Consider the following 57,671-nt stretch of genomic DNA (forward strand, 5'->3'; position numbering starts at 1 on the left):
CCGGATCGATACCTACCGGGCTTCGGGCGCTGGCGGGCAGCACGTGAACACCACCGATTCCGCTGTTCGGATCACCCACATTCCGACGGGAATCGTGGTCCAGTGCCAGAATGAGCGGTCCCAGCACAAGAACCGGGCCCAGGCCTGGGACATGCTGCGTGCGCGTCTCTATGAGCTCGAGCTGCAAAAGCGCGAGGATGCGGCCAATGCGGAAGCCGCGTCCAAGACTGAGATCGGCTGGGGGCACCAGATTCGCTCCTACGTGCTCCAGCCCTATCAGCTCGTGAAGGATCTTCGCACGCAGGTGGAAAGCACCGCGCCTCAGGACGTGCTCGATGGCGATCTCGATCCGTTCATGGAGGCATCGCTCGCCCAGCGGGTCGGTGCAGAAACCGACGACGAGGCTTAAGCCGGGGGCTGCATGAAAGGGAGCCGTGGTGAGCGAGCCATCATCCGATGCGATCATCGGCCTTTATGAACGCCACGCAGATGCATGGGAGCGCGTCCGCCAGCGCGCTACGCGTCCCCCAGGGGAAGAGGTCTGGGTTGGGAAGTTCGCGAGCCTCGCGGTGCCGGGCGCCCGCTTGCTCGATCTGGGCTGCGGGTCCGGCGAGCCCATTGCCGCCGACCTTCACGACGCCGGCTTCGCCGTTACCGGCGTCGACGCTTCACCATCGCTGATCTCGGCGTGTCGTCGCCGGTTGCCCGATCACGAGTGGATCGTCGCGGACATGCGCACGCTCGATCTGGGATGCCGCTTCGGCGGTATTATCGCCTGGCACAGCATTTTCCATCTCACGCCTGGCGCGCAGCGAGAGATGTTCTCCATCCTCGTCCGGCATCTGGCACCGGGTGCACCCTTGATGTTCACCAGCGGACCCCGGCATGGGGTGAGCATGGGCACTTGGCAGGGCGAGCCGCTCTACCACGCAAGCCTTGATGCACAGAGTTACACCGACCTGCTTGTGCAGAGCGGGATGAAGGTGGTCGATCATGTGGTGGAAGACCCCGAGTGCGGCGGCGCTACGGTCTGGCTGGCCGTGAGCCAGACCTGATCCGGGCGCGTCACGCGGCTACAGCGTTTTGATGAAGCGCTCGAGTCTGTTTCCAGCTTCCAGGAAGCGCGTGGGGTTTACCGGGCTGCCCCCGTGCCGCACTTCGAAGTGCAGGTGCGGGCCCGTGCTGCGCCCGGTCGAGCCCGAAGCCCCGATCCGCTGTCCGCCCGCCACGGTCTGGCCCTCGGACACCTCGATGCGGTTGAGGTGCGCATAGCGGGTGACCAAGCCGTTGCCATGGTCGATATCGACCATCTTGCCGTAGCCGCCCATCGTCCCGGCGCTGACCACCGTACCCGAGCCCGCCGCGAGAATGGCGGTGCCGCTGGGCGCACGGAAATCGACCCCGGCATGGAACGCCGTGCGGCCAACGAAAGGGTCGCGACGATTGCCGAAATTGGAACTTACGCTGACCGCTGATGCCACGGGCCGTTGAACAGGGGCTTTTTCGAGCGCCGCGATCGCCGAGCGATAGAGCCCGAGCGCTTCTGCGGCCATGTTGGCCTCATCGATGATCGAGGTGTCTGACAGCCCGTCCGCGGGGATGAATGGACCGCCCAAGCCCACTTCGGCGGCCTGGTCTGCAAGACCGACTTCGCCCAGCCCGTCGAGGATCGTGCGGGCGGTCAGCGTGGTGACGTCGGCCAGTGAGATCAGCGCGGTCCGCGTCTCCTCCTGCATGGCATAGAGCCGTTCGACGAGGTCGGAAACGCCGGCGGACGCCGTCGCGGCAGGGATTTCGGCAGCTATGGCCGCGGTCTCGTTTCCATGAATGCCCAGCCCGATATCCTGCGCCAGTTCGGCAAGCATGCGAACATATTGGTGCTGCTCGGAAAGTGCCTCCTGCTGCTCGACGAGATCGTGCATCTGCAGGTTGAGGTCGCCCATCTGGGCATACTGCCGCGAGTGCAGGCGATCGACGTCCAGCCTCAGATCGACGATTCGCTGCTCGTAGGCGGCGATCTGACCGGAATTGTCGTCGGTCAGGACGGACTGGATCTCGGGGGCGAAATAGAGCGCCAACCCAGTTGCGACATTGGTGGTGCACAGGGCGGTGAAGACCGACAGCACCGCAATGCGCCCGATCCGGCCCGCCCTGTGTTCGCTGTCGGCCAGACCTGACGTCCTGGCCCGTCTCGCCCGGAATATCCGCAACGTGCGCCCCCGATTGGCTGAATTCCGCTAGGGCTACACTATGGGCGATCGTGGTTAACAAAGCGCCAATGCGCTGTTTCAGCCCAATTCCTTAAGAACGCGATCGACGTGGCCCTTGGCCCGCGTGTTGAACCACACGCGCTCGATCTTTCCGCCGGGGCCGACAAGAAAGCTCGAGCGGATGAGGCCGACATAGGTCCGCCCGTAATTCTTCTTCTCGCCCCAAACTCCATAAGCCTCCATCGCCACGTGATCGGGATCGGCGACAAGGATGGGCGACAGATCGTGCTTTTGCCGGAACTTGGCGAGGGTTTCCGGTGTATCGGGCGAAATGCCGACCAGCACCACGCCATGCGCGGCGAACGCGTCGGCCTGCGCGGTGAAGCCCAGGTTCTGGTCCGTGCACGCGGGTGTGTCCGCCTGCGGATAGAAGTAGAGCAGGACGGAATGATCCGCATGGTCCGAGAGGCGGAAGACTTCGGAGGTGTCGGTAGGAAGTTCGATACCCGGCGCCACATCGCCCGGTTGCAGTTTGGACATGGAAAAGTCCCCATTGGTTCACAATTACGCCCCGCAAAGCAGCGATGGGGCCTTTTGGCGCCTTATTCCAGCCGATATGGTCAGGCACGAGACGATGGCGGCTTAGCCGATTCTCGATTACGCGACATCAGTTGAACCGGATCATCGGCGGACAGTGAACCAGCCCGTAAGCCCCGATAGAGAACGATTCCGGGCGCGCCGGGCCCATCGGGGCCTACGCGCACTCTATGTCGTCCTCGCGGTTCTCTTTGTTATCGTCGCCCTTGTCTATGGGCGCCTTCTGTTCGGCCCGATCTCGCTGGGCTTTTTGTCCGAGCGCGCCCAGACACTGGTCGCCAGCGTCCTCGACGAGAGCTATGAGGTGGAGTGGGAGGAGTTCGGTCTCTCGCTTTCCGGGCCGTTCTCGCCGGTGTTCCGGCTCGGCGAGGTCAATCTGCGCGAGCGCGGCTCCACCGCCGAAATCACCATGGATGCCCTCGAGATCGGCGTGTCCCCGCTCGGCGCACTCACTGGTCAGCCCCAGGCGCGGATCGCGCTGGTCGGAGCGCATTTCCAGACCGTCCAGGACCTCATGGGGCCCCGGCTCGGAAGCTTCTCGGTCAGTGTCGATGAGCAGACAGGTGAAACGCTGGTCGAAATCCAGGAAGCGGCGTCCGACCAACCTATGGTCCGCATCCGCCGCGAAGGCCTCTCGCTCGGTGGAGCGGCGGAGGCCGCAGGGGCCAGCGGCCTGCGATCGGACAACGAGCGGCTGATCGCCAATGTCGAGGCCATGAATCTCGCGCTGGCGGATATGCGCCGGCACGGCGACAGCGGGCAGGTTTCGCGCATATCGGTCCGCGATGCGTCGGTGGGCGTGCTCGATCCGGTGTTCGGGCTCTACAAGGAGTTCGACAATGTCGATGCGCGTATCCGCTTCGGCTCCGAGGATGGCGAGGTTTCCGGGACGTTCTCGGCCCGTATCGCCGGCCGCACTATGGAAGGCACGTTTGCGCGTCGATTGACCGGTGACGGTCCCCAGATTACCGGCAGCATCGAGAACCTGGACTTTGCCACGCTTGTTCCGTTCCTCGATGATGCCGATGGCCTTGCCGCCTTGCGCGGCGCCGGCACCATGACGGCGGAGATCGGCTTTTCCCCAGAAGACGGCAGCGTGCGCGAGGGCCGTTTCCAGGCGGACCTCACCGGCACGCGCCTGCGCATGAATACCGACTACTTTCCCGTCCAGACCGACCCGTTCGACGTGGTGTGGTCGCCGCAGGACGCGCGGTTCCATTTCGACGATGTGGCGGTCATCATCGGGAAAAGCCGGGGCATTGTCACCGGGGACGTGGTTCTGGGATTTGACCGCCAGTTCGGCCCCACGCTCGGCATGTCCGTGCGCGCCCGCGACGTCTATCTGCAGCCCGAGGACATGCACGCGCCCGACGAGCCATTTGATCTCTTCAGCTTCGAAGGCTGGGCCGCACCGCTGTACGGCGCGCTGGGCGTGGACCGGCTGGTCGCTGCTCGGGAAGGCGTAAGCCTCGTGGTTCAGGGCCGGCTCGATACGCTGCGCAGCGGCGTCGGGGTCGATCTGACGCTGGGTGGCAGGGGGGCTTCAGCGGACGACGTCAAGCGGCTCTGGCCCTACATATTTGCCCCCGAGGCCCGGGACTGGTTCGTCCAGTACGTTGCTGACGGCAAGGTCGAAACCGCTGACATGCGGTTCGATTTCCCCGTCGGCACCCTCGACATGGATGGCGAGCCGCGCCCGATACCCGATGGCGCCATGCGCATCGATCTGGTGGGGTCGGAGGTCCAGCTCCAGCCATTCGAGGGACTGCCCGAATTCGCGATCGAGGGGTTTTCTCGCGTCAGCCTCGTGGACAACCGGTTCACAATGGGGTTCGACCGAGCTGTGGTGGCCGGCGAGGCCGGAGATATCGTCGTCACCCACGCGGCCTATCTCAATCAGGATACGTCCGCCCCCGAGCAGGTCTTCGAGATTTCGGGCGACATCAGCGGCTCGGTGCCTGCCCTGATGGAGCTCGCCAACAGCGACGGCCTCGACCTGCTCAGCGACGTCGAGTTCGGCTTTGATTTCGATGATCTCGTCGCCGATGTGGACGGGGACACGGCAGTGACCGCCATCGCGACCATCGCGACCGATACCACCGGCCAGGTGATCGACGCGGACTACGCGCTCAACGGCACGGTCAGCGCGCTGCGTACCCTGCGGCCGATCGACGGGGTATCGCTCGACGACATGGGGCTGGCCTTCACCGCCTCCCAGGAAGGCTTCCGCGTCACCGGCGCGGGTGAGGTCTTCGACGTGCCGCTCGAACTTCTGGCGGTCAAATCCGGCACTGGCGATCCCGAGATCACGCTGGGCGCTACCCTTGAGGTGGCGCAGGCCGAATCCTTCGGCGTTGACCTCTCGGAGTTCATGACCGGCAATGTGCGTGTCGCGGCGCGACCAATGGCTGATGGCACCTTCCAGATCAGCGCCGATCTCACCGATGCGTCCCTGACACTGCGCGATATCGGCGTGAGCAAGGAGCGAGGCGCCGAAGGGCTCGTCAACGCGGTGATCGCGCCGGGTGAGGACACCATCGCGGTTACCCAGCTCGATCTTGGCTTCGGCAGTGTCCGGCTGCAGGGCGGACTCGCCTTCGGCTATGACGGCACTCTCGAGCTCGCCGAGTTCTCGTCCTTCCAGCTCGCCCCGGGCGACAGTGCATCCGTTGCCATGCGGCCGATCACGGGCGGCTTTGCGCTTTCGGTCACCGGAGAGCAGCTCGACATCAAGCCTGTCCTCAAGCGGTTCTTCAACCTCGAAGGAGACCAGTCCGTTGGCGCCAGCGCCGAACTGGAAGATCAGGTCTTCGACATCTCGGTCGAACTCGACCGCGCGCTGGGCTATTTCGGCACCGTGGCGCTCAATGTCGATCTCGATCTCTCGGTGCGGGGAGATGAGCTCCGGCGCGTCAACCTTGCGGCCCAGATGCCGGGCGGACGGTCGATCTCGGCGACGACCAATTCCAACCCCGAGGGGCAGACCATCACCTACGCGTCCAACGATATCGGTGGCGTGTTGCGGTTTGTGGGCGTCTATCCGCGCCTCGTGGGCGGGGACGGCACCCTCGTCATGCGGTACAACGCCCGCCAGCAGCGTGATCGCGGCGAATTCGTGCTCCGCAATTTCTCCATCGTCGACGAGGCTAATGTCGCGCAGGTGGTCGGCCAGCACCAGGACAGTCGCGCCCTGATCAGCCGGGGCAGTTCCATGAGCTTTGACTATGGCCGCGCCGAATTCACCCGCACCGCCGATCAGATCGAGGTCATAGAGGGCGCGCTGCATGGCGACGCGGTGGGCGGCACAATAAGGGGCAATATCTTCACCCAGTCAGGCCAGTACGACCTTGCGGGCACTTATGTGCCGCTCTTTGGGCTCAACAACGTCTTCCAGCAGATTCCGCTGCTTGGGCCGATTTTCGGCGGCCGCGACGGGGAGGGGCTGCTCGGGGTCACCTTCGCGGTCCGTGGGCCGCTCGACAACCCCGATCTTCTGGTCAACCCGGTGTCGATCCTTGCGCCGGGCATGTTCCGGTCCCTTTTCGAGTACCGGGCCTCCCGATCGGGCGATAGCTGATCAGGCCGATCAGACCGGCTTGAGCAGAATGTGGCGCTTTTTGCCCACCGAAAGCTTGATCACGCCCTCGGCAAGAATATCCCCGAGCCCCAGCGTATATTTGTCGTCCTCGACCGGGGTGTCGTTGACGCGCAATGCGCCGGCCTGGATGTGCCGCCGGGCCTCGCCATTGGAGCCGGCAAGGCCTGCTGTAACCGCCGCCGCCAAAATCCCCATGCCGCCGTCGAGGGCCGCACGGGCGACCTGGATCGAGGGCAGGGAGAGGTCGATCTGCCCGGCCTCGAACACCGTAGATGCGGTCCGTGCCGCCTCCTCGGCCTCGGCCCTGCCATGGACCATGGCCGTCACTTCGGTCGCCAGGATTTTCTTGGCCTCGTTGATGTCCGAGCCCACTCCGCCGGCGATCCGGCTGATTTCCTCGAGTGGCAGCGTAGTGAAGAGCTTGAGGAAGCGCTCCACGTCGGCGTCCTCGGTGTTGCGCCAGTACTGCCAGAAGTCGTAGACTGAAAGCATGTCGGCATTGAGCCAGACCGCGCCATTGGCCGTCTTGCCCATCTTGGCGCCAGAGGCCGTGGTCAGCAGCGGGGAGGTCAGGGCGTAGAACTGGGTGCCGAGCATGCGGTGCCCCAGGTCCAGCCCGTTGACGATATTGCCCCACTGGTCCGATCCGCCCATCTGCAGGGTGCATCCGTAGCGCTGGTTGAGTTCCACGAAATCATAGGCCTGCAGGATCATGTAGTTGAACTCGAGGAACGAGAGCGACTGCTCCCGGTCGAGCCTGAGCTTGACCGAATCGAAGCTGAGCATGCGGTTGACCGAAAAGTGCCGGCCAACCTCGCGCAGGAACTCCACATAGCCCAGCCCCATCAGCCAGTCCGCGTTGTTGGCCATCACCGCGTCCTGGGGGCCTTCGCCGAACGAGAGGAAGTTCGCGAACTTCTCCTTGATCCCGGCGATGTTGGCCGCAAGGTCCTCGGCGGTCAGCAGGCGCCGTGCCTCGTCCTTGAACGAGGGGTCCCCGATCATCCCGGTCCCCCCGCCCATGAGCGCGATGGGACGGTGACCGGTCTTTTGCATCCAGTGCAGCATCATGATCTGCATCAGGTGCCCCACATGCAGACTGGCTGCCGTGGGATCGTACCCGATATACCCGGTCACGATCTCGCTTGCGAACTTCTGGTCGAGGCCGGCCGCATCCGAGGTCTGGTGGATGAAGCCGCGTTCGTCGAGGGTTTGCAGGAATTCGGATTTGAAGCCGGTCATGATGGGCCTGGTGTCTTGTCGTGTCAGGGGAAGCGGAGGACGGTCAGCGGCCGCCGCCTGCAGCGATGTCGGCGCGGCGGCGATCGAGATAGTCGCCGCACGATCCGATCAGGTCGTCGATCTTGTTCTCGTAGAAGTGGTTGGCGCCTTCCACGATCTGCTGCTCGATGGTGATGCCCTTCTGGGTCTTGAGCTTGTCCACCAGCTTCTGGACGGATTCGGGCGGGGCCACGCGGTCCTTGTCGCCATGAATAATCAGGCCCGAGGACGGGCAGGGGGCGAGGAACGAGAAGTCGTAAAGGTTCTCGGGCGGGGAGACCGAAATGAAGCCTTCCACTTCCGGCCGACGCATAAGGAGCTGCATTCCGATCCAGGCGCCGAAGGAGAAGCCGGCGATCCAGCAGCCCTTGCTCTCGCGGTTGATGGCCTGAAGCCAGTCCAGCGCCGAAGCTGCGTCCGATAGCTCGCCCACGCCGTGGTCGAAAGCGCCCTGGGAGCGTCCCACACCGCGCGAGTTGAACCGCAGGACGGCAAAGCCGCGCTGCACGAACATGTAAAAGAGATTGTACACGATCTGGTTGTTCATCGTTCCACCGAACTGCGGATGGGGATGAAGAACGATCGCAACGGGCGCGTTCGGCTCCTTGCCCGGCTGGTACCGACCTTCGATACGGCCTTCGGGCCCGTTGAAAATCACTTCCGGCATTGGGGTACTACCTTGTCGAGTTATCCGCACTGCGCATGGGGGTCGTGCAAAAGCTGAGCCCGGCTTGACGAACTGCCTCGGGCTTCCTAAAACTGACTTGATTGTCAGTTTAGAATTATTCAAAACTGGATCGGGCGCGCAGAACCCGCGTTTCGCGAGGGCTCCTTTTATTTTAGGAGCGAGCCCAATTTCAAGGATTGTTTGCGGCGTGCACGTGATCAGGCGGCATACGACGCAAGTCGATGGATGCGATGGCAGTATATCTAGACCATAACGCGTCTGCCCCGTTGCTTCCCGAGGCTCGGCAGGCAGTTGTCGACGCGCTCGCGCTGTGCGGGAACCCCTCGTCCGTTCACGGCTATGGCCGGGCCTTGCGCGGGCTCATTGATGACGCGCGTGATCGCGTGGCTGCGCTTGCGGGAGCCGAGGCCAAACAGGTCGTCTTCACCGGGTCCGGCACTGAAGCGCTGACCCAGGCCATCGTGGGCGGGGTGCAGGCCTTCCGCGCCGCCCGTATCGTGACTTCTCCAGCCGAGCATTCGGCGGTGCTCAAAGCCGCCGAGGCCAGCGGCGTACCGGTTTCCCTGATCGGTGTGGACGCCGAGGGACGGCTCGACGTTGCCGCGATCGAAGCCGAGATGGATGTCGCCGACCGGAACGGTGATGAAACGCTGCTCTTTGCCCTCCATTGGGTCAATGGCGAAACCGGCGTCGTCCAGCTACGCGGCCGCCTCGAGGCGCTGATCGGGCCCACCCGTCACGTCCTCGTTCTCGATGCGGTGCAGGGTTTTGGCAAGCTGGCTCTGGATTTTGCTTCCAGCGCTGCCGATATGGTGGCAGTGAGCGCACACAAGATCGGCGGCCCGGCCGGCATCGGTGCGCTGCTCGTCAAGGGTCATGCCGACACGGTTCGGCTGGTGCCCGGTGGCGGACAGGAGCAGGGGCGCCGCGGCGGTACGGAATCCGCGCCGCTCATCGCCGGGTTCGGCGCTGCTGCCGACGCGTATGGGGAGCGGATGGATATCGGACACGTCCGGGGGCTCGCGCTACGGCTGGAAGCGGCCTTGAAGGCCATGGCTCCCGATGCGGTGATCTTTGCAGGGCAGGCGGAGCGTATCGGGACGACAACAAATTTCGCGGTGCCGGGGGTCAAGAACACCGTGGCGCTGATGGCGCTGGACCTCGCGGGCATTGCGGTCTCCTCGGGATCCGCCTGCTCGTCGGGCAAGGTCGCGCGCAGCCACGTTCTCGAGGCCATGGGCGTCGCACCCGGTCTCGCCGAATGCGGGCTGCGGGCCAGCATGGGATGGACCACGAGCGAGCGCGATATCGACGCCCTCGTGGAACAGTATTCAAAACTGCTCGAGAGGCAAAAGAGCCGATCGGGCGCAGCAGCTTAGGGCGCGCGGCGGTCGGATGCGAACGCATACGGCCCATGGTGCCAGCACACAGGAATGGCGGCCTGCTTCTCATAAGAGGGCAGGGCGCTTGGCCGGAACAGGAGACGTAAATGTCTGACTACGACATCCCGACCCTCAAGGAAAACATCGACCGGAAAACCGTCGACAAGGTCCTTGCGCTGGACGTCGACAAATACAAGTACGGGTTCGAGACCATCATCGAATCCGACAAGGCGCCCAAGGGCCTCGACGAGAGCACCATCCGGTTCATCTCGGCCAAGAAGGACGAGCCCGAGTGGATGCTCGAATGGCGGCTCGAGGCGTTCAAGCGCTGGCAGACCATGCAGGAGCCGACCTGGGCACGGGTGAACTATCCCAAGATCGACTTCCAGGACCTTTATTATTACGCGGCGCCCAAGGGCTCGAGCGGTCCCAAGAGTCTGGACGAGGTCGATCCCGAACTGCTGCGCACCTATGAAAAGCTCGGCATCCCGCTCTCCGAGCAGAAGATCCTGGCCGGCGTGCAGGATCCGGAAGGCGCCGAGGCCTTGCCCTACAGCGGCAATGTGGCGGTGGATGCGGTGTTCGACTCCGTATCGGTCATCACCACGTTCCGCGAGGAGTTGGCCAAGCACGGCATCATCTTCTGCTCGATTTCCGAGGCTGTGCGCGAGCACCCGGAACTGATCAAGAAGTATCTCGGTTCGGTCGTGCCGGTTTCCGACAATTTCTACGCCACGCTCAACTCCGCGGTCTTCACCGACGGCTCGTTTGTCTACATCCCCAAGGACGTGCGCTGCCCCATGGAGCTCTCGACCTATTTCCGCATCAACGAGCGGAACACGGGCCAGTTCGAGCGTACCCTGATCATCGCCGAGGAAGGCTCCTATGTGAGCTATCTCGAGGGCTGCACCGCGCCCATGCGTGACGAGAACCAGCTTCACGCGGCGGTCGTGGAACTGGTCGCGCTCGACGATGCCGAGATCAAGTACTCCACGGTCCAGAACTGGTATCCGGGCGACAAGGAAGGCACGGGCGGGGTCTACAATTTCGTGACCAAGCGCGGTGATTGCCGGGGCAAGAATTCCAAGATCTCCTGGACCCAGGTCGAGACCGGTTCGGCGATCACCTGGAAATACCCCAGCTGCATCCTGCGCGGCGATGGTTCGCGCGGCGAGTTCTACTCGATCGCCATTTCCAACGGTCACCAGCAGGTCGACAGCGGCACCAAGATGATCCATCTGGGCAAGAACACCTCGAGCCGGATCATCTCAAAGGGCATAGCGGCGGGCTTTTCCGACAACACCTATCGCGGCCAGGTTTCGTGCCACCGCAAGGCCACCGGCGCCCGCAACTTCACCCAGTGCGACAGCCTGCTGATCGGGGATACCTGTGGCGCCCATACCGTGCCCTATATCGAAAGCCGCAATTCCACGGCCGTCTTCGAGCATGAGGCGACCACATCCAAGATTTCCGACGACCAGATGTTTTATTGCCTGCAGCGGGGGTTGAGCCAGGAGCAGGCTGTGGCGCTGATCGTCAACGGCTTTGTCCGTGACGTCCTCCAGCACCTGCCCATGGAGTTCATGGTCGAGACCCAGAAGCTGATCGGGATCTCGCTCGAGGGAAGCGTGGGCTGATGAACGTCGAGCTCGACTGGCCCGTTCTCGGCATCTTTGCCGTGATCGTCTTCGCGGTCTGCGTGGGCCTCTCTTACTGGCGGCGCAAGGATCCCGAACTCAAGAGCGCGGTCATCACAACGCTGGTCGCGACGGCGGCCTACGCACTTTTGCTGAATTTCTGAGCGCGGCGGAAAACGCGCGCAAAACTGGAGATATGTCCGATGAGCACACCGATGCTTGAAATCAAGAACCTTCACGTCCGGGTCGAGGACCAGGAAATCCTGCGCGGCGTCGACCTGACGCTCAATCGCGGAGAGGTTCACGCCATCATGGGCCGTAACGGATCGGGCAAATCGACCCTGTCCTACGTTCTGGCCGGCAAGGAAGACTACGAGATCACCGAAGGCGAAATCCTTTTTGACGGGCAGAACCTGCTCGACATGGAGCCCGACGAGCGGGCTGCCGCGGGCGTCTTCCTCGCGTTCCAGTACCCCATCGAGATTCCGGGCGTCGCGACCATGACGTTCCTCAAGGCCGCCATGAACGCCCAGCGCAAGGCCCGCGGCGAAGCCGAACTCTCCACGCCCGACTTCATGAAGGCGGTCAAGGAAGCGGCCGGCCTTCTGGAAATCAAGCAGGACATGCTCAAGCGTCCGCTCAATGTCGGTTTCTCCGGCGGGGAAAAGAAGCGCGCCGAGATTCTGCAGATGGCGTTGCTGGCTCCCAAGCTCTGCATCCTCGACGAGACGGATTCGGGGCTCGATATCGACGCGCTCAAGATCGTTTCGGATGGCGTCAACAAGCTTCGCGGCCCGGATCGCACTATGCTGGTCATCACCCACTACCAGCGCCTGCTGAACTACATCGTACCCGATGTCGTGCACGTCTTTTCCGCCGGCCGGGTGGTCGAGACGGGCGACAAGTCTCTGGCCCTCGAGCTCGAGGCCAAGGGCTATGCCGATTTTGACGGCGAAAACGCAGCCTGAGGATGACCATGAACGATCAGACACCGATCAGGTTGAGCGGCGCGGAGGAAACCCTCCTGGCGCAACTCGAAAGCGTGGGGGCCCACGAGGCCGCCGGCGTTCTGCGCGCTTCGGGCCTGCCCACGCGGCGGGTCGAGGCTTACCACTACACCGATCTGCGGATGCTGCTTTCGGACGTGCCGCCCCTGGCCGGTCCGGCCCCGGCGTCGGGCGCTCCGGAATTTGACATTCCGGGCGCCTACCGCATCGTCGTCGCCAATGGCGAGATCCAGAACGCGGGCACTGCACCGGCCGGCGTGGCCGTGTCCACCCGGAAAGGCTCGCCGCTCGATGACCGGGACGACGTGCTCGTACGCCTCAACACCGCGCTGGTGGGCACCGCGCTCGATCTCGAGCTTACCGGCTCGGTCGATGCGGTGATCCATATCGACCGCCGGCTCGAGGGCGACGCCGCCCATGGCGCGAGCGCAGCGCGGATCTCGGTCGCTCCCGGAGCGACGGCCACGATTCTCGAGACCATCTCGGGGAGCGAGGCCGCCCACATGAGCAATGGCGGCACCACCGTCACGCTCGGGGAAGGCGCCAAGGTCACCCACATCGTCGTCGACCGGTTGCCCGAAAGTGCCACCCAGTTCGGCACCGTGGACTACCGGCTCGAGGCCGACTCCCGGCTCGTGTCGCTGGTCATCAACGCTGGCGCCGCGCTGGCCCGCACCCAGGTGTTCGCCGAGTTCGCCGGCGAGAGGTCGCACAGCGACTTCTTCGGCCTCAATCTCGTGGACACCGACGAGCATCGCGATATCACCCTCGATATCCGCCATGCGGTGCCCAACACCACGTCGACCGAGCTCTACAAGCAGATCGCGCGCGGACGGGGCAAGGGCGTCTTCCAGGGCAAGATCACAGTGGTCAAGGACGCCCAGAAGACCGACGCCCAGATGATGACCCAGGGCCTGATGCTCTCGGAAGAAGCCGAGATCCTCGCCAAGCCCGAACTGGTCATCTACGCCGACGACGTCGTCTGCGCCCACGGCGCCACCTGCGGCGATCTCGACGACACCTCGCTGTTTTACCTCATGAGCCGCGGCATCCCGCGCGCAGAGGCCGAAACCATGCTGATCCGCTCGTTTCTCGCCGAACTCGTGGACGGGATCGAGGCGGAGTACGTGGCCGAGGCCCTGACCGGCCTCATCGACAGCTGGCTTGCGAAAGTGCCCAAATGAGCTTTGATCTCGCGACGGTGAGGGGGCAGTTCCCGATCCTCGCCGAACAGATCCACGGGCGCAGGCTCGTCTATCTCGACAGCGCCGCCTCGGCCCAGAAGCCCGAGGCCGTGCTCGATCGGATGGACCATGCGTTCCGCCATGAATACGCCAATGTCCACCGGGGCCTGCACACGCTGGCCAACCGGGCGACCGAGGCCTATGAGGGCGCGCGCGAAAAGGTTCGCGGGTTCCTTGGCGCCGAACGGGCCGAGGAGATTGTCTTCACCCGCTCGGCCACCGAGGCGATCAACCTCGTGGCCCAGGCCTTCGCCGGCCCGCGGATCGGGAAGGGAGACGAGATCGTCCTCTCGATGATGGAGCACCACTCCAACATCGTGCCCTGGCATTTCCATCGTGAGCGCAAGGGCGCTGTGATCAAGTGGGTGGACGTAACCGACGAGGGCGCGTTCGATCTCGATGCCTTCGCCGCGGCCCTTTCGGACCGCACGCGCATGGTCGCGATCACCCACATGTCCAACGTGCTGGGCACCGTCACCCCGATCCGTGAGATCGTGGAGATGGCCCATGCGCGCGGTATTCCCGTGCTCGTGGATGGCAGCCAGGGCGCGGTCCATACCAAGGTGGACGTCCGGGAGATCGGCGCGGATTTCTACGTGATGACCGGCCACAAGCTCTACGGCCCCACCGGCATCGGCGTTCTTTACGGGCGCCATGAGCTGCTGGCCGGGATGGAGCCCTTCAACGGCGGTGGCGAGATGATCGATCAGGTGACCCTCGATGGCGTCACCTACAACGATCCGCCGCACAAGTTCGAAGCCGGCACACCCCCGATCGTGCAGGCCATCGGGCTGGGGGCGGCCATCGACTATGTGGACGGCCTTGGCCGGGACGCGATCGTCGCCCATGAGCAGGAGATCGCGGCCTATGCCACCGAGCGGCTCTCGGCGATCAACGCCCTGCGCATCATCGGCAACGCACCGGGCAAGGGCGCGATCTTCTCGTTCGTGGTCGAAGGCGCTCACGCCCATGACGTGTCGACGCTGCTCGACCGCTACGGCATTGCCGTGCGCGCCGGCACTCATTGCGCGATGCCTCTTCTCACACGATTTGGCGCAACCTCTACCTGCCGGGCCTCGTTCGCCCTATATAACGGGAAGGACGACGTTGATGCTCTCGTCGAGGGCATAGAAAAGGTCCAGAGCTTTTTTTGAGATGGAACAGATGAACGATACGCCAAGCAAGGACGATACCCCGGTCAATGCCGATGGCGAAAAGCTCGTCGCGGCAGGCAGCCAGCTTCCCGCCGAGGAAGTGGAACGGATCACCGCCGATCTCGTCGCCGCGTTCAAGACGGTCTACGACCCCGAAATTCCCGTGGACATCTACGAGCTGGGGCTGATCTACAAGGTCGATCTGGACGACGACCGCAAGGTTACAATCGACATGACCCTCACCGCGCCGGGCTGCCCGGTCGCAGGCGAGATGCCCGTCTGGGTGGAGAACGCGGCCCGCTCGGTCGAAGGCATTCAGGATGTGGACGTGAACATGGTGTTCGATCCTCCCTGGGGGCCGGACCGCATGAGCGAGGAAGCTCAGGTGGCGCTCAACTGGTGGTGATGGCCTGCGGGGTTTGACATTGGCTCCCTGGTTTACCACCTTGGGTGCAATGGCATCGCGCGCAATACAGTTCGAATGAATGGATGGTGACTGAAATGGCCCTTGCGATCATGTCGGTTTCCGAGACTGCGGCAAGCCGCATCCGGGAGATGATCGAGGACAGCGAAAAGCCGGTGATCGGTGTGCGCGTCGGCGTGCGCAATGCCGGCTGTGCAGGCATGGCCTACACCCTCGACTACGTCGCCGAAGCCGTGGCCGGTGACGACCACGTGCAGGACAAGGGCGTGGACATCTGGGTGGAGCCCAAGGCCACGCTGTTCCTGCTCGGGACGGTAATGGACTACGAGGAAACCAAGCTCAAATCCGGCTTCACCTTCAACAATCCCAATGAGGAGAGTGCCTGCGGCTGCGGCGAAAGCGTCCAGCTCAAGCCCGCAGACCTCGCTGAACTGGCGCGCGCGCGCTCTGGCGACAGCCACCCGGGGCTCTGAGTTTCGAACTCTGCTAAACGGAAAATGGGGCGGCGGGAGCCGGCCTTTTTCACTCCGGTGCCTTGAGAAGGGCGTGCGCTCATGAAGCGGAAGAATAGGTCCGCTTATTGTGCGGTCACTACGACGCGATGGGTGCGTCAGTGGCCGATGTCTCGCAGACCACCCTGTTCCGGCCACCGGATTTGGCGGCATAAAGGCACTTGTCGGCGCGCTCGATCAGCGCGGAGGCTGATTCCGGCGCGCCGCGCCACTGGGCGACTCCCAGCGAGAGTGTGATCCGCCCGAGCTTTTCGTTGGTGGAGCGCTTGAGCAGTTCCTTGGACTGGACAGCCTGCCGGATGTGCTCTGCCACGGTCAATGCACCGGACAGTTCGGTCTCGGGCAGAATGGCCACGAATTCCTCACCGCCGAATCGGGCGGCCATGTCACGTCCGCGGATATTGGCCTTGACCACCTGTGCCACCAGCCTGAGCACCTGATCGCCGGTCAGGTGCCCATAGGTGTCGTTGAAGGCCTTGAAGCGGTCTATGTCCATGACCAGCAGGCATAGGGGCGCGCGGGTCTCGCCTGCCTTTTCCATCTCCAGCGCAAGCTGTTCATCGAAACCCTTGCGGTTGGCGATCTTGGTCAGCGGATCGATCATCGCTTCGCGGCGCACCTTGGCCAGATCGCTCTGCAGGACGGCAAGATCACCCTTGGTGTTGGCAAGCTGGCTTTCGAGCTTGCGATTCATGTCCTGCATGCGCCGCGTCTCTTTGAGGAGCCGCGTGGAGAGGGCCTGGAGCGCCTGATCGTCGATACTGCCTTCAAGATCGCCCGAAGCCTGCAGCAGCGATCCCGAGTAGGAGTTCGCGGTCGCCATCGCAAGGTCGATGCTGGCATTCACGTTGGAAATGGTGCTGTTCATGACCTCGGAGAGGTCGCGAAGTTTTTCGTCGAGATTGGTGACTTCGAGAAAGCGTTCGCACAGCTCTGAAGCCTCATCGTCGCCGATCTGACCATTCGCGGTCAGCAACTCGTTGATCTGGGCGTTGAGCTCAGGCGTCGCGCCGGTCGCGTAGATGTAAAAGAGTTCGTAATAGACTGGATGGGCAGGAAGATTGGCGCGCTTGAGCATGCTGAGCGCAGCATTTGCAAATTCCGAAGCGCGATCAAAATCAAGTTTGGTCACGTTTGCCAACCGTCACTATACATATGGCTTTGGACGTCATCCGAACGTTAGGAACAGATGCAGTCAAATGATTCTGCTTTAACTATAGAGGAAGTGCTAGACTTGGCCCAAGCGAATGTCCAGCCCCCATGGTGGGGGCTGTTCATAAGTGGCGCTGGGAGCTAGCTTCACGAATTCAGGAGGCCTGCCGACCTGTGGAGCGAAGCAGGAAAGCGGGCACATGGGCGCCGGGGCCGAAGGACGACGGACCGTCGTCAGCCTGTTCCTGACGCTGGCGCTGCTTGCGCGTATTCTGGTTGGCGGGCGGGGTTTCCGCCTGCGGTGGTGCCTCGGCGACGGGAGCAGGGGCCGCAGCTGCAGCCTGCTGCTGCCGCGGGCTGGCTTCCGAGCGCCGCCCGCGTCCCCGGCTGCGGGTGCTCTTCTTGCGCTCTTCCGGAGCCGTCTCGCCCTCGCTGCGTTCTGCAGCAGGGGCATCCTGGAACGCCGGAGCCGCACCGGCCCAGTCGATGGGGCGCTGAATGAGCTTGACGATGGCGTCGACATACTTGCCCTCGGAGGGGACGACGAGCGTGATCGCGGAACCTGACCGGCCGGCGCGGCCCGTCCGACCGATCCGGTGGACGTAGTCCTCGGCATGGGTTGGCACGTCGAAATTGTAGACGTGGCTGACGGCGGGAATGTCCAGACCGCGTGCGGCGACGTCCGAGGCCACGAGGATCGCCAGCGATCCGGTCCGGAAACGATCGAGCGTATCCATACGGCTCTTCTGGTCCATGTCCCCGTGCAGCGCGCCCGCATTGAACCCGTGCCGCTCGAGCGAGCGGGCGACCGTCGCCACGTCGCGCTTGCGGTTGCAGAACACGATTGCGTTCTGCAATTCCTTGGCCGCGCGGATCTGGTCACGCAGGGCAGCCCGCTTTTCCTTGGGCGTGGCGCCAACCTTGAGCAGCTTCTGGTCGATGTTGTCGGCGGTCGAGTTCTGCCGCGCCACTTCGACCTGCACAGGATCGCGCAGGAAGCGTTCGGTCAGCTTGCGGATTTCCGGCGGCATGGTCGCCGAGAAGAACAGCGTCTGGCGGCGGGCGGGAAGAAGGCTGCAAATCCGCTCGATATCGGGGATGAAGCCCATGTCCAGCATGCGGTCGGCTTCGTCGATCACGAGGATGTCGACGCCGGTGAGCAGCAGCCTGCCGCGCTCGAAATGATCGAGCATGCGACCGGGCGTGGCGATAAGAACGTCCGCGCCGCGGTCGAGCTTCTTGTTCTGCTCTTCGAACGATACGCCGCCGATGAGCAAAGCGACCGTCAGCCGGTGGTTCTTGCCGTATTTCTCGAAATTCTCGTGCACCTGGGCCGCGAGTTCGCGTGTGGGCTCGAGGATCAGCGTGCGCGGCATACGAGCGCGCGCGCGGCCTTTCTCGAGCAGGGTGAGCATGGGCAGGACGAACGATGCCGTCTTTCCTGTCCCAGTCTGGGCGATGCCGATAAGGTCCTGCTTTTGCAGCACGTGCGGAATGGCCTGCGCCTGAATTTCGGTCGGCTGTGTATAGCCGGCCGCCGTTACTGCGTCCGTGACCTTGTCGCCGAGTCCGAGCTCAGAGAATTGAACTGTCAAATTGGATATCCACCATTAGTCTTTTGTCAGTACGGCAGCGAAACAGTCGGGAGCACTCTTGCCCGACACCGCCTGGAATGTTCTGCTCCGGAGGTATCGATCCTGGGGAGCTCTGCATGAGCAATAATCCCCGGAGCACCGATAACGTCACCGGAGTCAATGGCCTCTGACGCTGCGGACCATAGCGCAGCATGGCCGCGAGTCAACGAGATTTGCCCGGAATGGCTGCATGAGTAAACAAATCGGGTCGATTTGTTCGCTATATGCAACCTTTGTTGTATTTGATTGCCGTCACCGACCGCTAAACGTCCACGTCTGTGACGAATTCGGCATGTTCCTGAATGAAGGCGAACCGCGCTTCGGGCTTGTTGCCCATCAGCCTGTCGACTGTGCTGGTCGTGTCGCCCCGCTCGGTCACCACCCGCACCTGGAGCAGCGTACGGCTCTTGGTGCTCATGGTGGTTTCCTTGAGATGGGCGTGCGGCATTTCCCCCAGGCCTTTGAAGCGCGTCACCTCGACCTTGCCCCGGCCCGTGAACTCGGATTCCATCAGCGCGATCCGATGGCGCTCGTCCATGGCATAGACCGTCTTGTCGCCTTGCGTGATCCGGTAGAGCGGGGGCAGGGCGAGATAGAGGTGCCCGCCCTCGATCAGTTGCGGCAGCTCCTGGAAAAAGAACGTCATGAGCAGCGACGCGATGTGCGCGCCGTCCACGTCCGCGTCGGTCATGATGATGATCTTGTCGTAGCGCAGGTCCTCCTCGCGATACCGGTCGCGCGTCCCGCAGCCTAGTGCCTGCAGCAGATCGGCGATTTGCTGGTTGGCTGCCAGCTTGTCGCGGCTCGCTCCAGCCACGTTGAGGACCTTGCCCCGCAGCGGCAGCACGGCCTGGCTGGCCCGATCGCGGGCCTGCTTGGCGCTTCCGCCCGCGCTGTCGCCCTCCACGATGAAGATCTCGGCGCCCTGGGCGGCGGACTGGGTGCAGTCGGCCAGCTTGCCGGGCAGCCTGAGCTTGCGCGTGGCCGACTTGCGGTCGATTTCCTTTTCCTTGCGCCGACGAAGCCGCTCCTCTGCGCGGTCGACGGTCCAGTCCAGAAGGCGCGTCGCCTGTGCCGGCGCTGCCGTCAGCCAATGGTCGAAAGCATCCCTTATGGCGGTATCGACGATCCGACTGGCTTCCGAGGACGCCAGCTTGTCCTTGGTCTGGCCCACGAATTCGGGCTCGCGCACGAACACCGAGAGCATGGCGCCGCACTGGCCCAGCACATCCTCGGACGTGATGATCGAGGCGCGCTTGTTGCCGGTCATCTCCGCGTAGTTCTTGAGCCCGCGCAGGAGCGCTGTGCGCAGCCCGGATTCATGGGTGCCCCCGTCCGGGGTCGGAACCGTGTTGCAGTAGGACGAGGTGAAGCTGTCGCCCAGATACCAGGAGATCGCCCATTCCACCCCGCCATGGCCGCCCGGCTTGCCGGTCTTGCCCGAGAAGATGTCCTCGACGATGCGCGTCTTGCCCTCGATGCGACGGGTGAGGAAGTCACGCAGCCCGCCGGGGAAGTGGAATGTGGCTTTGGCCGGGACGCTGTCCCCGGCAAGGGCCTCGTCGCACGACCAGCGCAGCTCCACGCCGCCGAACAGATAGGCCTTGGCGCGCGTCATGCGGAAGAGCCGGTCGGGGCTGAACCTGAGCTGGTTGCCGAAGATCTGCGGGTCGGGATGGAACCGGATCGAGGTGCCCCGGCGATTGTTGACCCGCCCCTGGTTCTCGAGCACCGTTGTGGCCTTGCCGCGCGAATAGTTCTGACGATAGAGCGTCTGCTCTCGGGCCACTTCGACGATCAGATCGTCCGAGAGCGCGTTCACCACCGATATGCCCACCCCGTGCAGGCCGCCCGACGTTTCGTAGGCCTTGGAGTCGAATTTTCCGCCCGCATGGAGCGTGGTCATGATCACTTCGAGCGCAGAAAGCTGGGGCGCCTTGGGGTGGCTGTCTACCGGTATGCCGCGCCCGTTGTCGATAACGGTCACATAGCCGTCCGCCGACAGGTGCACCTCGATCCGCGAGGCGTGGCCGGCTATCGCCTCGTCCATCGAGTTGTCGATGACCTCCGCGAACAAATGGTGCAGGGCATTGATGTCGGTGCCCCCGATATACATGCCCGGGCGCCTGCGGACCGGCTCGAGCCCTTCGAGCACCTCGATGTCCGCCGCCGAATAGGAGTCGACCGAACCCGTACGTTCCCGGCTCACAGGAGCGTCGGGTTCGCGCTTGCGGGGAGCAGGGTCCGCCGGGGGAGGGGATGCACCGAAGAGATCGTTACTTGCTGCCATGAATTTTCGCCGGAGCTCCTCTCCGAATCACGTGCCGGGAATGGATATCATAGGGGAGGGCCAGATGAGCAAACACCACAGAAAGCAGGGCTCTTCAAGCCTTGCTGCGTAGACGTGGCGCAAGATGCGGTCTCGGGCAATCCCGTGTTGGGACACCTCGCCCCTCAAGATTGTGGCCAATGTTCAGCATTGGTTTGCATCTCATCAGCACTTTCTTAAGCACGTTCCACTACAACAGCATGCATACGGTCGAGTTGTCTGGAGTTGCCGTATGGGAGCCAAACCCCGCCGGAGTATTGCGTATTACCGGGCCGGGGTTCTGCTCGAAGCCTATTGGCGGGTGCGAGCCGGATTTTCAGGTATTGCGTACCGGCTCGCCCGCCTCTCGCTTCCCCGCGCCGCCGTCACCATGGGCGCCGTGCTTGCATTCTACCTCATTTGATCGCGCTGTTGCGCGCGGCTGACCGGACGGATAGACAAGGCAAAACCCGGTTCGAGGAGCCTTTTCGTGTCCGACGCGCAGCCCAAGCCCATCCGTCCCCTTTATTTCGTCGCCTCTTACCCGCGCTCGGGTTCCAACTGGGTGCGTTCGGTCATCTATCTGCTGGCGGTTCTCGCCCAGCCCGGTGCGCCCAAGAAGATCGATCTGCGCAATATCGACAACGTCATCCCTTGGGACATCCATCACACGCTCTACAACAAGGCGACCGGGCGTGATCCCGAAAAGATGGGCGAGGTCGAAATCGCCGCCGCGCGCGCCGAGGTCCATCATCTTCTCGCCACCGACTTCCCGGGTCTGCCTGTCGTGCGCACCCACGCCCTGCGCGGCACGTTCCACGGTCACCCCACGATCAACTCCAAAGTGACGCGCGGGGCGGTCTATATCGTGCGCAACCCGCTCGATGTCGCCGCCGAGCTGACCGTGGAGACCGGCGCCAAGCCGCTTCAGATCATCCAGGCCATGATGACCCGTAACCGGCGGATCAAGCCCGCAGAGCGCACCGTGATAGAGCCCCAGGGCTCATGGACCCAGAACGTCGCGAGCTGGACGCTGTCCAAGCAGAAGGAAATCCTCGTTCTCAAATACGAGGACATCGTCAAGAATCCCCGTCACCAGTTCCGCAAGCTGGCCGACCACATGCGCCTGCCGGCCACCGACGATGCGATCAAGACCGCCAGCGAGATGGTGCAGGCCCAGCGCAAGGGGGAGGGCCGGCCCGGCCGGGACCTCGACTACCGCAAGACCCTGCAGCCCATCCACGCCCGGGCGGTGATCGAGGGTCATGCCATCGAGATGGATCGCCATGGCTATCTCACCGATCGCGCGCTGGAATATGCGGGGCTTGATCGTGCCACGGCGCTCCGGATCGCAGAGCGCTACACGCCCCTGCGAGTCGGCGACGTCCCGGCGCAGAGCAACTAGGCACTGTCGCCAAAAGGAATTGAGCGACCCAGCCGACAAGTGCTGGCATGTTTATTGGCTTGGAAGGCTTCCCAATCTGAAGGTTCGGTTGCCGAAGCCAACCGGCGCCTGGCTGGCGATCCGGGTCCGCCACGGCATGGCGCGGGTCTAGATCTGGCCCAGGCTGAGCGGCAAGACGATTCTTGGGGCTTTCGTCTGCCGTCTGTAGTATCTGGAGGACGGCGTGGATGCCAATTACGGGATCCATGTAAGCACCAGTAGTTCCCCGCCTTGATAGACTGGGAAAGCGAAATGTGATGTGTGACCGTGGCATTGGAGGACGAAGTAATCGATATGCGAAAGAGAGTGTTTTCAGTTAGATCGGCAGTTGCCGTCTTTGCCATTCTGGGCCTGACATGCACGGCCGCGCCGGCCGACGAGTATGACGATGCCCTGCGATGTCTGCTCCTGATTGAGTTCGCCAAAAGGGATTACGCGCAGGGAAACGTCGATACGCTGCGTGATGCTGGCAATTTCTACATTGCCGAGACCGACCGGACGCGACCGCCCGAACTTACCGACCAACAAAAACTGGATCGGTTCAACTCCGTCCGAGAAGCCATCTTCGAAGAAGGCGGTTTGAGCGACGAGGCCAATCAGGTCACCGCCAAGGCATGTACGGAGCGCGTTGGCCTGGAACTTATCCTAGAATAGATCCTGCTGACGCCTAGCAAGAGCCGGGCGGCTCTCGCTTGATGTGCTGTAGCCTGGGCGAGACACGATGGCGGCGATTAGCCGCCATCGTGTCCGAAATCCTATGCCCGAGCCTTCTTCTCGTCCTGGCTGAGCACGGAGCCGCCAAGGCTCGCGATCTCGGTCTTGGTCAGCTTCTTGCCTCTCACCGCTCTGGACGCCAGCGTCGACATGCTCGTGGTCGAGCGCTTGCGCTCCGGCTGGGACTTGGCGCTTCTGGTCTTTGTCTTGGCGGTCTTGGTCACGCTCTCGGGTTTGATCTTGTTCCCTGATTTGGACATCGGAAATCCTTTCGCAGTTCATGGCAATTTCTGCGGCCTCGGCTGTGCTGCCCGGTCGCGTCTGCTGAAACGGCAATCCACAGACGCCGCTTTGGTTGCGCATCGGCCTCGGGCGCGCCGGCCTCAAGGCTGCGCGATCAGGATGTCGTCCTTCCCGCAAACCACTGCGACACAATAAAAAAGGGCCCCGGGAGGGGCCCTTTCGGTAGCAGATATCGCGTTCGGCTTACGCCGAGTAGTACATCTCGTACTCGACCGGGTGCGGGGTGTGCTCGAACTTGATGACTTCTTCCATCTTGAGCTCGATATAGGCGTCGATGAAATCGTCGTCCATCACGCCGCCGGCCTTGAGGAAGTCGCGGTCCTTGTCGAGGTTTTCCAGCGCTTCACGCAGCGAGGCTGAAACGGTCGGGATGTCCTTGAGCTCTTCTTTGGGCAGCTCGTAGAGATCCTTGTCCATGGCTTCGCCGGGGTGGATCTTGTTCTTGATGCCGTCGAGACCGGCCATCAGCAGAGCCGTGAAGGCGAGGTAAGGGTTCGCCATCGGATCGGGGAAGCGGACTTCCACACGCTTGGACTTGGGGCTCTGGCCGAACGGAATACGGCAGGAGGCCGAGCGGTTGCGTGCCGAATAGGCGAGCAGCACGGGGGCTTCGAAGCCCGGGACCAGACGCTTGTAGGAGTTGGTCGAGGGGTTCGTGAAGGCGTTGATCGCCCGGGCGTGCTTGATCACGCCTCCGATGTAGTAAAGGCACTCCATCGAAAGGCCGGCATATTCGTCACCGGCAAACAGCGGCTTGCCGTCCCGCCAGATCGACTGGTGGCAGTGCATGCCAGAGCCGTTGTCGCCATAGACGGGCTTGGGCATGAAGGTTGCGGTCTTGCCATAAGCCTGGGCAACCTGGTGCACGCCGTACTTGTAGAGCAGGACGTGGTCGGCGGCCGTGATCATGGGCGCGAACTTGATGCCCAGCTCGTGCTGTGCGGAAGCGACTTCGTGGTGGTGCTTTTCAACGACCACGCCCATCGAGGCGAGGGCTTCGAGCATCTCGCCGCGGATGTCCTGGGCGCTGTCGAGGGGAGGAACCGGGAAGTAGCCCTTCTTGATGCCGACGTGGTGGCCGGTGTTGCCGCCTTCGTAGTCCGCATCCGAATTGGTGCCCAGCTCGGTCGAATCGACCTGGAAGCCGACCTTGTAGGTCGTGCTGGAAAACTTGACGTCATCGAACAGGAAGAACTCGGGCTCCGGGCCGAAGACGACCGAATCGCCGACACCGGAGGTGCCCACGAAGGCTTCGGCCTTCTTGGCGATCGAACGGGGATCGCGGTTGTAGGGCTGGTAGGTGGCCGGCTCGAGAATGTCGCAGTTCACGCAGAGCGTGGGCGCGGCAAAGAACGGGTCGATATAGGCCGTGGAGTTGTCCGGCATCAGGACCATGTCGGACTCGTTGATGGCCTTCCAGCCGGCGATCGAGGAGCCGTCGAACATGACGCCCTCTTCGAACATGTCGGCATCCACGACAGAGGCGTCCATCGTGACGTGCTGCAGCTTGCCGCGGATGTCGGTGAAGCGCAGATCGACGTACTTGATGCCTTCGTCCTTGATCCGTGTGATCAGGTCTTGTGCTGAACTCATGGTTGTTTCCCCATTGTATGAGTTGAGGTTTGGTTCGGGCCGGTACCGGGAGGAGGGCCGCAGGAGAGGGGAGCAGCGCCGACTCTTTATAGAAGGGTCGGGCGCGCCGGTATCAGAGGGCTTCGTCTCCGCTTTCGCCAGTGCGGATGCGAATGGCCTGCTCAACGGGATAGACGAAGATTTTGCCGTCGCCAATACGGCCTGTTTGGGCCGCATTGCGAATGGCCTCGATCGCCTTGTCGGCGAACTCGTCGGCCACGACCACTTCCACTTTCACTTTCGGCAGGAAATCCACGACATATTCGGCCCCACGGTAGAGTTCCGTGTGCCCCTTCTGCCGCCCGAAGCCCTTGGCTTCCGTCACAGTGATCCCTTGCAGCCCGACCTCCTGAAGGGCTTCCTTCACTTCGTCCAGCTTGAACGGTTTGACGATCGCCTCGATCTTCTTCATGTCCACGTCTCCTTGGTGTGTTCGGGACCGGTTGCCTGGATTAATGCACATGGTATGCCAAGCGCGCCGATGGCAGAAAAATTCCGCTCAATCATGGGGTTGGGGCCCGTCGCCCTCAGATGGCCAAGGGTATCGCCAATTGCCAGCGATCGTCAAATAGGCAATGTGGCCACTTTTTAGGCAATGTTGTCAGGCGGTCGGTCCGCGTGCTGCGGCAATTGTCGGCAGTGCGGGGAGCAGGCGCGCGCCAAACAGGCTTTGACTGACCCTCTAAGTTGAGATAGACCGCTCGCCAACTCGGGCCGGACGGCGCGGGAGCGCGGGTGTGGCGGAACTGGCAGACGCACTGGATTTAGGTTCCAGCGCCGCAAGGCGTGGAGGTTCGACTCCTCTCACCCGCACCAAGTCCGGCACATCATCCGTATAGGTTCAATAAGATAAAGACGGGATCGACCTGAACATGAACGTGACAGAAACTGTGAATGAAGGGCTGCGTCGGCAGCTCGATGTGACTATCCCGTCGACGGTCCTGAGTTCACGGCTCGACGAAAAGCTGCAGGACGTCAAGGGCAAGGTCCAGATCAAGGGCTTCCGTCCTGGCAAGGTCCCCCTTTCGCACCTCAAGAAGGTCTATGGCCGCTCGGTCATGTCCGAGGTCATGCAGGAAGCGATCAACGACACCGTTGCAAAGACGCTCGAAGAGCGCTCCGAGAAGGCTGCCGCTCAGCCCGAGATCGATCTTTCCGACGATCAGGCCGTGATCAACCGCGTGCTCGACGGTGAGGAAGACCTCTCGTTCTCGGTGTCCTACGAGGTTCTGCCCCCGGTTTCGCTCATGGACTTCAAGTCCATCAAGATCGAAAAGCCGGTCGTTGCGATCAAGGACGAGGACGTCGACAAGGAACTCGACACCTTCTTCAAGAACAATCGCGGCTATGAGGACAAGGGCGATGGCGCCGTTGTCGCCGACGGCGATCGTGTCGGCATCTCGTTCGTGGGCAAGATCGACGGCGAGCCCTTCGAGGGCGGCAGCGCCGACCACACGCACCTGATCGTCGGTTCGGGCCAGTTTATCCCTGGCTTCGAAGAGCAGCTCGTCGGGATCAAGAAGGGCGAGGAAAAGACCATCAAGGTCACCTTCCCGACCGACTACCAGAACGAGGATCTCGCCGGCAAGGACGCCGAGTTCGAGATTAAGATGCTCCATGTCGATGGCCCCAAGGCCGATGTCGAGCTCAATGACGAGTTCGCCAAGTCCATCGGGCTCGAGGATCTTGCCGCCCTGCGCAAGGCGATCACCGACCAGATGGAAGCCCAGCTCGATTCGCTCTCCAAGCAGCGGACCAAGCGGCTCGTTCTCGACGCGCTCGACGACGGCCACAAGTTCGATGTGCCCGAAAAGCTCGTCGAGGCCGAGTTCAACGCGATCTGGAATCGCGTCAAGCACGAGGTCGAGCACCACGGCAAGACCTTCGAGAGCGAAGGGACGACCGAGGATAAGGCGCGTGAGGATTACCGCAAGATCGCCGAGCGCCGCGTGCGTCTCGGGCTGGTCGTCGCAGAGATCGGCAACACCAACGAGATCACGGTATCGGACGAGGAGCACCAGCAGGCGCTCGTCAACGAGGTGCGCCGCTTCCAGGGCCAGGAACAGCAGGTTTACGACTATTACCGCAAGAACCCGCAGGCTCTCGCCAGCCTGCGCGCGCCGATCTTCGAGAACAAGGTCATCGAATATGTGACCGAGCTCGCCACCGTCACCGAGAAGCCCGTCGAGCGTGAAGAGCTCGTCCGTCTCGTGCGCGAAGGCGAAGAAGGCTTCGATATCGACTCCGATCACGATCACTGATCGAAATCGCAACTGAAGTGACGAGGGCTCCGCAACGAATGCGGGGCCCTTTTCGTTTGAGGCGGGGGGATTTGAACTGGAGAAGACAGTGCAGGAACTCTTGACCCCCGCCCAGATGGCTCAGGCGGACCAACTTGCCGTTACATCCGGCGTGTCCTCGCTGACGCTCATGGAAAATGCCGGCCAGGCCGTCGCCTTCGAGATCGCCCGGCGATTTCCTCTCCAGCCCGTTCTGGTCCTGTGCGGGCCGGGCAACAATGGCGGTGATGGCTTTGTCGTGGCGCGCCTGCTCATCGAGCGCGGCTGGCCCGTGCGACTTGCCCTGTTCGGGGACCGCGAGGCGCTCTCGGGCGACGCCGCCGAGATGGAGAGCCTGTGGACCGGCCCGGTCGAGACTGCCGACGCCGGGATGTGCGCCGGCTTTGGCCTGATCGTCGATGCGCTTCTCGGCGCCGGGCTCTCCCGCAAGGTGGACGGCCGGCTCGCCGAGCTCATCGCCGCCGTCAACGCATCCGGGGCCAATATCGTGGCCGTGGACCTGCCCAGCGGCGTGGACGGTGCCTCGGGCCTCGTCATGGGCGCTGCGGTCAAGGCAGCGCTGTCGGTGACCTTCTTCCGGTCCAAGCCGGGCCATCTGCTCGAACCGGGCTCCAGCCTCTCAGGCGAGGTCGTGCTGACCGATATCGGCATCCCCGACCGCGTGCTGTGCGACATCGAGCCCGAGATCTTCGAGAACGATCCGCACCTCTGGACGCTGCCTCGTCGGGAGGCGTCGGACCACAAATACAGCTTCGGCCATTGCGTCGTGGTTTCGGGGGACGGCCTGCACACCGGGGCGGCCCGGCTTGCCGCGCTCGGCGCGGCGCGGGCAGGGGCGGGGCTGGTCACCATTGCCGGGCCCCGGGACGCTCTTGCCGTCCACGCAGCGCATCTGACCGAGATCATGCTGTCCCCTTGCGAGACGGCTCCCGATCTCGCTGCGCTGCTCGAGGATACCCGCAAGAACGCGATCGTGCTTGGCCCGGGTCTCGGGATCGGGGAGGCAACGCGTGCCCTGGTGCTCACCGCTCTCGAGCACGCACCCGCTGTCTTGCTCGACGCCGATGCCATAACCAGCTTTGCCGACTCGCCCCAAACCCTCTTTGGTGCCATTGCAGCGCGCCCCGGTCGGGGTGTGGTTCTCACGCCACATCACGGCGAATTCGGTCGGCTCTTTGCGCGGGCCGACGCCCCGTCCAAGCTCGACCGCGCCCGGGCGGCAGCGCGTCAATCGGGCGCTGTGATCGTCTACAAGGGCAGCGACACCGTTATCGCCGAGCCCGGCGGCAGAGCGATCATCAACGCCAGCGGCTCGACGCTGCTGGCCACCGCGGGCACCGGCGATGTGCTCGCGGGCATGATCGCGGGCCTTATGGCCCAGGGCATGGCCCCGGTAGACGCTGCATGCGCGGCAGTCTATGTTCACGGGCTGGCAGCGCGCGCTTTCGCCCGTCCCGGGATGATGGCGGGGGATATCCCCGCGCTGCTCCCCGAAGTGCTCGGTTCCCTCTCGGTTTGATAGAGGGAAATCGCAGGGCGGTTCGGGTGGCCGGTATCGCGTGGTTTTGGTGGGCGCTCGTGCACCATATTTGGGTGACGGGCGCGCTGGCTATTGAACCGCGTTCGTCCCGAGCCTATGTCACGGTTTACCGCACATTAATTCCTCTCCGCCTGCTATCGGCGTGGCTACATTTTTTGATTCGTTCCCCAAAGGGAGAGACTTCCGACATGCGAGATCCTGTCGATCTATACATGAACACGCTCGTGCCGATGGTGGTCGAGCAGTCCAACCGGGGCGAGCGCGCGTTCGACATCTATTCGCGCCTCCTGCGCGAGCGGATCATCTTCGTAACCGGTGTGGTCGAAGACAACATGGCGAGCGTCATCGTCGCCCAGTTGCTGTTTCTGGAATCGGAAAACCCGAAGAAGGAAATCGCCATGTACATCAACTCGCCGGGCGGCGTGGTGACCTCGGGGCTCTCGATCTACGATACAATGCAGTTCATCCGGCCCAAGGTGCAGACCCTGTGCCTGGGGCAGGCCGCTTCGATGGGGTCGCTGCTTTTGACCGCCGGTGAGGCCGGGATGCGCGGCTGCCTGCCCAATTCGAGAATCATGGTCCACCAGCCTTCTGGCGGCTATCAGGGCCAGGTCACTGACATCATGATCCACGCTCGGGAAGCCGAGAGCCTCAAGCGCCGGCTCAATGAAATCTATGTGAAGCATTCGGGCCGCTCCTATCAGGAGATCGAGGATCTGCTCGAGCGCGACCGCTTCATGAGCCCCGAAGAGGCAAAGGAACTGGGCCTGATCGACGACGTGCATATGAAGCGTGCCGTTCCTGAAACTCCGGCGTGAATATAGCGTCGAGGACGTGGTCGGGCGTCGCACTGGGTAGCGCACTCGTCGATTGCGCGTGTCGGTCTTGGCCTTTATGGTCGGGACCGGATTACATTTTGTTCACGTGTACCCCGTTAGCTTTGGGGAACACGCAAGGTTCAGGCGCATACGTGCGCACTGGGAGTAGCTAGATGTCGAAGGAAAATTCGAGCGGGGAATCCTCCAAGAACACGCTCTATTGCTCGTTCTGCGGGAAGTCCCAACACGAAGTCCGCAAGCTCATTGCAGGGCCGACCGTATTCATCTGCGATGAATGCGTGGAGCTTTGCATGGACATCATCCGAGAGGAATCCAAGACCTCCATGGTCAAGTCCTCGGATGGGGTGCCCACGCCAGCCGACATCTGCAAGGTTCTGGACGATTACGTGATCGGCCAGTGGAGCGCCAAGCGGGTCCTCTCGGTGGCCGTGCACAACCACTACAAGCGGCTCCATCACGCGACCAAGAACCAGGACGTCGAACTGGCGAAGTCCAACATCCTGTTGATCGGCCCGACCGGCTGCGGCAAGACGCTTCTGGCCCAGACGCTGGCGCGCATCCTTGATGTGCCCTTCACCATGGCCGATGCGACGACGCTGACCGAAGCGGGTTATGTGGGCGAGGATGTGGAGAACATCATCCTCAAGCTCCTGCAGTCAGCCGATTACAACGTCGACAAGGCGCAGCGTGGCATTGTGTATATCGACGAAGTCGATAAGATTTCGCGCAAGTCCGACAATCCTTCGATCACCCGGGACGTTTCGGGTGAGGGCGTGCAGCAGGCTCTGCTCAAGATCATGGAAGGCACGGTGGCGTCCGTGCCGCCCCAGGGTGGCCGCAAGCATCCCCAGCAGGAATTCCTGCAGGTCGACACCACCAACATCCTGTTCATCTGCGGCGGTGCGTTCGCAGGGCTCGAAAAGGTCATCGCCGCACGCGGCGAGGGCTCCTCGATCGGGTTCACCGCAGAGGTCAAGGATCCGCAGGACCGCAAGGTCGGCGACATCCTGAGCGAAGTGGCGCCCGAGGATCTGGTTCGGTTCGGGCTCATCCCCGAATTCATCGGCCGTCTGCCGGTGATCGCGACCCTCGAAGATCTGGACGTCGATGCGCTCGTGGAAATCCTCTCGGCCCCCAAGAACGCTCTGGTGCGCCAGTACCAGCGCCTGTTCGAAATGGAAAATGTCGAGCTGTCCTTCCACGAGGACGCGCTCAAGGCCATTGCCCGTCAGGCCATCAACCGCAAGACCGGTGCACGCGGCCTGCGCTCGATCCTTGAGGGCATCCTCCTCGATACCATGTACGACCTGCCTTCGCTCGAAGGCGTGGAAGAAGTCGTCATCAGCCAGGAAGTCATCGAGAACAAGGATGTCCGGCCGCTCTACATCTATTCCGAGCGTGCCAAAGAGGACATGAAGTCCGGCGCCTGAGGCTTGCTGTCGAGATATGCAAATTTGGAAAGCCCGGTGCGCAGCGCCGGGCTTTTTGAGTCAGAAGGGCACCGAGAGACCTTCCCGAGCCTCGGATTTCCCTTGATCCCGCCAGTTGCGGGCGCGCGGACAAGCACTGGTGGACTTCGGTCCCGCCTAAAACTGATCGCCCGTCCGCTTCAAGGGGTGGGCACAGAGGAAAATTCTGCGGGCGAACTTGTGAAAGCCCGCCTTTGCCCTATCTTTAGGGACGAAGCGTCGCGTGCCCCTGTGAGTCTGTGATCTCACCTTCACGCGGCCCGATACAGGCTGCCGGCTTCTCCCTCCTGCCGGCGCCGACGAAAGGATAGTGAATGTCGGACGACACCACCACCACACCCCAGTTCGACCGCGACAAGGTCTACCCCGTTCTGCCGCTGCGCGACATCGTCGTGTTTCCCTCGATGATCGTTCCGCTGTTCGTGGGCCGGGAGAAGTCCGTGCGTGCGCTCGAGGAAGTCATGCGCGAGGACAAGCACATCCTCGTGGTGACCCAGAAGAACGCTCAGGAAGACGATCCCGCGCCCGACGCCATCTACGAGGTCGGCACCATCGCGTCCGTCCTGCAGCTCCTCAAGCTGCCTGACGGCACGGTCAAGGTTCTCGTCGAGGGGCTGAACCGCGCCAGGATCGACCGCTACGTCCAGACCGAGGACTATTTCGAGGCTCAGGCCGAACCCATCGACGTGTCCGATCACGACAAGGTCGAGGCGGAGGCGCTTGCCCGCTCGGCGGTCAGCGAGTTCGAGAACTACGTCAAGCTCAACAAGAAGATCTCGTCCGAGGTCGTTGCCGCTGTCACCCAGATCGAGGACCATTCCAAGCTTGCCGACACCATCGCCAGCCATCTCGCGGTCAAGATCCAGGACAAGCAGGATATCCTAGGCACGCCCTCGATCACCGGGCGGCTCGAGCGCGTGCTCGGCCTGATGGAAGGGGAGATCGGCGTTCTGCAGGTGGAAAAGCGCATCCGCAGCCGCGTCAAGCGGCAGATGGAGAAGACCCAGCGCGAGTACTATCTCAACGAGCAGATGAAGGCGATCCAGAAAGAGCTGGGCGACAGCGAAGACGGCACCAACGAGCTCCAGGAACTCGAGGAGCGCATCGCCAAGGCCAAGCTTTCCAAGGAAGCGCGCGGCAAGGCGGACGCGGAGATGAAAAAGCTCAAGCAGATGAGCCCCATGTCCGCCGAAGCCACCGTGGTGCGCAACTATCTCGACTGGATGCTCAACCTGCCCTGGGGCAAGAAGTCTAAGGTCAAGAAGGATCTGCGCTTTGCCGAATCCGTTCTCGAGGGCGATCACTACGGGCTCGAGAAGGTCAAGGAACGCATCATCGAGTATCTCGCCGTACAGAGCCGCACGGGCAAGCTCAAGGGGCCGATTCTCTGCCTCGTGGGCCCTCCGGGCGTGGGCAAGACCTCGCTCGCGCGCTCGATCGCCAAGGCGACCGGCCGGGAGTATGTGCGCATGTCGCTCGGCGGTGTCCGTGACGAGGCCGAAATCCGCGGTCACCGGCGGACCTATATCGGGTCCATGCCGGGAAAGGTCATCCAGTCGCTCAAAAAGGCAGGCAAGGCCAATCCGCTGTTCCTGCTCGACGAGATCGACAAGATGGGCCAGGACTTCCGCGGGGATCCTTCCTCGGCGCTGCTCGAAGTGCTCGATCCCGAGCAGAATTCGACGTTCAACGACCATTACCTTGAAGTCGATTTCGACCTCTCGGACGTGATGTTCGTGACCACGGCGAACACGCTCAACATCCCCGGGCCGCTTCTGGACCGCATGGAGATCATCCGCCTGTCGGGTTACACCGACGAGGAGAAGTGGGAGATCGCGCGCCGGCACCTGATCCCTGAATCGCTCAAGGAGCACGGGCTCAAGGACGGCGAGTTCGACCTGCCCCAGGCAAGCCTTGAGCTTCTCACGCGGCGTTACACCCGTGAGGCGGGGGTGCGCAGCCTCAAGCGCGAGATCGCCAATCTGATGCGCAAGGTGGTCAAGGATATCCTCGTGACGGACAAGACCGCCATTTCGGTCACGCCCGAACTGGTCGAGGAATATCTCGGCCCGCCGCGGTTCCGCTATGGCGAGATCGATGCCGAACCCCAGGTCGGTGCGGTCACCGGACTTGCCTGGACGTCGGTCGGCGGCGAGTTGCTCACCATCGAAGGCATCATGAGCCCGGGCAAGGGCAAGATGACCGTGACGGGCAACCTCAAGGACGTGATGAAGGAATCGATCTCGGCGGCGGCGACCTACGTCAAGGCTCGCGCTGTGGAGTACGGGATTGAGCCTCCGCTGTTCGAGAAGCGCGATATCCACGTGCACGTGCCCGAGGGCGCAACGCCCAAGGACGGGCCGTCCGCGGGTATTGCCATGGCTACGGCGATCGTCTCGGTGATGACGGGCATTCCCGTGCGCCACGACGTTGCCATGACCGGCGAGATCACGCTGCGGGGCAGGGTGCTGCCCATCGGCGGGCTCAAGGAAAAGCTCCTGGCGGCCTTGCGGGGCGGGATCACCAAGGTCCTCATCCCCGAGGAGAATGTCCGCGACCTCAAGGACATTCCCGAGAACGTCAAGCAGGGGCTCGAGATCGTCCCGGTCTCGCGCATGGGCGAAGTGCTCAAGCACGCTCTGGTCGAGGAGCTCAAGCCGATCGATTGGGACTTCGAGACCAACGCGGCGCCCATCGCCGACAAGCCCGCCGCCGATGGCGAGGAAACCGGATCGGTTCTCGCCCACTGAGGTGTCCGGACACGCGATGACCCTTAACTGGCGGCGCCCCTCCGGGGGCGCCGTTTTGCGTTTTGCGGCGAGATCACCGCCGTCCGGGCATGCCATTCTGTCATATCGGTGTGTTGATCGCGGTGGAAAAACCGCCGATTCGGAGGGCAAACAGCCCGGAAACCCGCAGTTTTCCTTGCTTTTGCCCCGGAATCGTAATTGGGTGGTCCCGCTTCCGCTCACCCTCTCCCGGTGGGCAATTCATTGTGAGGAAACGCTATGAACAAGAACGATCTGAGCGCGGCCGTCGCCGAGAAAGCCGATCTCTCCAAGGCCCAGGCGGGGGCGGCAGTCGATGCTGTTTTCGAGGCCATTACGGCTGCTCTGAAGGGCGGCGACGAAGTGCGTCTCGTCGGCTTTGGCACCTTTGCCGCATCGCAGCGCAAGGCAACCAAGGGCCGTAACCCGGCCACGGGTGCGGAGATCGACATTCCCGCTTCCGTCCAGCCTAAGTTCAAGGCGGGCAAGGGCCTGAAGGACGCGCTGAACTAAGCGACCAGGATCAGTCCTGAAACGGGTTCGGCCCTGGACGCGTCCGGGGCCTTTCCTTTTCTGGGGGCTGGGGCAGGGCGCTATTGACGCCCTCGGCGCATGCGGCTAAGCAGTGCGCGAACTTGTGGATCGTGGCCCATTGAAGCCACGCCGCGGGGCGATTAGCTCAGTTGGTAGAGCGCCTCGTTTACACCGAGGATGTCGGCAGTTCGAGCCTGTCATCGCCCACCATTTTCCCCTTTTTTCTGAAATATTTAGCCCGGTTGCCGGGGGCTTTGCCGTGGCTTTTTTCGAGAGCGGATTTTTTCCTCGTCAAAGTGCGTTTGTGACGCTTGACTTGCCTCTGGGTCCCCGGTAAACGATCCCCACCTTGCCGGAGACGAACGGCTCCGGATCGCAAGGGGGTGTAGCTCAGTTGGTTAGAGCGCCGGCCTGTCACGCCGGAGGTCGCGGGTTCGAGCCCCGTCACTCCCGCCACTTTTTCATGACATTGATGTTCTGGATATTTGGCGGCGGGCCTGCCGTTTGGCGACGTTTGTCGTCACTTGGAAGGGCCCTTCCTTTCCATGACGAGGCTTCGCGCGAGATCCACCAGATCGCATCGCAGATCGTGGAAGATGCCTGAAAGCATGTCGCTTGAATCCCTGAAGGCCGCCGCCCAGTCGGCGTAGCGGCTCCTCGTGCCGATCATCACCGGGCTGAGGCCCGTATTCCGTCCTGTGCGGCTGTTGCGTGCCATCTCCCTGGCCTCCCCATCTTGATCTTGCTTGCCTTGTCCCCGGAAGCGCCTCTGCGCAGCCGGGAAGATGGTGCAATAATGCGCAAATTGCAGGCAGCGTTCCATAATCCCGTCCAGTGGCGGCCCTGCGATGGGTTGGTGCTTGCGTAATCGGGGGCGCGGCGGTATGCCCGGACATCTCGCGCTCAAGCTATCAAGGGGCTGAACTATGGTTGATTTCGCACGGGCTCGTCGGGCAATGGTCGACGGTCAGCTCCGGACGGGCGGCATCGTCGACTGGCGGATTCTCGACGTGATGAACACGGTGCCCCGGGAGGAATTCGTCCCCGAGGCCCGCAAGGGCCTGAGCTATATCGACGAGGTCATCGAACTGCCCAGTGGCCGGTGCCTGCCGACCCCCACCGCGTTCGCGCGCCTTGTTCAGCTTGCCGAACTGGGCCCCAACGACGTTGTCCTCGATGTCGGCTGCGGCAGCGGCTATTCCACCGCAGTTCTCGCTGGCCTGTGCGGCGCTGTCGTGGGGCTCGATACCGATGAGGCTACCGTGGGCCACGCCAATGACACGCTCTCGGGGCTCGATATCGGCAACGCGGCGGTCGTCACGGGCGCCCTGCAGGACGGGGTCCCCCGTGAGGCGCCGTTCGACGCCATCGTGATCGAGGGCGGGGTGGAGTTCGTCCCCCCCTCGCTTCTCGACCAGCTCAAGGACGGGGGGCGGCTGGTCGCCTCGATCGGTCGTGGCAATGCGGCCGTCGCTACGACGTATCACCGTTCGGGCAGCGAGATCAGCCATCACCGCGGATTCAACCTCAACGTGCCCGCGCTCGAGACCTTCTGGCGAGAGCCCGAATTCGTTCTTTGAACCGTCACATGTGTTGCCGTCCAGACACGCCCTGCGGCTGCAATCGTTAAAGTTTGTTCAGGTTGCCGGTGGGGTCGTTGATTGCGCCCGGGCGAAGCCGTACCTTGGCGCATCGCTGGAGGCGCTATCATGTCATTTTTTCGAGTATCCTGCGTTGGCGCGATGAGTCTCGCACTTCTGCTCCCCACTGCTTCTGTTCAGGCACAGTCGCTTACCGAGGCGCTCGCCAATGCCTATAACAACAGCACGGACATATCCTCGGCCTTCCTGACCGTCCGGTCCGCAGGGCAAGGCATCCGCGCTGCCGAAGGGCAGATCCTGCCCACGATCAGCGGCCAGGCCGGTGTGTCGGGGAACTGGACCGACAGTCCGCAGCCGGGCGGGGACGAGTTTTCCACAAGCCAGCAGTTCGGACTGAGCTACAACCAGACCCTGTTCGACAGTTTCGCCACCGGCGCCGCCATCCGCGCCGCGCAGGCGCAGTACGACGCGGCCATATACTCGGTGGCCAACACCGAGCAGAACGTTCTTTTGAGCACGGCCACGGCCTATTTCGAGGTCATCCAGGACCGTCGGATCGTCGAAATCCGCAGGGAGGACATCGGCTTCGTCCGCGCGCAACTCCAGTCCGCCCGCGACCGGCTCGAGCTGGGCGAGGGGACGCGTCTGGACGTTGCCCAGGCCGAAGCCACGCTCGCCCAGTCCGAGGCAAGCTATCAGGCCGCCATCAGCAACCTGCGGATATCTGAAGCCAATTATCAGCGCTGGGTCGGGGGTGAACCCCGCAGCCTTTCGGGCGGTCTGCGCGTGGGCCATCTGCTCCCCGGTTCGGTGGATGCGGCGCTCGCGGTCGCGGTGATCGAGCATCCCGGACTTCTCGCTTCCCAGGCCCAGATCCGGGCAGCGCAGTTCGAAGCCGAGGAAACCCGCGCCAGCTTCGGGCCGACCGTTTCCATCTCGGGCGGCGCCAATCTCAACCGCGGCGACTCGGGTTCGACCTCGGCGTCAGCCAATTTCGGGCTCAACCTTTCGATCCCCATCTACACGCCCACCAGAAGCCCGGCCATCGAGCAGGCCAATATCGGCCGCATGCAGTCCGAGCTCGACGCGTTCTCCACGCGCGACCAGATCATCGAGGCGGTACGCCAGGCATGGGCAGGGCTGCAATCGGCCTCCGCACAGATCGAGTCGGCCACCGCTGCGGTCGCGGCCAGCCGGCTCGCGCTTGAGGCGACGGTCGATCGCGCCGATCTGGGCGAGGGCACGACCCTCGACACTCTGGATGCGCGGGCCACCCTGCTTTCGGTGGAAGAGGGACTCGTGCAGGCTCAGGCCCAGCGCTCGATCGCCAGCTATTCGCTGCTTGCCGCCATGGGCCGGCTCACCGCGCTCGATCTTCAGCTTCCGGTGACCCCGCGGACGGCCGAGGGCGTCGCCATCGCCGAGAAAGTACCTGCGGCGGCCCCTGCAGCGCCCCGCGATGCGTGGGGCAACCTGCGTTAGGTCGCGCACAGCCTCGGCCCCGCTGGGCCAAGGCTGGTCTCTCGATTTCCGTGGAATACCCCAATTGGGCGCCGCACTGCCGTTTTCGGGCAGTTCGGTGCACGTTAGGGTAAACTATGCGAATCACGCCGATCGAGATCGGCAGCGCGGTCAGTCAAGAGTACGCCTCGCGTATTGAGGCGCAGCACCATCGGGGCAAGCATGAACCAGCCGGCGTCCAAAGAACCCACCATGGATGAAATCCTCTCCTCGATCAGGCAGATCATTGCCGATGACGACGAGGCGGCGACGTCGACCAAGCCAGTGCGCCGGTCGCTTGAAGAAGTGAAGCCCGTCGCCCCGGCCGAAGCGCGGAAGTCCGATCAGGTCATCGACCCGTTCGAGGACGATGAGGACGAGGCCGAACCCCTCGCTCTCTCCAACGACCAGATCGTGGAGGACCCGGAAACGGCTTCGGCACAGCCCATGGACGATGACTGGCCCACGCCGGCGTCAGCAGCCTCCGGCGCCAAGCTCGAGCCTGTCGCGCCCACCGCCGAGGCCAGGAAGCCAATGGCCGGTTCCGCATCGCAAGGCGATGATCAGGTGGGCCCGATGGCCCGCGCGGTGGCGGACAAGGCCCGGGCCGAGGCGCCTGCCGCAAAGGCTCCCGAGTCGCGGGAAGAGCCCGAGGCGGCGAAGCCTGCTTCGGCAGCTCCCGAGGCTGAAGACGAGCCGAGCCTTGTCGTGCCCGACGATATCGCTTTCGAGCAGGACGAGGATGTGGCCCGTCGTCCCGATCTATCGCGTCGCCCGTCGGTTGCCGATGCGGCCCCCTTGCCCGACTCGAGGTTGAGCTCGGATTTGGCCGAAGAGCTTCTCGGCCCGGCCACCGAGGCTGCCGTCCGCTCGGCGCTCTCGAAAGTGCAGTCCCCCAAGAGCCGGCCTGACATGGCGTTGGGCGCGTCCAACCTCACGATCGAGGCGATGATCCGCGAAATGCTGCGGCCCATGCTCAAGGAATGGCTGGAGGAAAATCTTCCCTCCATGGTCGAACGCATCGTGGTCCAGGAAATCGAACGGGTCTCGCGCGGCGGTCGCTGAGCGGCCCTGGCGCGGCGGAATGGTTGACTTCCGCCGCCAGCTTGGCTTTACACGATGACACAGTGATCTCCTCCCGCCCTTGCCAACAGGGGCGGGCTATTCTTGTGACAGGTATCAGCCGACATGATCGAAAAGCACTACGAACCGGGCGCGGTCGAAGGGCGCATCTACGAGATGTGGGAAACGTCGGGCGCATTTGCCGCCGGCGCGGGCAAGGCGGATGGGTCCGAGAGCTTCACGATCGTAATTCCGCCTCCCAACGTCACCGGGTCGCTCCATATCGGCCACGCGCTCAACAACACGCTCCAGGACATCCTTGTGCGTTTCGAGCGCCTGCGCGGCAAGGACGTGCTCTGGCAGCCGGGCATGGACCACGCGGGCATCGCGACCCAGATGATGGTCGAGCGGCAGCTTGCCGAACAGGGCGGCCCCGGCCGCCGCGATCTCGGGCGTGAGAAGTTCCTCGAGAAGGTCTGGGAGTGGAAGGGCCAGAGCGGGGGCAAGATTCTCAACCAGCTCAAGCGCCTGGGCGCATCGTGCGACTGGTCGCGCGAGCGCTTCACCATGGACGAAGGCCTTTCGCGCGCGGTGCTCAAGGTCTTTGTGCAATTGCATAAGGAAGGCCTGATCTATCGCGACAAACGGCTGGTCAACTGGGATCCCAAGCTCCAGACCGCAATTTCCGACCTGGAGGTCGAACAGCGCGAGATCGACGGCAATCTCTGGCATTTCCGCTATCGGCTGGAGGGCATCGCGTACAACGCCGAGGATCCCTCCACCTATATCGTGGTCGCCACGACCCGGCCCGAAACCATGCTTGGGGATACCGGTGTCGCGGTCAATCCCGAGGACGAGCGCTACGCCCATCTGGTTGGCACCAATGTGCTTATGCCGATCACCGGGCGCCTGATCCCGATCGTTGCAGACGACTACGCCGATCCCGACGCCGGGTCCGGTGCCGTCAAGATCACTCCGGCCCACGACTTCAACGATTTCGAGGTCGGCAAGCGGGCAGGGCTGCGCGCCATCAACGTCATGCACCCCGATGGTCGGATATCGATCGCGGACAATCCCGACTTCCTCGAGGGCCTGTCGCCCAACCCCATGCAGGAAGCGCTCTGGGGGCAGCTCGATGGTCTCGACAGGTTCGAGGCCCGGGCGCGGATCGTCCAGGTCATGGAAGAAGGCGGCATGCTCGACAAGATCGAGCCTCACCACCATTCGGTGCCCCATGGCGATCGTGGGGGCGTTCCTGTGGAGCCTTACCTCACCGACCAGTGGTTCGTGAACGCGGCGGAACTCGCCAAGCCGGCGCTCGCGTCGGTGCGCGAGGGCCGCACGACATTTGTGCCGCGCAACTGGGAGAACACCTATTTCTCCTGGCTCGAGAACATCCAGCCTTGGTGCGTGTCGCGCCAACTCTGGTGGGGTCATCAGATTCCAGCCTGGTATGGTCCGGACGGCACCATATTCGTCGAGGAAACCGAGGCCGAAGCGCACGTTGCGGCGGAGCGCCACTATGGCAAGCCCGTCGCTCTCGAGCGCGATCCGGACGTGCTCGATACCTGGTTCTCCTCGGCGCTCTGGCCGTTTTCGACCCTGGGCTGGCCCGATAAAACCCCGGAACTGGCAACCTACTACCCCACCAGCGTTCTGGTCACCGGGTTCGATATCATCTTCTTCTGGGTCGCCCGGATGATGATGTTTGGCCTCCATTTCATGGAGACCGAGCCGTTCTCGACCGTTTACGTCCACGCACTCGTGCGCGACGAGAACGGGCAAAAAATGAGCAAGACCAAAGGGAACGTCATCGATCCTCTTGATCTGGTCGAAGAATACGGGGCTGACGCCGCGCGCTTCACGCTGGCCGCTATGGCGGCTCAAGGGCGTGACCTCAAGCTCGCCATGAGCCGGGTCGAGGGCTACCGGAACTTCGTTACCAAGCTCTGGAATGCCGCGCGTTTCCTCGAGATGAATTCCTGTGCTCGTGTCGAAGGGTTCGATCCGCGCACGGTCTCGAACCCGCTCGACCGCTGGATCGTGAGCGCTACGGCCCGCGCCGTGGCCGATGTCGAGCGCGGTCTTGAGGACTACAAGTTCAACGAAGCTGCCAACAGCGCTTACGACTTCGTCTGGGGCACGTTCTGCGACTGGTTCGTGGAACTCGCCAAGCCTGTGTTCTCCGGCGAGGATGAAGCCGCGCGCGACGAGACCCGGGCCACAGCTGCGTGGTGCCTCGATCAGATTCTCGCTCTCCTGCATCCCTTTATGCCCTTCGTCACCGAGGAACTGTGGGCGGAGACGGGCCGGACCGGCCCAGCACGTTCCGGCATGCTGGCGCTCTCTCGCTGGCCCGACGTCGTCAGGCTGGGTGATGCGGAATCGGAGGCCGAACTCGGTTGGCTCATCGACCTGATCTCGGCAATCCGCTCTGTCCGCACCGAGATGAACGTGCCCGCCGGTGCAAAGGTGCCGCTGGTGGTCGTATCGGCCAGCGCCGGGACTATGGACCGGATCGACAGGCACCATGCCGCCATATCGCGGCTGGCGCGCACCAGCGCCATCGACGCTGCGGATGCGATTCCGCCTGATGCGGCCCAATTCGTACTGGGCGAGGCGACCTGGGCGATTCCCCTGGCCGATCTCATCGACATCGGTGCGGAGCGGGCCCGGCTGGGCAAGGAGATCAAGAAGCTGGACGGCGAGATTGCCGGACTCTCCAAGAAACTCTCCAATCCCCAGTTCCTCGAAAAGGCGCCCGACGAGGTCGTTGCCGAGCAGCGCACACGGCTCGAGGACACCGAGCAGCGTCGCGCCAGGATCGCAGCGGCTCTCGACCGCCTGGGCTGATCGCGGTGCCCGTCGGGCGCTTGTGACTAAATTGATACACTGGCGATGACACATCGCCAGTGTCGCCGCCGGTGACGTTTCGCTAACCGGCGATGCCACAATCTTACCCCAAACAAACCGGAGAAACTGCAGGCGGGCGGTGATGGCGCGATTGAGTGCCATTGCTACGCAGGAGCGGGGGCGCTTCTCTCTGCAGGTTTTCTGTCCGGCTCTGGGCAGGGGGGTGGATGCGTGAAGTGTGGTGCGACGTCGCCAGTGGTCTTATCCCATTTCGATGGTCGGTCGAGACGGTTTGTCCGCGAGGGTCGTGCTTTATTGCCGACACAAAGCGGGGGTAAAAATCCCCCAATGACCGAGCCTGGACGGCCATTCCGATTGGCAGATCCGGCAGGCAAACGACCGGCCGCCACAAGGCGCCGGCGAAAAGAAAAATTGAAGTACAGGTTGGCGGCAGATGCGTTTCTGTCGACCGGAAACACAGAGTTGGGTCCTGCCCCGCAGGCGCCGCGCGTATTCGCGTGGGCCTTGGCTGGCGGCTGGATACCTGAAGGTGAACGATGCCGTTAGTTAGAAGTATTGCGTTCTCTTGGGTGGTGGCATTCTCTGCGTCATCGGCCATTGGCTTTGCTCCGGCCGCCCAGGCCCAGAGCGCTCTTGATGCGGCCCATGATCTCGCGCGCATGCTCGATGCGCCTGTCGATGATCTCTCTGGGGACAGCCTGCTCTCGGCGCTCGAGGATGCGGCCGCTGCCGGCCAGCCCATGGCTCTCTGGCAGTTGGGCCTGATGTATGAATCCGGTATGGGCGTGGAGCAGAATCCCGGCAAGGCCTTCCAGTTCTTCGCGCAACTGGCCAGCGACAACGCCAACGCGCCTCCCCAATCGCTCGACGCCGACATCGTGGCCCAGTCCTTCCTCAAGGTCGGGGAGTATTACCGGCGCGGCGTGCCCGATGCCGGCGTGGCCGCCGACGAGGCCGAGGCCCACAAGCTCATCTATCACGCCGCCGTCTATTTCGGTGATGCCGACGCCCAGTATCAGCTGTTCCTCAGCGAGCAGGAAAACGGCTACCTCATCAACCAGAGCATCAGGTGGCTCGTGCTTGCCGCGCGCAAGGGCCACCCGGCCGCCCAGGCGCGGTTGGGGGACATCCTGTTTTCCGGTGCGGGTGTCGATCCCCAGCCCGTCGAGGGGCTGATGTGGCTTGGTCTGGGTTACCGCCGCGCTTTAGGCACCAGCGACGAAACCTGGATCCGCGAACTCAACGAGGGCGCCATGGCCCAGGCCAGCTCCGACCAGATCGCCGCGGCCCAGCGCGCCGCGGAAACGCTCGGTCCCCAGTTCGACGGCTATTGAGCCGACCAGTCAGGCTGCCGCGTCCCGGGCCGTGGGCTCGGCGAAGCCGAACTGCGCTTCGATGGGCACGTGGTCTGAGGGCTTGTCCCAGCCGCGCACATCCTTGTGCACCTTGACGGCGACCAGCCGGTCTGCGGCTTGGGGAGAGGCCATGATATGGTCGATCCTGATGCCCGCGTTGCGGCGCCAGGCGCCGGCCTGGAAATCCCAGAACGTGTATGCAGGGTCTGACGTCGTCGCCCGCAGCACGTCCGTCATGCCCATATTGCGCAGGATCCTGAATTTCTCGAGGCTTTCGGGCCTGTAGAGCGCGTCGCCCCACCAGGCCGCCGGGTCATGACAATCGATCGCCGAGGGAATCAGGTTGAAATCGCCCATCAGGATGAAGGGCTCCTCGGACCGCAGGCTCGAGGCCACATGGGCGTTGAGCCGGTCCATCCATGCGATCTTGTAGGGAAATTTCGGCGTATCGACCGGATTGCCGTTGGGCAGGTAGATGTTGCAGATTCTCACCGACCCGCCTTCCACCGAGACCGTCGCCTCGATCAGGCGCGACTGCTCGTCGCTCTCGTCACCGGCCAGCCCGCGCGAGACGTCCTCGAGCGGATAGCGTGAAAGCAGCGCGACCCCGTTGAACGATTTCTGGCCGAAGGTCTCGATGTTGTAGCCCCGGTCCTCGATCTCGGATCGGGGAAACTTCTCGTCCATGCACTTGATTTCCTGGAGCCCCACCACATCGGGCTTGGCTTCGTCCAGCCATGTCAGCACTGCATGAAGTCTGGCGTTTATGCCATTGATATTCCAGCTTGCAATTCGCATCGGCTGCCGTTCCGGATCCAGCGGTTCAGGGGGATGCCGCGCTCCGGGCGGCCGGTTCGATCAGACCGAGAAGCTCGTGCCGCAGCCGCAGGAGGCGACCGCGTTGGGATTCTTGATCTGGAAGGACTGCCCGATCAGATCGTCCACGAAATCGATCTCCGCGCCGCCCATGAACTCGAGGCTCATCTGGTCGATATAGACCGTGGCCTCGCCATTGCGCAGCACCAGATCGTCCGTGGCCGGCTCCTCGTTGACGAGGTTATACTCGTACTGGAAGCCCGAGCAACCGCCGCCCGATACGGCTATGCGAAGTGCGGAGCCCGGCTCCTCGCGCGAGAGAATCCGCTTGATGCGCTTGGCAGCGCGATCTGTCAGTACCACTTGTGGTTCCATTGTCTCGAGAGCCGTCATTGGGCAACCGTCCATCGCAGTGTGGGTGGGTGTCATGCTAACATAAGTACGCACTGCCAGTGTGAAAAGAGGTCAGCCGTGAATGCAGCGCTTTCGGGATCCGGGCCGGCGCCCTATGCCTCCTGGTCGCAATCGAGCCTCGGCCGCCGGACGACGCCCGATCCCAGCCCCACCCGGTCTGAATTCCAGCGCGACCGGGACCGGATCATCCATTCCACGGCCTTCCGGCGCTTGCAACACAAGACCCAGGTCTTCCTGCACCATGAGGGCCAGCATTTCCGCACCCGGCTGACCCACACCCTCGAGGTGAGCCAGATCGCCCGTTCGATCGCCCGCGCCCTTTCACTCAACGAGGATCTCGCTGAAGCCGTGGCGCTGGCGCACGATCTGGGACACACGCCTTTCGGCCATGCGGGCGAACGGGTTCTGGACAGGCTGATGGCCGAGTGGGGCGGGTTCGACCACAATGTTCAGGCTCTGCGCGTCGTGACCCTGCTCGAGAACCGCTATGCCGAGCATGACGGGCTCGACCTCACCTGGGAGACGCTCGAAGGCATCCTCAAGCACAACGGACCGCTGCTGGACGGCTTGGGTCGCCCCGCCGGCCGATACGCACAATCGGGCCTCCCGCCGGGCGTGGGGACCATTCCTGTGCCCAGGGACCTGCGGCTTGAAACCCATGCCGGCCTCGAGGCCCAGATTGCGGCCATTGCCGACGACATCGCGTACAATGCCCACGATATCGATGACGCCGTGCGCGCGGGCCTTTTGGAGATTCCGGACCTCCTTGATGTGCCGCTGGTGGGCCCTGTGGCCCGAACCGTTTGGGAGCGCTGGCCCGATATCGACAGGGGCCGCCAGATGCACGAGATCCAGCGCCGGCTGATCACCTTCACCATCGAGGACGTGATCACCCGCAGCGCCGCGATGATCGAAGATGTCGGCCCTCGATCGGCCGAAGACGTGCGGACGTGTGGACGAACGCTGATCGGCTTTTCCGCCGAGGTCGAGGCCGCAGAACGGGACCTCAAGGCCTTCCTCTTTGCCCGCGTCTATCGGCACAGCTCGGTCATGACACCGGTTCTCGCCAGCGAGCAGGTCGTCGCCCGGCTTTTTGAGGCCTATCTCGCCGATGGCCGCATGCCGGGCCCCTGGCAGCACCGCTACGGCCGAGCGACGGACGAGGCGGGCAGGGCGCAGGTTGTGTGCGATTTCGTGGCCGGCATGACTGATCCCTTCGCTCTTGACGAGCATGAGCGCCTGTTTGACGCCCGTCCCGATTTCCGCTAACCCGCAGCCCTTAGGATTTTCCTCTCAGGCTGGTTGTTCAATGGATATTTTTGCCCTGTTTCAGGGACGCGTGACCGATGCGCTGAAGGCTGCCTACCCGCAGCTTTCCGGGATGGACGACGTCTTGGGACGGGTGGTTGTGGAGCCCCCGCGTGACCCCGCGCACGGCGATATCTCCTCCAATGCCGCGATGGTGGTCGCCAAGCCGCTGGGCATCAATCCGCGCGAGGTCGCAGCGCGGCTCGCCGATCATTTCGGCGCAGATGCGGATGTGGAGACGGTCTCGGTCGCAGGGCCCGGTTTTCTCAACTTCCGGCTCCAAGACGCGCTCTGGCACGAGGTCATCGGACAGGTCTTCGTGCGGGGCGGGGATTTCGGCCGCACCGATTTCGGGCAGGGCGAGAAGGTCAACGTGGAATATGTGTCGGCCAATCCGACCGGCCCCATGCATGTGGGCCACACTCGGGGCGCGGTCTATGGCGATGCACTGGCTGCGCTTCTGGCCTATACGGGCCACGACGTGACGCGGGAATACTACATCAACGATGCCGGATCGCAGGTCGATACTCTCGCGCGCTCCGCTTTCCTGCGCTACCGCGAGGCGCTGGGGGAAGTCATCGAAATCCCCGCAGGGCTCTATCCTGGCGATTACCTCGTGCCGGTCGGCCAGGGGTTGGCCGAGCGGTTCGGCCCTGTGCTGCTGGACCAGCCCGAAGAGCAGTGGCTGGGCACGGTCAAGGACATCGTTCTCGAGCAGATGATGGATCTCGTGCGCGCCGATCTCAGAAAGCTCAATATCGAGCACGACGTCTTCTTTTCAGAGCGCACCCTGCACGGGCCGGGTGGAGATATCGAAGAAACCCTCGACTGGCTGCGCACGCGCGATCTGGTCTATGAGGGCCGGCTCGATCCGCCTAAAGGCAAGTTGCCCGACGACTGGGAAGATCGCGAGCAGACCCTGTTCCGCGCCACCGCTTTCGGCGATGACACCGATCGGGCGCTGGTCAAGTCGGACGGCAGCTACACCTATTTCGCCGCCGACATCGCTTACCACCGCAACAAGGTCAAGCGCGGCTTTTCCACAATCATCGACGTCCTGGGCGCCGATCACTCGGGCTATGCGGCGCGCATCAAGGCCGCCGTTTCAGCCGTTTCCGAGGGCAGGGTGCAGACCGACGTGCAGTTCTGCCAGCTCGTCAAGCTCATGCGGAACGGCGAGCCGGTCAAGATGAGCAAGCGCTCCGGTGAGCTCGTGACGCTCGCCGAAGTGGTCGAGGAGGTCGGGGTCGACGCCACGCGGTTCATGCTGCTGTTCCGCCGCAACGATGCACCGCTCGATTTCGACTTCGCGCTGGTGCGCGAGCAGACCAAGGACAATCCCGTCTTCTACGTGCAATATGCGCACGCGCGGACCTGCTCGGTCTTCAAGAACGCGGAGCGGGACATGCCCTCGCTGGACATCAGCACCGAGGCGCTTGCCGGCGCGGACCTGTCGCAGCTTTCGGGCCCCGAAGAACGCCAGCTCCTGCGCATGGTGGCCATCTGGCCCCGGCAGATCGATGCCGCGGCCCGGGCGCACGAGCCCCATCGCGTCGCATTTTATCTGCACGAGCTTGCTGCCCAGTTCCATTCCTTCTGGGCGCGCGGCAAGGACGATCCGGCCTTACGCTTTGTTAACCAGAACGACCCGACAGTGACATCAGCGCGACTCGCTATGGTTCTGAGCGTGCGGCAGGTCTTGGCAAATGGCTTGAGCTTGCTCGGCGTTACTGCGCCGACCGAGCTTTCATAATTCAGGCGCATTGCTATGAATACGTGCCTGTGATCTCCTCAAGAGGAGAGTAAGTCGTGGCCGGGCAAATCAGGGCGCCGATATATGGATACTCCCAAGCAACCGCCATCGCAGACCGATCAGGACTCTGACGATCTCATCGCGGAGTTGGCCAAACTTGTGGCCAAGGATGCCCGCGACATGGCGCACAATACGCCGTCCCAGCGTCGCGAGCCTCCGGTGAGCGGTCCCAGCCGGCCGGTCGCTCCGCCGATGGAGCCCACTGGTGCGAGCCAGCCCGCACGTCCCCCGATGGGATCTGTGCCGTCCCGGCCTTCCGCTGCCGTCCCTTCAGAGGCCCCGGAGCCGTCCGCGCCTTCGGGCGCGCGGCCCCAGCGCGTCGATTCCTCGTTTCTTCGCCCGTCCGATGCCGCGGCAAAGCCCGGGTCGGGCACGGCGGTGTCCAGACGGCCTGATTTCGGGCATGGTGGTGGAGAGGTTCGCGCGCCCGCATCATCCGGCAGCGTGCCGTCCACCCCTTCGGCCCCGGTAGCGGAAGGCCGGCCTTCGCGGGCCGAGCCATCCTTTGCCGAACCGCGCATTGCTTCCACGCCTTCGCGTCCCGCGGCGGCCGCCCAGCCTGCGGCGCCCCGGCAGGAAGCCGCGTGGACGCCCCGGCCCATCGCCCCGGCGCCAGCTCCCATCTGGGAACGCCCGGAGCGCCAGGAGCCATCGTTTGACCGCCCTGCACCCTCTTCGCCGTCCGTACCTGTGCCGGGCGTGACTTCAGAGCGGAGTGAACCCTCGGCGCCGACCTGGGATTGGCGCGAACCCGCGCAGGCGCCCCGCAACCATCAGGGCGCCGATGATCGATTCGCTCCGCAGGAGCCGTCAGATGCCTTCGGGGACGACGATTCTTTTGATGATGCGCCACGTCATGGCGGCAACGGACCCGACCCGATAGCGGCTCTGATAGAATCTGCCGAGCAGGACGCCTTCGCGCGCGATGGCGAGGAGCCCTATATCGAGCCGAGGGAAACGGCCCGCCCCGATACCTATCAGCCCCAGGGGCGTTTTTCCCGGGACGATGAGTGGGAAGCGGTGCATTCGGATCGATACGTTACCCAGGAGGTCTATCCGCAGGCTAACGATCACGCTCAGGATCCGCTTCGCGATATCGAAGCATTGATCGGCGAGGCCGCTCGGGTCAGCGACAATGCGTCTGGGTTTTCCGGCCGGCGGGTGCGCTCCAGCTTTCTCGACGAAAGCGATGAGCATCAGGACGAGGCCTATCGGGACGATGCCGGGCTCAGCGCTGCAGAGTCCGCGATCATTGCTGCCGCCGCGGCCAGTTCGGCCCGCCCCTCCGAAATCGAGCGTGATTTCGGCGCAGATTATTCCGAGCCTGTCACTCCATCCGATCGGGTAGCCAACGATCTGGGGCAGTCCGAGCTGCGCAGCTATGCAGCCGAGCAGCCCGTGGACCCCGATCTCGATGCACCTCAGGACGACATCTACGCCGATGCGCCCCCCAGGGCGCGCGCACGGCGCGGCCGGTCCATGGGCTTCATCGTGCCCGCGCTGTTGGGCACGCTGATCGTTGTCGGCCTCGGGGGCGTGTACCTCACATTCTTCACCGGCTCGGGCCCGGATGGCGATGCTCCGATTCTCGCCGCCGACAGCGAGCCCTTCAAGGTCGATGCAGAATCGCAGGAAGCCGAAACCGCGGCCAGCCAGTCGGTCGTCTTTGGTGAAATGGATGGCTCTGCCAATCCTGAGGGCAGCCAGAATCTCGTGTCCCGCGATGAGACCGGTGGTGCGACGGGAACCGAGGTCTCCTCGCTTCTGGCCCCCGTCGAGGAAGAAGGCGGGCTGGCCAATCGGCCCGTCCGCACGGTCACCGTTCGCCCAGACGGAACGATCGTGACAAGCGACGACGCCATGGCCGGCGCAAACGCGCTGCCCGTCGATCGTCCGAACGTGCCCGCGGTGCCCAACAGCACGCTAACCTCCGATCCGATCGGCGAGGCGATTGCCTCGGCGATGGCCGAGGGCGAAGAGGCGGCCCCGGGTGATATGCCGACTTCGGGCGCAACGCTCGATCCCACAACGCTCGATACCCCGGCCGAAACGGGTGAGGCTGTAGCGCCGACCGAGACCGCGGCAACGGACGCCGCATCCGTTCCCGCGCCACTCCCGCGACCGGCCGATCTGGGCGCGGGCTCCGGCGAAACGTCTGCTGTCACCACGCCGGCTCCTGTCGAGACTGCGAGCACGCCCGAGACGACAACTGCGGTCGCCGCTCCGGTCGATGCCGGGGGCGTGGGCGCATGGGTGCAGTTGTCCTCCCAGCGCAGCGAGGACGCCGCGCGCGCGGACATCCCCTCGCTGCTTTCGCGCTATGGCAGCCTCTTTGGGGGCGTTGAGCTCGACGTGAGCCGCGTCGATCTGCAGGATCGCGGCATCTACTACCGTGTCCGCCTGCCGCAGCCGACCCTTGCGGATGCCAATGCGGTGTGTGGTGCCATCCAGGGGCAGGGCGGCGACTGTTTCGTGCTGAACAACTAACGGCTCGGCCTGCGGTCAGCTTGACGCTTGATGGGTGAATGGCGATGGTTGAAAGACCATCGTCCATCAACGTCCGCAGCCCCTCATGGCCGAGCCATCCACCGACTTCTTCTCCCAGCCGCATCGGCCCCCGACCTCGGAGGCTGTCATGTATGTGGATGTGGGCGGCTATGAAGGCCCGCTCGATCTGCTGCTCGATCTTGCACGCAGGCAGAAGGTCGATCTCTCGCGGATATCGGTGCTGGCGCTGGCCGAGCAATATCTGGGCTTCATCGAGAAAGTCCGCCGCCAGCGCATCGACATCGCCGCCGATTATCTCGTGATGGCGGCGTGGCTGGCTTATCTCAAGAGCCGGCTCATGGTGCCCCAGAAGGCCGATGACGAGGAGCCCACCGGCGAGGAAATGGCCGCGATGCTCCAGTTTCGGCTCGCCCGGCTCGATGCCATGCGCGAGGCCTCGGGCCGGCTGATGCGGCGGGCCCGGCTGGGGCTCGACGTCTTCTCCCGGGGCATGCCCGAGCCGGTGACCGTCACCCGCCACAGCCTCTGGGAAGCCGATCTCTACCAATTGCTCAGGGCGTATGCCGCCCAGCGCGAGCGTGGCATCCCTGCAGAATACGCGCCCAGCCAGCGCACCGTCTGGGCGCTGCAGGAAGCCCGCGAGATCCTCGATCGCCTGATCGGCCAGAGTTTTGAATGGGTGGCGCTCGACAGCTATCTGGCCCAGTACCTCGCCAGGCCCGAGGAGCGCACCACAGCGCTGGCCTCGAGCTTTACCGCATCGCTCGAACTGGTGCGGCTGGGCACGGTGGAAATGCGCCAGAGCGAGCCCTTTGCCCCCCTTCTGATGCGCCGCCGGGCCAGCGAGTCCGATTCGTGAGCGCTGGAGAAGACCGCAGCGAATTGGCTGCCCGCAACCTGCGCGTGCTCGAAGCGCTGATCTTTGCCTCCCGCGACCCCGTCTCGCTCGAGGATCTGCGCCCCTATCTCTCTGACAATGCCGATATCGACGCGCTGATCGGGGACCTCCAGACGCTCTATGCGGGCAGGGGAGTCATCCTCGTCCAGCGCGGCTCTAAATGGGCCTTCCGTACCGCCGATGATCTGAGCTTCCTTCTGCGCCGCGACGAGACCGAGGCGCGGCCTCTCTCTCGCGCTGCGCTCGAAACCCTCTCGATCGTCGCCTATCACCAGCCGGTCACTCGCGCCGAGATCGAGGAGGTCCGGGGCGTGTCTATCTCGAAAGGCACGCTGGACGTCCTGATGGAAGCCGGCTGGGTGCGCATGCGCGGCCGCCGCCGCTCTCCAGGTCGTCCTGTGACATATGGCACCACGGAAGGCTTTCTCGATCATTTCGGCCTCGAATCGCTGGGCGATCTTCCCGGGCTCGATGAACTCAAGGGCGCCGGCCTGCTCTCGAGCCGGCTTCCTGCCGGCTTTCAGGTGCCGCTGCCGTTCGATGGGGCGCTGCGCGACGACGAAGAGCCGCTCGATGCGGGCGATTCAGGAGATACGCTTTTCGATGACGACGAAAATTCATAATCGCTGCAGCCCTGCAATTTCGCGCGATTGTGCATTCTCGACGCACAATGGGGGGAGCTCGTCCTTGTTTTCGACGCTGTTTCCCCATATCTGTCAACGCACGTGCCGACCGATCTGCGGTCGACAAAAGGAGGTGCATTCATGAATCCGGGTCCCTGGGGCATTTTGATCATTGCGGTGGCCGCGCTGCTCTTGTTCGGTCGCGGCAAGATTTCCAGCATGATGGGTGAGGTTGCCGGCGGCATCAAAGCGTTCCGCAAGGGCATGGCCGAAGACGACACCCCCGTCGCGGAAATCGAACGAAACTCCACGGCCGAGCCCACCACGGTGGACCAGGCCAAGGATATCGATCGCAGCAAGGACGCGTGACGCTCGGTAACGTGCGGTCTGGGGAACAACAGCCATGCTAGGTCTGGGCTGGAGCGAGATTATGGTGCTCGCTGTGGTGGCGCTGATCGTGGTGGGTCCGAAGGACCTGCCGATGCTTTTGCGCAACCTCGGGCGGATGATGGGCAGCGTCCGCCGCATGAGCAACGAATTCCGCCGGGAAATCGACAAGGCGATTGCCATGGACGAGGTCAAGGAGGCCAAGAAGGCCCTCTCTGACCCGCTCAAGCAGACCCATTCTGAGATCTCGCGCGAATTCAACACCATGCGCGGTGGCAAGACCGTGCCCTCCGGCAAGATCAAGCCGTCCGATCCCAACACCGAAAGCGTGGCCGAAACCCTGCGCGAGCGTGCCGGCATCGCGCCCAAAACGTCGCCGGAGGCCGCCGCCGGCACGACAGTCGTTGCAGGCGCCTCGGGCGCTGCTACGCCGTCCAAGGCCGAGGAGGGCAGCGAGGACGCCCGGTTCTCCCATGATCAGGGTGTGACCAAGGCCAAGCCGCGCGCGCCCGCGCCCCGTGCACCCACGACCGCCAAGCCGGCGCCCGCCAAGCCCTCAGCGAAGACGCCCGCCGCAAAAAAGTCCGTTGCCAAAAAGGCCACCGGGACGAAATCCACGGCGGGCAAGAAGACCACGTCGAAATCGTCCGAAGCCGGGGGCGCAGCAAAGCCGGCTGCGGCCCGGAAGCGCGCGGCTCCGAAAAAAACCGTCAGGTCGGCAGCTACAGACAACAACCCTGCCGCAGACAGTTCCACCGAGAGCAAGATTGCCGAAAACCAGGGCGGGGACCGCTGATCCATGACCGCCACCGACAAGACCTCGGCTGAAACCGCCGCAGAGCCCGAAGACGAGCTCAAGGGCTCGGAAGCCCCGCTGGTCGAGCATCTGGCCGAGCTGCGCACCCGGCTGATCTACACGGTCCTGGCCATAGCCGTGCTGTTCATCGGCTGCTTCATGGTCGCCGATCACATCTACAATTTCCTGCTCGGCCCGTTCATCGCCGCCGCCGGCACGCCCGAAGAGGTTCGGCTGATCTATACCGCACCGCAGGAATTCTTCTTTACCAAGCTCTCCGTGGCGCTATTCTCTGCCATATTTCTGGCCTTCCCGGTCATAGCGACCCAAGTCTACGGCTTTGTTGCCCCGGGGCTCTACAAGAACGAGAAGATCGCTTTCCTGCCCTATCTGTTCGCGACGCCCATCTGCTTTGTGATTGGTGCGGCGCTTGTCTATTATGGGGTCATGCCGCTGGCGCTCGGGTTCTTCCTTGGTATGCAGCAGGTCGATCCCGGTGGCGTCTCGATCGAGATGGTGACGCGGGTCTCCGAATATCTCTCGCTCATCATGACGCTGCTTCTGGCGTTCGGTGTGTGTTTCCAGCTTCCGGTCATCCTCACATTGCTCGCCCAGATCGGGCTGATCGGGGAGGAGGACCTCAAGAGGTGGCGTAAATACGCGGTTATCGTGGTTATCGTGGTTGCCGCGTTTCTCACGCCTCCCGATCCGATCTCCCAGATCGGGCTCGCCATTCCGCTTTTGGGGCTTTACGAGCTCTCGATCGTAGCCGTGCGGTTCGTGGAACGTCGCCGCAAGGCGCGCGAGGCCCGGATTCTCAAGGATCTCGAGGGGTCCTGATCGGCTTGGTTGTCTGCCCGGCCTGCGGCACGCGCAACCCAGCGAGATGGATCGCGACTTTCGCCCCAGGCACAGAGCAAACGCGCCTGCGCGGTGCCGGGCGCTTGTCAGCGTCGGCAGGCTCGGGTACCGAGAGGCCAACCGACGCAGCCTCAACGGAAAGCCTTCGATGTTCGATATCAAGTGGATCGCCGCCAATCCCGAAGCCTTTGATGCAGCGCTTGCCCGGCGCGGGGCACACCCGGCAGCGTCGTCGCTGGTCGCCATGGATGAGGAGCGCCGCTCCGTCGTCGCCGAACTCAATGCCGTTCAGGAAAAGCGCAACGGCGCGTCCAGGCTGATCGGCCAGGCCAAGGCGCAAAAGGACGAAGACCGGGCCCAGGCTCTCATGGCCGAGGTTTCCGGGCTCAAGGACCGGCTAGCCGAGCTCGAGGCGCGCGAGCGCACGCTCAACGAGCACCTGCGGACCGCGATCTCGCAATTGCCCAACATGCCGCTCGATGACGTGCCCGAAGGCGCAGACGAGGCCGACAATATTCCCTATTTCCGCGCCGGGGAATCCGAGGCCACGCGCCCAGCGATGCCGTCGCTCGGTTTTGCCCCCAAGGAGCATTACGAGCTCGGTGAAGCCTGGGGCGGCATGGATTTCGAGACCGCCTCGAAACTCTCGGGCAGCCGCTTTGTAGTGCTCAAGGGGCAGGTGGCGCGGCTCGAGCGCGCCATCGGCCAGTTCATGCTCGACCTGCACACCAATGAACACGGCTATACGGAAGTCCAGCCGCCGCTGCTCGTGCGCGACGAGCCCATGTTCGGCACCGGCCAGTTGCCCAAATTCGATGGTGATTTCTTTTTCGCCGGGCACGGCGATGGGCGGCTGGCGCTGATCCCGACCGCCGAAGTGCCGCTCACCAATCTCGTGCGCGAATCCATGCTGTCCGAGGACGAGCTGCCGCTCCGCTTTACCGCGCTCACACCCTGCTTCCGTTCCGAGGCAGGCTCGGCAGGGCGCGATACCCGCGGCATGCTGCGCCAGCATCAGTTCAACAAGGTCGAGATGGTGTCGATCACCACGCCCGAAGCCTCGCGCGACGAGCATGAGCGCATGCTGACCTGCGCTGAAGAAGTCCTCAAGCGTCTGGCCATCCACTACCGCGTCGTCACGCTCTGCACGGGCGATATGGGGTTCGGCGCCCAGAAAACCTATGACATAGAGGCATGGCTGCCCGGTCAGGACAGCTATCGCGAGATTTCCTCGGTATCGGTGTGTGGCGATTTCCAGGCCCGCCGCATGGATGCCCGTTATCGCGCCGCTGACAGCAAGCCGCGATTCGTTCATACGCTCAACGGGTCGGGCGTGGCGGTGGGCCGCGCGCTCATCGCGGTAATGGAAAACTATCAGAACGCGGACGGATCCGTCACAATCCCTGACGTCCTTCGACCGTATATGGGGGGAGTGGACCGAATTGGTAGTTAGGACCTGACAGTGCGCATTCTGCTGACAAATGACGACGGCGTCGATGCGCCGGGGCTCGAGGTTCTGCGCGCGATCGCGGCAGAGCTTTCGGACGATGTGTGGGTCGTGGCGCCCAGCGCCAACCAGAGCGGCACCGGGCACCGGTTCACGTTCGGCTATGAGATCGCGCTCGATCAGCGGGAAGAGCGGGTGTTTGCGCTCGATGGCACACCGGCCGATTGCGTGGTGGCCGGCGTCACTCATGTGCTCAAGGACAAGCGGCCCGATCTGGTTCTCTCCGGCGTCAACCGCGGCCAGAACCTTGGCGATATTCTCCACTGTTCGGGCACGGCTGCCGGCGCGCGCGAAGGGCGGTTGCACGGCGCCATAGGCATCGCGCTCAGCCAGGCCATGGATTTCGATCTTGGCCATGAGGGCATCGACTGGGCTCCGGCCATCGCCCATGGGGCCGAAACGGTACGCGCAATTCTGGCCATGGGCGACGTGGGTGATATCTATTTCAACGTCAATTTCCCCCTCTGCGCCGCCGAAGAGGTCTCGGGCATTCGCCTTGCTCCCCATCAGCGGTTCGCGCGCTCGCCGTTCGAGCTTTACCCTTCGGACAATGCCGGCAAGCATTTTGTGACCATCCTGCAGACGCCCAAGCCGCTGGACGTGGACGCCGATTTCCATATCCTGCACGAAACCAACGCAATCACGGTGAGTCCTTTGTTGCTGCAGCAGACGGACATGAACCTGATACGCCGCCATGACGGGCGGCTGCCCTTCTCGGGCGTGGCCAGCGGCTGACCATGGCGTTCGGGGGCGGCAGCGACGAGTATTTCGAAGCGCGCGCCGGCCTGATTCTGCTCCTGCGCCAGATGGGGGTCACGGACTCCGACATCCTCAATGCCTTCGAATCGGTGCCTCATGAGCGGTTCGTTCCCGATTCTCATGGCGAATACGCCTATCGCGACCGCTCCTTGCCCATCGGCTGCGGCCAGTCGATTACCGCGCCCACCATCCTGGCAGGCATGATCGTGGCGCTCGTCCCGCTGGCCGGCGCCAAGGTTCTCGAGGTGGGCTCGGGTTCGGGCTATTCGGCGGCACTCATGGGCCGGATGGCGCGGCGGGTGTTCAGCATGGAGCGGCACCCCGAACTGGCCGCTGCCGCCCAGGCGCGCTGGCGGGCCATCGGAAGCTCCAATATCGTGGGTATAAGCGATGATGGGCTTGGCGGGCTGGAGATGCAGGCACCCTTCGACCGCATCCTCGTCAACGGGTCGGTCACCGATGTGCCCGAGGCGATTGGCGAGCAGCTTGCCGATGGCGGTGTGGCGGTTCTGGCTGTCGGACCGGCCAATGAGCGCCAGGTTCTCCTGCGCATCGAGAGGGCCGACGACATCCTGATCGAGGCCGAACTGGGCACCGTTCGTTTGCCGCCTCTGGTGCGGGGAAGGGCGCGTCCGAGCACAATCTGAATATGCGAACTATTTTAAGCTCGTCTTTACCTTAACAAGTTTACTCTAATGCCATCGAGTAGACGAGTTCACGAGTAGCCCCGATGAGTTTTCGCGTAACTGCCCCTTTTCTCCGCAGCGCTACCTCCGGATTGGCGATGGCAGCCGCTTCGTTGGTTCTCGCAGGATGCGCCACTCTGGGTTCCCAGGGCAGCGATCCGATGATGACGGCGTCTGCTTCGTCCCAAGGCGTCGCCGCGTCGTCCCAACCGATGCCCGGCTTCGTGCCCCCGGCAAATATCGGTGGCGGCGCGCCCGGTGGCCCGATGATCATCGATCGCTCGACCGCGCAGCCCATGGGCCAGCAGTCCGGCGTCGTCTCCCAGGATCTTCCGCCTTTGCAATCATCGTCAGTAACGAGTACCCAGACAATGCCTGCTCAGACTGCTTCAGCGCCACAGGCGCAGCCGCTTCCTTCGTCTCCGCCGCCTGCTCAATCGTCCTCTCCGCAACTCGGAGTCGTTTCGGGCGATCAGTACCGGCACACCATTGCCTCCGGCGAATCCCTTTATACGATCGCGCGCCGTTACGATGTGTCGGCGACCGAGATCGTGTCGGCGAACAATCTGGACTCGCCCGATCGCATCCGGGTCGGCCAGCAGCTGGTCATACCCGGACGGCCCGATCTTCTGGCCCAGCGCGGGCAGGAGACACGTGTCGCTTCGGCCAGTCCAGCCAATGGCGTTCAGCAGCTGAGCGCGCCCAATGGCGATACCGCATCGGTTTCCGCCTCGAGCGCTCCGGCTCAGTCCGCGCCTTCGGGGCAGCCCGCAGAGGTGGCCTCGGTCCCTGCACAGAGCCAGCAGCCCGCTGCAGCACCTGCCGAAAGCTCGGCCACGGGTAATTTCCGGTGGCCGGTCTCGGGCCGCGTCATCACCGATTTCGCGGCGTCGCGCGGCACGGGCATCAATATCGAGGCCCCCGAGGGCACTTCGGTGCGCGCCGCGGAAACCGGCGAAGTCATCTATGTGGGCAATGCGGTCGAAGGCTATGGCAATCTGGTGCTGATCCGGCACAGCAACGGCTTCGTCTCGGCCTATGCGCACCTGCAGAACATCGGCGTGGTGCGTGGCGACAGCGTCACCCGCGGCGACGCGATCGGCACGGTGGGCACCACCGGTTCGGTCACCCGACCGCAGCTGCATTTCGAGATCCGTCGCGGCGCGACCCCGATCGATCCGATGCCGCACCTGGCCGGCTGATCGGTCACTGCCCCTTCACGGATTATCTCAAAGGCCGCGCCGGTTCACACCGCGCGGCCTTTTTCGCCTGCAAGGTGCCGCACGAACTGAATGGCGACGCGGCCCGACCGCGATCCGCGTGTGGCGGCCCATTCGATGGCCTTGGCCTTGAGCTCTGCCGCATCCACGGGGATGTCGTAGTACGCCACATAGCTCGAGACCATGTCGAGATAGGTATCCTGGTCGCATTTGTGGAAGCCCAGCCACAGCCCGAACCGGTCCGAGAGCGAAACCTTCTCCTCCACCGCCTCGCCCGGATTGATCGCGGTCGAGGATTCGTTCTCGATCATG

The 57,671-nt window shown here is 63.5% G+C and carries 52 protein-coding genes and 3 tRNA genes (2 of these 55 running past the window's edge); 40 read left to right on the plus strand and 15 right to left on the minus strand.

The window, feature by feature from the left end; all coding sequences use genetic code 11:
• Both prfB and EO136_RS05460 read left to right on the plus strand, forming a co-directional pair.
• Positions 1-409 (plus strand): peptide chain release factor 2 gene (gene prfB, locus EO136_RS05455; RefSeq protein WP_127143457.1) (it extends 711 nt beyond the left edge of the window). Within the gene, positions 1-409 belong to an annotated coding region that runs on past the window's edge; the region does not span the whole gene.
• 28 nt (positions 410-437) lie between these two features.
• A complete protein-coding gene (locus tag EO136_RS05460; protein ID WP_127143458.1) occupies positions 438-1,055 on the plus strand; it encodes a class I SAM-dependent methyltransferase in 618 nt (205 codons plus the stop codon).
• 18 nt (positions 1,056-1,073) lie between these two features.
• On the opposite strand, the gene EO136_RS05465 is transcribed toward EO136_RS05460, so the two are convergent.
• Both EO136_RS05465 and bcp read right to left on the minus strand, forming a co-directional pair.
• A complete protein-coding gene (locus EO136_RS05465) occupies positions 1,074-2,210 on the minus strand; it encodes a M23 family metallopeptidase (RefSeq protein ID WP_246018266.1) in 1,137 nt (378 codons plus the stop codon).
• A 78-nt stretch (positions 2,211-2,288) separates the two neighbouring features.
• Complete coding sequence (gene bcp, locus EO136_RS05470) at positions 2,289-2,750, minus strand: thioredoxin-dependent thiol peroxidase (protein WP_127143459.1); 462 nt, start codon at positions 2,748-2,750, stop codon at positions 2,289-2,291.
• Between the two features lie 154 nt (positions 2,751-2,904).
• Between bcp and EO136_RS05475 the strand changes: the two genes are divergently transcribed.
• A complete protein-coding gene (locus EO136_RS05475) occupies positions 2,905-6,384 on the plus strand; it encodes a hypothetical protein (RefSeq protein ID WP_127143460.1) in 3,480 nt (1,159 codons plus the stop codon).
• Positions 6,385-6,393: 9 nt separating this feature from the next.
• On the opposite strand, the gene tyrS is transcribed toward EO136_RS05475, so the two are convergent.
• Both tyrS and EO136_RS05485 read right to left on the minus strand, forming a co-directional pair.
• Positions 6,394-7,647, minus strand: a complete 1,254-nt coding sequence (tyrS, locus tag EO136_RS05480) for a tyrosine--tRNA ligase (RefSeq protein WP_127143461.1) — start codon at positions 7,645-7,647, stop codon at positions 6,394-6,396.
• Positions 7,648-7,690: 43 nt separating this feature from the next.
• Positions 7,691-8,353: an alpha/beta hydrolase gene (locus EO136_RS05485; protein WP_127143462.1), complete on the minus strand. Its 663-nt coding sequence runs from the start codon at positions 8,351-8,353 to the stop codon at positions 7,691-7,693.
• 251 nt (positions 8,354-8,604) lie between these two features.
• Between EO136_RS05485 and EO136_RS05490 the strand changes: the two genes are divergently transcribed.
• The 8 genes from EO136_RS05490 (at position 8,605) to EO136_RS05520 (ending at position 15,695) form a co-directional block, all read left to right on the plus strand.
• A complete protein-coding gene (locus EO136_RS05490) occupies positions 8,605-9,753 on the plus strand; it encodes a cysteine desulfurase family protein (RefSeq protein WP_246018267.1) in 1,149 nt (382 codons plus the stop codon).
• 110 nt (positions 9,754-9,863) lie between these two features.
• The gene (gene sufB / locus EO136_RS05495) at positions 9,864-11,393 is read left to right on the plus strand and encodes a Fe-S cluster assembly protein SufB (RefSeq protein ID WP_127143464.1); all 1,530 of its coding nucleotides are present in this window, start codon (positions 9,864-9,866) and stop codon (positions 11,391-11,393) included.
• The gene (locus EO136_RS18545) at positions 11,393-11,557 is read left to right on the plus strand and encodes a hypothetical protein (protein ID WP_164730448.1); all 165 of its coding nucleotides are present in this window, start codon (positions 11,393-11,395) and stop codon (positions 11,555-11,557) included. Before sufB ends, EO136_RS18545 begins: the two co-directional genes overlap by 1 nt.
• A 51-nt stretch (positions 11,558-11,608) precedes the next feature.
• Positions 11,609-12,361, plus strand: a complete 753-nt coding sequence (sufC, locus tag EO136_RS05500; protein WP_127143682.1) for a Fe-S cluster assembly ATPase SufC — start codon at positions 11,609-11,611, stop codon at positions 12,359-12,361.
• An 8-nt stretch (positions 12,362-12,369) separates the two neighbouring features.
• The gene (gene sufD, locus EO136_RS05505) at positions 12,370-13,584 is read left to right on the plus strand and encodes a Fe-S cluster assembly protein SufD (RefSeq protein ID WP_164730449.1); all 1,215 of its coding nucleotides are present in this window, start codon (positions 12,370-12,372) and stop codon (positions 13,582-13,584) included.
• Positions 13,581-14,798 carry a cysteine desulfurase gene (locus EO136_RS05510; protein ID WP_127143466.1) on the plus strand — a complete coding sequence of 406 codons (1,218 nt, stop codon included), beginning with the start codon at positions 13,581-13,583 and terminating at the stop codon, positions 14,796-14,798. The genes sufD and EO136_RS05510 overlap by 4 nt, the downstream gene beginning before the upstream one ends.
• Before the next feature lie 10 nt (positions 14,799-14,808).
• The gene (locus EO136_RS05515) at positions 14,809-15,204 is read left to right on the plus strand and encodes an SUF system Fe-S cluster assembly protein (RefSeq protein WP_127143467.1); all 396 of its coding nucleotides are present in this window, start codon (positions 14,809-14,811) and stop codon (positions 15,202-15,204) included.
• Positions 15,205-15,299: 95 nt separating this feature from the next.
• Positions 15,300-15,695 (plus strand): HesB/IscA family protein, encoded by a 396-nt coding sequence (locus EO136_RS05520; protein ID WP_164730450.1) that lies wholly within the window; start codon positions 15,300-15,302, stop codon positions 15,693-15,695.
• Positions 15,696-15,813: 118 nt separating this feature from the next.
• On the opposite strand, the gene EO136_RS05525 is transcribed toward EO136_RS05520, so the two are convergent.
• From EO136_RS05525 to parE, 3 genes are all read right to left on the minus strand, one after another.
• On the minus strand, positions 15,814-16,866 hold the full coding sequence (locus EO136_RS05525) for a GGDEF domain-containing protein (protein WP_127143468.1): 1,053 nt from the start codon (positions 16,864-16,866) through the stop codon (positions 15,814-15,816).
• 175 nt (positions 16,867-17,041) lie between these two features.
• Positions 17,042-18,481, minus strand: coding sequence for a DEAD/DEAH box helicase (locus EO136_RS05530; protein WP_127143469.1), 1,440 nt, complete (start codon positions 18,479-18,481; stop codon positions 17,042-17,044).
• 301 nt (positions 18,482-18,782) lie between these two features.
• A complete protein-coding gene (gene parE, locus EO136_RS05535; RefSeq protein ID WP_127143470.1) occupies positions 18,783-20,810 on the minus strand; it encodes a DNA topoisomerase IV subunit B in 2,028 nt (675 codons plus the stop codon).
• Positions 20,811-21,081: 271 nt separating this feature from the next.
• On the opposite strand from parE, the gene EO136_RS18550 reads away from it, so the two are divergent.
• The 3 genes from EO136_RS18550 to EO136_RS05545 all read left to right on the plus strand — a co-directional run bounded on the left by EO136_RS18550 (position 21,082) and on the right by EO136_RS05545 (position 22,926).
• A complete protein-coding gene (locus EO136_RS18550; protein ID WP_164730451.1) occupies positions 21,082-21,252 on the plus strand; it encodes a hypothetical protein in 171 nt (56 codons plus the stop codon).
• Between the two features lie 66 nt (positions 21,253-21,318).
• Positions 21,319-22,233 carry a sulfotransferase domain-containing protein gene (locus EO136_RS05540; protein ID WP_164730452.1) on the plus strand — a complete coding sequence of 305 codons (915 nt, stop codon included), beginning with the start codon at positions 21,319-21,321 and terminating at the stop codon, positions 22,231-22,233.
• A 300-nt stretch (positions 22,234-22,533) separates the two neighbouring features.
• Positions 22,534-22,926 carry a hypothetical protein gene (locus EO136_RS05545; RefSeq protein WP_127143472.1) on the plus strand — a complete coding sequence of 131 codons (393 nt, stop codon included), beginning with the start codon at positions 22,534-22,536 and terminating at the stop codon, positions 22,924-22,926.
• Positions 22,927-23,027: 101 nt separating this feature from the next.
• On the opposite strand, the gene EO136_RS05550 is transcribed toward EO136_RS05545, so the two are convergent.
• The 3 genes from EO136_RS05550 to EO136_RS05560 all read right to left on the minus strand — a co-directional run bounded on the left by EO136_RS05550 (position 23,028) and on the right by EO136_RS05560 (position 25,333).
• Positions 23,028-23,246, minus strand: a complete 219-nt coding sequence (locus EO136_RS05550; protein ID WP_127143473.1) for a hypothetical protein — start codon at positions 23,244-23,246, stop codon at positions 23,028-23,030.
• A gap of 226 nt (positions 23,247-23,472) precedes the next feature.
• Positions 23,473-24,882 carry a type I glutamate--ammonia ligase gene (gene glnA / locus EO136_RS05555; protein WP_127143474.1) on the minus strand — a complete coding sequence of 470 codons (1,410 nt, stop codon included), beginning with the start codon at positions 24,880-24,882 and terminating at the stop codon, positions 23,473-23,475.
• Between the two features lie 112 nt (positions 24,883-24,994).
• Positions 24,995-25,333 (minus strand): P-II family nitrogen regulator, encoded by a 339-nt coding sequence (locus EO136_RS05560; protein WP_127143475.1) that lies wholly within the window; start codon positions 25,331-25,333, stop codon positions 24,995-24,997.
• Between the two features lie 319 nt (positions 25,334-25,652).
• Between EO136_RS05560 and EO136_RS05565 the strand changes: the two genes are divergently transcribed.
• From EO136_RS05565 to EO136_RS05605, 9 genes are all read left to right on the plus strand, one after another.
• Positions 25,653-25,737, plus strand: a tRNA-Leu gene (locus tag EO136_RS05565).
• A gap of 56 nt (positions 25,738-25,793) precedes the next feature.
• Entirely contained in the window at positions 25,794-27,182 is a 1,389-nt protein-coding gene (gene tig, locus EO136_RS05570) for a trigger factor (RefSeq protein ID WP_127143476.1), read from the plus strand.
• 88 nt (positions 27,183-27,270) lie between these two features.
• The gene (locus EO136_RS05575; RefSeq protein ID WP_127143477.1) at positions 27,271-28,740 is read left to right on the plus strand and encodes an NAD(P)H-hydrate dehydratase; all 1,470 of its coding nucleotides are present in this window, start codon (positions 27,271-27,273) and stop codon (positions 28,738-28,740) included.
• Between the two features lie 209 nt (positions 28,741-28,949).
• On the plus strand, positions 28,950-29,579 hold the full coding sequence (locus EO136_RS05580; RefSeq protein WP_127143478.1) for an ATP-dependent Clp protease proteolytic subunit: 630 nt from the start codon (positions 28,950-28,952) through the stop codon (positions 29,577-29,579).
• A gap of 173 nt (positions 29,580-29,752) precedes the next feature.
• Positions 29,753-31,030, plus strand: coding sequence for an ATP-dependent Clp protease ATP-binding subunit ClpX (clpX, locus tag EO136_RS05585; RefSeq protein ID WP_127143479.1), 1,278 nt, complete (start codon positions 29,753-29,755; stop codon positions 31,028-31,030).
• A gap of 353 nt (positions 31,031-31,383) precedes the next feature.
• Positions 31,384-33,819, plus strand: a complete 2,436-nt coding sequence (gene lon / locus EO136_RS05590) for an endopeptidase La (protein ID WP_127143480.1) — start codon at positions 31,384-31,386, stop codon at positions 33,817-33,819.
• Between the two features lie 258 nt (positions 33,820-34,077).
• Positions 34,078-34,350 (plus strand): HU family DNA-binding protein, encoded by a 273-nt coding sequence (locus EO136_RS05595; RefSeq protein ID WP_127143481.1) that lies wholly within the window; start codon positions 34,078-34,080, stop codon positions 34,348-34,350.
• 155 nt (positions 34,351-34,505) lie between these two features.
• Positions 34,506-34,581, plus strand: a tRNA-Val gene (locus tag EO136_RS05600).
• A gap of 169 nt (positions 34,582-34,750) precedes the next feature.
• Positions 34,751-34,827: transfer RNA gene (locus EO136_RS05605), tRNA-Asp, on the plus strand.
• Between the two features lie 64 nt (positions 34,828-34,891).
• Here EO136_RS05605 and EO136_RS05610 read toward each other — a convergent pair.
• Entirely contained in the window at positions 34,892-35,194 is a 303-nt protein-coding gene (locus EO136_RS05610; protein WP_127143482.1) for a hypothetical protein, read from the minus strand.
• Positions 35,195-35,297: 103 nt separating this feature from the next.
• Here EO136_RS05610 and EO136_RS05615 point away from each other — a divergent pair, with 103 nt between their 5' ends.
• The 5 genes from EO136_RS05615 (at position 35,298) to EO136_RS05635 (ending at position 42,742) form a co-directional block, all read left to right on the plus strand.
• Positions 35,298-35,951: a protein-L-isoaspartate O-methyltransferase family protein gene (locus EO136_RS05615; RefSeq protein ID WP_127143483.1), complete on the plus strand. Its 654-nt coding sequence runs from the start codon at positions 35,298-35,300 to the stop codon at positions 35,949-35,951.
• A gap of 129 nt (positions 35,952-36,080) precedes the next feature.
• A complete protein-coding gene (locus EO136_RS05620) occupies positions 36,081-37,454 on the plus strand; it encodes a TolC family outer membrane protein (RefSeq protein ID WP_127143484.1) in 1,374 nt (457 codons plus the stop codon).
• Positions 37,455-37,685: 231 nt separating this feature from the next.
• Entirely contained in the window at positions 37,686-38,537 is an 852-nt protein-coding gene (locus EO136_RS05625; RefSeq protein WP_164730454.1) for a DUF2497 domain-containing protein, read from the plus strand.
• A gap of 123 nt (positions 38,538-38,660) precedes the next feature.
• Positions 38,661-41,387, plus strand: a complete 2,727-nt coding sequence (locus tag EO136_RS05630) for a valine--tRNA ligase (RefSeq protein ID WP_127143486.1) — start codon at positions 38,661-38,663, stop codon at positions 41,385-41,387.
• A 590-nt stretch (positions 41,388-41,977) separates the two neighbouring features.
• The gene (locus EO136_RS05635) at positions 41,978-42,742 is read left to right on the plus strand and encodes a tetratricopeptide repeat protein (protein WP_164730455.1); all 765 of its coding nucleotides are present in this window, start codon (positions 41,978-41,980) and stop codon (positions 42,740-42,742) included.
• Positions 42,743-42,751: 9 nt separating this feature from the next.
• On the opposite strand, the gene xth is transcribed toward EO136_RS05635, so the two are convergent.
• The gene (gene xth, locus EO136_RS05640; protein ID WP_127143488.1) at positions 42,752-43,561 is read right to left on the minus strand and encodes an exodeoxyribonuclease III; all 810 of its coding nucleotides are present in this window, start codon (positions 43,559-43,561) and stop codon (positions 42,752-42,754) included.
• A gap of 60 nt (positions 43,562-43,621) precedes the next feature.
• Positions 43,622-43,954 (minus strand): HesB/IscA family protein, encoded by a 333-nt coding sequence (locus EO136_RS05645; protein ID WP_127143684.1) that lies wholly within the window; start codon positions 43,952-43,954, stop codon positions 43,622-43,624.
• A gap of 96 nt (positions 43,955-44,050) precedes the next feature.
• Between EO136_RS05645 and EO136_RS05650 the strand changes: the two genes are divergently transcribed.
• Positions 44,051-45,262: a deoxyguanosinetriphosphate triphosphohydrolase gene (locus tag EO136_RS05650; protein WP_127143489.1), complete on the plus strand. Its 1,212-nt coding sequence runs from the start codon at positions 44,051-44,053 to the stop codon at positions 45,260-45,262.
• 40 nt (positions 45,263-45,302) lie between these two features.
• Entirely contained in the window at positions 45,303-47,054 is a 1,752-nt protein-coding gene (gene argS, locus EO136_RS05655; RefSeq protein WP_127143490.1) for an arginine--tRNA ligase, read from the plus strand.
• Positions 47,055-47,173: 119 nt separating this feature from the next.
• On the opposite strand, the gene EO136_RS05660 is transcribed toward argS, so the two are convergent.
• Positions 47,174-47,737, minus strand: a complete 564-nt coding sequence (locus EO136_RS05660) for a hypothetical protein (protein ID WP_164730457.1) — start codon at positions 47,735-47,737, stop codon at positions 47,174-47,176.
• Positions 47,738-47,813: 76 nt separating this feature from the next.
• Between EO136_RS05660 and EO136_RS05665 the strand changes: the two genes are divergently transcribed.
• From EO136_RS05665 to EO136_RS05710, 10 genes are all read left to right on the plus strand, one after another.
• Positions 47,814-49,601: an SPOR domain-containing protein gene (locus EO136_RS05665; protein WP_127143492.1), complete on the plus strand. Its 1,788-nt coding sequence runs from the start codon at positions 47,814-47,816 to the stop codon at positions 49,599-49,601.
• Between the two features lie 85 nt (positions 49,602-49,686).
• On the plus strand, positions 49,687-50,481 hold the full coding sequence (locus tag EO136_RS05670) for a segregation and condensation protein A (protein WP_127143493.1): 795 nt from the start codon (positions 49,687-49,689) through the stop codon (positions 50,479-50,481).
• The gene (gene scpB / locus EO136_RS05675; protein WP_127143494.1) at positions 50,478-51,143 is read left to right on the plus strand and encodes an SMC-Scp complex subunit ScpB; all 666 of its coding nucleotides are present in this window, start codon (positions 50,478-50,480) and stop codon (positions 51,141-51,143) included. Before EO136_RS05670 ends, scpB begins: the two co-directional genes overlap by 4 nt.
• Before the next feature lie 141 nt (positions 51,144-51,284).
• Positions 51,285-51,512: a twin-arginine translocase TatA/TatE family subunit gene (locus EO136_RS05680; RefSeq protein ID WP_127143495.1), complete on the plus strand. Its 228-nt coding sequence runs from the start codon at positions 51,285-51,287 to the stop codon at positions 51,510-51,512.
• Positions 51,513-51,546: 34 nt separating this feature from the next.
• Entirely contained in the window at positions 51,547-52,326 is a 780-nt protein-coding gene (gene tatB, locus EO136_RS05685; protein WP_127143496.1) for a Sec-independent protein translocase protein TatB, read from the plus strand.
• 3 nt (positions 52,327-52,329) lie between these two features.
• A complete protein-coding gene (gene tatC, locus EO136_RS05690; RefSeq protein ID WP_127143497.1) occupies positions 52,330-53,166 on the plus strand; it encodes a twin-arginine translocase subunit TatC in 837 nt (278 codons plus the stop codon).
• A 169-nt stretch (positions 53,167-53,335) separates the two neighbouring features.
• Positions 53,336-54,640 (plus strand): serine--tRNA ligase, encoded by a 1,305-nt coding sequence (serS, locus tag EO136_RS05695; RefSeq protein WP_127143498.1) that lies wholly within the window; start codon positions 53,336-53,338, stop codon positions 54,638-54,640.
• A gap of 9 nt (positions 54,641-54,649) precedes the next feature.
• On the plus strand, positions 54,650-55,429 hold the full coding sequence (gene surE / locus EO136_RS05700) for a 5'/3'-nucleotidase SurE (RefSeq protein WP_164730458.1): 780 nt from the start codon (positions 54,650-54,652) through the stop codon (positions 55,427-55,429).
• Positions 55,430-55,431: 2 nt separating this feature from the next.
• On the plus strand, positions 55,432-56,100 hold the full coding sequence (locus EO136_RS05705) for a protein-L-isoaspartate(D-aspartate) O-methyltransferase (protein WP_127143500.1): 669 nt from the start codon (positions 55,432-55,434) through the stop codon (positions 56,098-56,100).
• A 203-nt stretch (positions 56,101-56,303) separates the two neighbouring features.
• Positions 56,304-57,341, plus strand: coding sequence for a M23 family metallopeptidase (locus EO136_RS05710; protein ID WP_164730459.1), 1,038 nt, complete (start codon positions 56,304-56,306; stop codon positions 57,339-57,341).
• Between the two features lie 44 nt (positions 57,342-57,385).
• On the opposite strand, the gene EO136_RS05715 is transcribed toward EO136_RS05710, so the two are convergent.
• Positions 57,386-57,671, minus strand: partial view of an ATP-binding protein gene (locus EO136_RS05715; protein WP_127143685.1) — the 3' end only. The gene runs 545 nt beyond the window's last position; 286 of the gene's 831 nt are visible here — the last part of the coding sequence; its start codon lies beyond the right edge, outside the window; it ends in the stop codon at positions 57,386-57,388.

This window comes from Pelagibacterium montanilacus, from assembly GCF_003992665.1.
GTDB classification, from domain to species: Bacteria; Pseudomonadota; Alphaproteobacteria; order Rhizobiales; family Devosiaceae; genus Pelagibacterium; species Pelagibacterium montanilacus.

What these genes read in the sequence shown, in the direction of transcription:
- bcp (WP_127143459.1), bottom strand. Translation starts at nt 2,750, where the DNA reads ATGTCCAAACTGCAACCGGGCGATGTGGCGCCGGGTATCGAACTTCCT.
- tyrS (WP_127143461.1), bottom strand. Translation starts at nt 7,647, where the DNA reads ATGACCGGCTTCAAATCCGAATTCCTGCAAACCCTCGACGAACGCGGC.
- EO136_RS05485 (WP_127143462.1), bottom strand. Translation starts at nt 8,353, where the DNA reads ATGCCGGAAGTGATTTTCAACGGGCCCGAAGGCCGTATCGAAGGTCGG.
- EO136_RS05490 (WP_246018267.1), top strand. Translation starts at nt 8,605, where the DNA reads ATGGCAGTATATCTAGACCATAACGCGTCTGCCCCGTTGCTTCCCGAG.
- sufB (WP_127143464.1), top strand. Translation starts at nt 9,864, where the DNA reads ATGTCTGACTACGACATCCCGACCCTCAAGGAAAACATCGACCGGAAA.
- EO136_RS18545 (WP_164730448.1), top strand. Translation starts at nt 11,393, where the DNA reads ATGAACGTCGAGCTCGACTGGCCCGTTCTCGGCATCTTTGCCGTGATC.
- sufC (WP_127143682.1), top strand. Translation starts at nt 11,609, where the DNA reads ATGCTTGAAATCAAGAACCTTCACGTCCGGGTCGAGGACCAGGAAATC.
- sufD (WP_164730449.1), top strand. Translation starts at nt 12,370, where the DNA reads ATGAACGATCAGACACCGATCAGGTTGAGCGGCGCGGAGGAAACCCTC.
- EO136_RS05510 (WP_127143466.1), top strand. Translation starts at nt 13,581, where the DNA reads ATGAGCTTTGATCTCGCGACGGTGAGGGGGCAGTTCCCGATCCTCGCC.
- EO136_RS05515 (WP_127143467.1), top strand. Translation starts at nt 14,809, where the DNA reads ATGAACGATACGCCAAGCAAGGACGATACCCCGGTCAATGCCGATGGC.
- EO136_RS05520 (WP_164730450.1), top strand. Translation starts at nt 15,300, where the DNA reads ATGGCCCTTGCGATCATGTCGGTTTCCGAGACTGCGGCAAGCCGCATC.
- parE (WP_127143470.1), bottom strand. Translation starts at nt 20,810, where the DNA reads ATGGCAGCAAGTAACGATCTCTTCGGTGCATCCCCTCCCCCGGCGGAC.
- EO136_RS18550 (WP_164730451.1), top strand. Translation starts at nt 21,082, where the DNA reads ATGGGAGCCAAACCCCGCCGGAGTATTGCGTATTACCGGGCCGGGGTT.
- EO136_RS05550 (WP_127143473.1), bottom strand. Translation starts at nt 23,246, where the DNA reads ATGTCCAAATCAGGGAACAAGATCAAACCCGAGAGCGTGACCAAGACC.
- glnA (WP_127143474.1), bottom strand. Translation starts at nt 24,882, where the DNA reads ATGAGTTCAGCACAAGACCTGATCACACGGATCAAGGACGAAGGCATC.
- EO136_RS05560 (WP_127143475.1), bottom strand. Translation starts at nt 25,333, where the DNA reads ATGAAGAAGATCGAGGCGATCGTCAAACCGTTCAAGCTGGACGAAGTG.
- tig (WP_127143476.1), top strand. Translation starts at nt 25,794, where the DNA reads ATGAACGTGACAGAAACTGTGAATGAAGGGCTGCGTCGGCAGCTCGAT.
- EO136_RS05580 (WP_127143478.1), top strand. Translation starts at nt 28,950, where the DNA reads ATGCGAGATCCTGTCGATCTATACATGAACACGCTCGTGCCGATGGTG.
- clpX (WP_127143479.1), top strand. Translation starts at nt 29,753, where the DNA reads ATGTCGAAGGAAAATTCGAGCGGGGAATCCTCCAAGAACACGCTCTAT.
- lon (WP_127143480.1), top strand. Translation starts at nt 31,384, where the DNA reads ATGTCGGACGACACCACCACCACACCCCAGTTCGACCGCGACAAGGTC.
- EO136_RS05595 (WP_127143481.1), top strand. Translation starts at nt 34,078, where the DNA reads ATGAACAAGAACGATCTGAGCGCGGCCGTCGCCGAGAAAGCCGATCTC.
- EO136_RS05610 (WP_127143482.1), bottom strand. Translation starts at nt 35,194, where the DNA reads ATGGAACGCTGCCTGCAATTTGCGCATTATTGCACCATCTTCCCGGCT.
- EO136_RS05615 (WP_127143483.1), top strand. Translation starts at nt 35,298, where the DNA reads ATGGTTGATTTCGCACGGGCTCGTCGGGCAATGGTCGACGGTCAGCTC.
- EO136_RS05620 (WP_127143484.1), top strand. Translation starts at nt 36,081, where the DNA reads ATGTCATTTTTTCGAGTATCCTGCGTTGGCGCGATGAGTCTCGCACTT.
- EO136_RS05625 (WP_164730454.1), top strand. Translation starts at nt 37,686, where the DNA reads ATGGATGAAATCCTCTCCTCGATCAGGCAGATCATTGCCGATGACGAC.
- EO136_RS05630 (WP_127143486.1), top strand. Translation starts at nt 38,661, where the DNA reads ATGATCGAAAAGCACTACGAACCGGGCGCGGTCGAAGGGCGCATCTAC.
- xth (WP_127143488.1), bottom strand. Translation starts at nt 43,561, where the DNA reads ATGCGAATTGCAAGCTGGAATATCAATGGCATAAACGCCAGACTTCAT.
- EO136_RS05645 (WP_127143684.1), bottom strand. Translation starts at nt 43,954, where the DNA reads ATGGAACCACAAGTGGTACTGACAGATCGCGCTGCCAAGCGCATCAAG.
- argS (WP_127143490.1), top strand. Translation starts at nt 45,303, where the DNA reads ATGGATATTTTTGCCCTGTTTCAGGGACGCGTGACCGATGCGCTGAAG.
- EO136_RS05660 (WP_164730457.1), bottom strand. Translation starts at nt 47,737, where the DNA reads ATGGGAGCTGGCGCCGGGGCGATGGGCCGGGGCGTCCACGCGGCTTCC.
- EO136_RS05670 (WP_127143493.1), top strand. Translation starts at nt 49,687, where the DNA reads ATGGCCGAGCCATCCACCGACTTCTTCTCCCAGCCGCATCGGCCCCCG.
- EO136_RS05680 (WP_127143495.1), top strand. Translation starts at nt 51,285, where the DNA reads ATGAATCCGGGTCCCTGGGGCATTTTGATCATTGCGGTGGCCGCGCTG.
- tatB (WP_127143496.1), top strand. Translation starts at nt 51,547, where the DNA reads ATGCTAGGTCTGGGCTGGAGCGAGATTATGGTGCTCGCTGTGGTGGCG.
- tatC (WP_127143497.1), top strand. Translation starts at nt 52,330, where the DNA reads ATGACCGCCACCGACAAGACCTCGGCTGAAACCGCCGCAGAGCCCGAA.
- serS (WP_127143498.1), top strand. Translation starts at nt 53,336, where the DNA reads ATGTTCGATATCAAGTGGATCGCCGCCAATCCCGAAGCCTTTGATGCA.
- EO136_RS05705 (WP_127143500.1), top strand. Translation starts at nt 55,432, where the DNA reads ATGGCGTTCGGGGGCGGCAGCGACGAGTATTTCGAAGCGCGCGCCGGC.
- EO136_RS05710 (WP_164730459.1), top strand. Translation starts at nt 56,304, where the DNA reads ATGACGGCGTCTGCTTCGTCCCAAGGCGTCGCCGCGTCGTCCCAACCG.